Annotated in this window: 55 protein-coding genes and 1 tRNA gene (1 of these 56 only partly in view); 38 read left to right on the top strand and 18 right to left on the bottom strand. The window is 60.5% G+C overall.

From position 1 onward, the window contains the following. The 3 genes from H143_RS0119410 to H143_RS0119400 all read left to right on the top strand — a co-directional run. On the top strand, positions 1–657 hold the 3' portion of the coding sequence (locus H143_RS0119410) for a cystathionine gamma-synthase family protein (RefSeq protein WP_019939933.1). Its footprint begins 588 nt before the window's first position; the window shows 657 of its 1,245 coding nt (coding positions 589–1,245); its start codon lies off the left edge, out of view; the stop codon is at positions 655–657. Positions 658–1,064: 407 nt separating this feature from the next. Further along, complete coding sequence (locus H143_RS0119405) at positions 1,065–1,337, top strand: HU family DNA-binding protein (RefSeq protein WP_019939932.1); 273 nt, start codon at positions 1,065–1,067, stop codon at positions 1,335–1,337. 125 nt (positions 1,338–1,462) lie between these two features. Then, positions 1,463–1,538 (top strand) — tRNA-Val (locus H143_RS0119400). A gap of 24 nt (positions 1,539–1,562) precedes the next feature. Here H143_RS0119400 and H143_RS0119395 read toward each other — a convergent pair. From H143_RS0119395 to H143_RS21285, 6 genes are all read right to left on the bottom strand, one after another. Then, positions 1,563–2,651, bottom strand: a complete 1,089-nt coding sequence (locus tag H143_RS0119395; RefSeq protein WP_019939931.1) for a site-specific integrase — start codon at positions 2,649–2,651, stop codon at positions 1,563–1,565. Positions 2,652–2,891: 240 nt separating this feature from the next. Beyond that, the gene (locus H143_RS0119390) at positions 2,892–4,181 is read right to left on the bottom strand and encodes a DUF1173 family protein (RefSeq protein WP_019939930.1); all 1,290 of its coding nucleotides are present in this window, start codon (positions 4,179–4,181) and stop codon (positions 2,892–2,894) included. A 105-nt stretch (positions 4,182–4,286) separates the two neighbouring features. Continuing rightward, positions 4,287–4,766, bottom strand: coding sequence for a DUF192 domain-containing protein (locus H143_RS21290; protein ID WP_155803461.1), 480 nt, complete (start codon positions 4,764–4,766; stop codon positions 4,287–4,289). Between the two features lie 157 nt (positions 4,767–4,923). Then, positions 4,924–5,328: a tRNA(fMet)-specific endonuclease VapC gene (gene vapC, locus H143_RS0119380; protein ID WP_019939928.1), complete on the bottom strand. Its 405-nt coding sequence runs from the start codon at positions 5,326–5,328 to the stop codon at positions 4,924–4,926. Beyond that, positions 5,328–5,558: a type II toxin-antitoxin system VapB family antitoxin gene (gene vapB, locus H143_RS0119375; RefSeq protein ID WP_019939927.1), complete on the bottom strand. Its 231-nt coding sequence runs from the start codon at positions 5,556–5,558 to the stop codon at positions 5,328–5,330. The genes vapC and vapB overlap by 1 nt, the downstream gene beginning before the upstream one ends. Before the next feature lie 892 nt (positions 5,559–6,450). Further along, entirely contained in the window at positions 6,451–6,807 is a 357-nt protein-coding gene (locus H143_RS21285) for a helix-turn-helix domain-containing protein (RefSeq protein WP_081627107.1), read from the bottom strand. A gap of 81 nt (positions 6,808–6,888) precedes the next feature. Between H143_RS21285 and H143_RS22280 the strand changes: the two genes are divergently transcribed. The 21 genes from H143_RS22280 to H143_RS0119255 all read left to right on the top strand — a co-directional run bounded on the left by H143_RS22280 (position 6,889) and on the right by H143_RS0119255 (position 26,945). Further along, a complete protein-coding gene (locus H143_RS22280; RefSeq protein WP_033365702.1) occupies positions 6,889–7,164 on the top strand; it encodes a YdaS family helix-turn-helix protein in 276 nt (91 codons plus the stop codon). Positions 7,165–7,243: 79 nt separating this feature from the next. Continuing rightward, positions 7,244–8,065, top strand: a complete 822-nt coding sequence (locus H143_RS0119360) for a ParA family protein (protein WP_231378530.1) — start codon at positions 7,244–7,246, stop codon at positions 8,063–8,065. A 158-nt stretch (positions 8,066–8,223) separates the two neighbouring features. Then, on the top strand, positions 8,224–9,195 hold the full coding sequence (locus tag H143_RS21275) for a ParB/RepB/Spo0J family partition protein (protein ID WP_231378529.1): 972 nt from the start codon (positions 8,224–8,226) through the stop codon (positions 9,193–9,195). A 63-nt stretch (positions 9,196–9,258) separates the two neighbouring features. Next, positions 9,259–9,930 (top strand): A24 family peptidase, encoded by a 672-nt coding sequence (locus H143_RS21270; RefSeq protein ID WP_196801336.1) that lies wholly within the window; start codon positions 9,259–9,261, stop codon positions 9,928–9,930. Positions 9,931–9,938: 8 nt separating this feature from the next. Then, positions 9,939–10,754 carry a hypothetical protein gene (locus H143_RS0119340; protein WP_081627105.1) on the top strand — a complete coding sequence of 272 codons (816 nt, stop codon included), beginning with the start codon at positions 9,939–9,941 and terminating at the stop codon, positions 10,752–10,754. A 41-nt stretch (positions 10,755–10,795) separates the two neighbouring features. Continuing rightward, entirely contained in the window at positions 10,796–11,203 is a 408-nt protein-coding gene (locus tag H143_RS0119335) for a hypothetical protein (protein WP_019939920.1), read from the top strand. 38 nt (positions 11,204–11,241) lie between these two features. Then, entirely contained in the window at positions 11,242–11,613 is a 372-nt protein-coding gene (locus H143_RS0119330) for an H-NS family nucleoid-associated regulatory protein (protein WP_019939919.1), read from the top strand. A gap of 18 nt (positions 11,614–11,631) precedes the next feature. Next, a complete protein-coding gene (locus H143_RS0119325; RefSeq protein ID WP_019939918.1) occupies positions 11,632–11,874 on the top strand; it encodes an antitoxin VbhA family protein in 243 nt (80 codons plus the stop codon). Continuing rightward, positions 11,874–12,857, top strand: a complete 984-nt coding sequence (locus H143_RS21265; RefSeq protein WP_019939917.1) for a Fic family protein — start codon at positions 11,874–11,876, stop codon at positions 12,855–12,857. The genes H143_RS0119325 and H143_RS21265 overlap by 1 nt, the downstream gene beginning before the upstream one ends. Positions 12,858–12,973: 116 nt before the next feature. Continuing rightward, positions 12,974–13,174 (top strand): antitoxin VbhA family protein, encoded by a 201-nt coding sequence (locus tag H143_RS0119315; RefSeq protein WP_019939916.1) that lies wholly within the window; start codon positions 12,974–12,976, stop codon positions 13,172–13,174. A 9-nt stretch (positions 13,175–13,183) separates the two neighbouring features. Continuing rightward, on the top strand, positions 13,184–14,101 hold the full coding sequence (locus H143_RS22275) for a Fic family protein (protein ID WP_019939915.1): 918 nt from the start codon (positions 13,184–13,186) through the stop codon (positions 14,099–14,101). An 899-nt stretch (positions 14,102–15,000) separates the two neighbouring features. Then, positions 15,001–15,834, top strand: coding sequence for a DUF932 domain-containing protein (locus H143_RS0119300; protein WP_019939913.1), 834 nt, complete (start codon positions 15,001–15,003; stop codon positions 15,832–15,834). Between the two features lie 346 nt (positions 15,835–16,180). Beyond that, entirely contained in the window at positions 16,181–16,882 is a 702-nt protein-coding gene (locus tag H143_RS0119295; protein ID WP_019939912.1) for a response regulator transcription factor, read from the top strand. Continuing rightward, positions 16,869–18,173: a HAMP domain-containing sensor histidine kinase gene (locus tag H143_RS0119290; protein ID WP_019939911.1), complete on the top strand. Its 1,305-nt coding sequence runs from the start codon at positions 16,869–16,871 to the stop codon at positions 18,171–18,173. Before H143_RS0119295 ends, H143_RS0119290 begins: the two co-directional genes overlap by 14 nt. 50 nt (positions 18,174–18,223) lie before the next feature. Beyond that, positions 18,224–19,576 (top strand): TolC family protein, encoded by a 1,353-nt coding sequence (locus H143_RS0119285; RefSeq protein WP_019939910.1) that lies wholly within the window; start codon positions 18,224–18,226, stop codon positions 19,574–19,576. Further along, on the top strand, positions 19,576–20,583 hold the full coding sequence (locus tag H143_RS0119280) for a hypothetical protein (RefSeq protein WP_019939909.1): 1,008 nt from the start codon (positions 19,576–19,578) through the stop codon (positions 20,581–20,583). Before H143_RS0119285 ends, H143_RS0119280 begins: the two co-directional genes overlap by 1 nt. Positions 20,584–20,595: 12 nt before the next feature. Then, positions 20,596–23,706: an efflux RND transporter permease subunit gene (locus H143_RS0119275; protein ID WP_231378528.1), complete on the top strand. Its 3,111-nt coding sequence runs from the start codon at positions 20,596–20,598 to the stop codon at positions 23,704–23,706. 269 nt (positions 23,707–23,975) lie between these two features. Then, positions 23,976–24,770, top strand: coding sequence for a hypothetical protein (locus H143_RS0119270; protein ID WP_026350253.1), 795 nt, complete (start codon positions 23,976–23,978; stop codon positions 24,768–24,770). Between the two features lie 392 nt (positions 24,771–25,162). Continuing rightward, positions 25,163–25,720 (top strand): RadC family protein, encoded by a 558-nt coding sequence (locus tag H143_RS0119265; RefSeq protein ID WP_019939906.1) that lies wholly within the window; start codon positions 25,163–25,165, stop codon positions 25,718–25,720. 317 nt (positions 25,721–26,037) lie between these two features. Continuing rightward, the gene (locus tag H143_RS0119260) at positions 26,038–26,685 is read left to right on the top strand and encodes a DNA methyltransferase (protein WP_019939905.1); all 648 of its coding nucleotides are present in this window, start codon (positions 26,038–26,040) and stop codon (positions 26,683–26,685) included. Next, a complete protein-coding gene (locus H143_RS0119255) occupies positions 26,682–26,945 on the top strand; it encodes a hypothetical protein (protein WP_019939904.1) in 264 nt (87 codons plus the stop codon). Before H143_RS0119260 ends, H143_RS0119255 begins: the two co-directional genes overlap by 4 nt. Positions 26,946–27,142: 197 nt before the next feature. Here H143_RS0119255 and H143_RS0119250 read toward each other — a convergent pair whose 3' ends face one another. Next, positions 27,143–28,312 carry an FRG domain-containing protein gene (locus H143_RS0119250; protein ID WP_019939903.1) on the bottom strand — a complete coding sequence of 390 codons (1,170 nt, stop codon included), beginning with the start codon at positions 28,310–28,312 and terminating at the stop codon, positions 27,143–27,145. A gap of 137 nt (positions 28,313–28,449) precedes the next feature. Here H143_RS0119250 and H143_RS21255 point away from each other — a divergent pair, with 137 nt between their 5' ends. From H143_RS21255 to H143_RS0119215, 6 genes are all read left to right on the top strand, one after another. Beyond that, positions 28,450–29,313, top strand: a complete 864-nt coding sequence (locus H143_RS21255) for an N-6 DNA methylase (protein WP_019939902.1) — start codon at positions 28,450–28,452, stop codon at positions 29,311–29,313. Positions 29,314–29,857: 544 nt separating this feature from the next. Next, positions 29,858–30,283, top strand: a complete 426-nt coding sequence (locus H143_RS0119240) for a single-stranded DNA-binding protein (protein ID WP_019939901.1) — start codon at positions 29,858–29,860, stop codon at positions 30,281–30,283. Between the two features lie 82 nt (positions 30,284–30,365). Next, positions 30,366–30,827 carry a hypothetical protein gene (locus tag H143_RS0119235; RefSeq protein ID WP_019939900.1) on the top strand — a complete coding sequence of 154 codons (462 nt, stop codon included), beginning with the start codon at positions 30,366–30,368 and terminating at the stop codon, positions 30,825–30,827. Positions 30,828–30,841: 14 nt separating this feature from the next. Next, complete coding sequence (locus H143_RS0119230) at positions 30,842–31,087, top strand: hypothetical protein (RefSeq protein WP_019939899.1); 246 nt, start codon at positions 30,842–30,844, stop codon at positions 31,085–31,087. A gap of 48 nt (positions 31,088–31,135) precedes the next feature. Further along, the gene (locus H143_RS0119225) at positions 31,136–33,085 is read left to right on the top strand and encodes a ParB/RepB/Spo0J family partition protein (protein WP_019939898.1); all 1,950 of its coding nucleotides are present in this window, start codon (positions 31,136–31,138) and stop codon (positions 33,083–33,085) included. A 797-nt stretch (positions 33,086–33,882) separates the two neighbouring features. Next, positions 33,883–34,347, top strand: a complete 465-nt coding sequence (locus H143_RS0119215) for a hypothetical protein (RefSeq protein WP_019939896.1) — start codon at positions 33,883–33,885, stop codon at positions 34,345–34,347. A gap of 163 nt (positions 34,348–34,510) precedes the next feature. Here H143_RS0119215 and H143_RS0119210 read toward each other — a convergent pair whose 3' ends face one another. The 4 genes from H143_RS0119210 to H143_RS0119195 all read right to left on the bottom strand — a co-directional run bounded on the left by H143_RS0119210 (position 34,511) and on the right by H143_RS0119195 (position 37,309). Next, the gene (locus H143_RS0119210; protein ID WP_051094446.1) at positions 34,511–35,851 is read right to left on the bottom strand and encodes a Y-family DNA polymerase; all 1,341 of its coding nucleotides are present in this window, start codon (positions 35,849–35,851) and stop codon (positions 34,511–34,513) included. Continuing rightward, on the bottom strand, positions 35,803–36,249 hold the full coding sequence (locus H143_RS21250; protein WP_019939894.1) for a LexA family transcriptional regulator: 447 nt from the start codon (positions 36,247–36,249) through the stop codon (positions 35,803–35,805). The genes H143_RS0119210 and H143_RS21250 overlap by 49 nt, the downstream gene beginning before the upstream one ends. 75 nt (positions 36,250–36,324) lie before the next feature. After that, on the bottom strand, positions 36,325–36,612 hold the full coding sequence (locus H143_RS0119200) for a hypothetical protein (RefSeq protein ID WP_019939893.1): 288 nt from the start codon (positions 36,610–36,612) through the stop codon (positions 36,325–36,327). A gap of 7 nt (positions 36,613–36,619) precedes the next feature. After that, positions 36,620–37,309: an SOS response-associated peptidase gene (locus tag H143_RS0119195; protein WP_026350250.1), complete on the bottom strand. Its 690-nt coding sequence runs from the start codon at positions 37,307–37,309 to the stop codon at positions 36,620–36,622. A gap of 1,160 nt (positions 37,310–38,469) precedes the next feature. On the opposite strand from H143_RS0119195, the gene H143_RS21245 reads away from it, so the two are divergent. The 7 genes from H143_RS21245 to H143_RS0119160 all read left to right on the top strand — a co-directional run bounded on the left by H143_RS21245 (position 38,470) and on the right by H143_RS0119160 (position 47,906). Continuing rightward, positions 38,470–42,294, top strand: coding sequence for a nitrate reductase subunit alpha (locus tag H143_RS21245; protein WP_081627104.1), 3,825 nt, complete (start codon positions 38,470–38,472; stop codon positions 42,292–42,294). Then, entirely contained in the window at positions 42,291–43,832 is a 1,542-nt protein-coding gene (narH, locus tag H143_RS0119185) for a nitrate reductase subunit beta (protein WP_019939890.1), read from the top strand. The genes H143_RS21245 and narH overlap by 4 nt, the downstream gene beginning before the upstream one ends. A gap of 28 nt (positions 43,833–43,860) precedes the next feature. After that, on the top strand, positions 43,861–44,514 hold the full coding sequence (gene narJ / locus H143_RS0119180) for a nitrate reductase molybdenum cofactor assembly chaperone (RefSeq protein WP_019939889.1): 654 nt from the start codon (positions 43,861–43,863) through the stop codon (positions 44,512–44,514). A 69-nt stretch (positions 44,515–44,583) separates the two neighbouring features. Continuing rightward, positions 44,584–45,267 carry a respiratory nitrate reductase subunit gamma gene (gene narI / locus H143_RS0119175; protein ID WP_019939888.1) on the top strand — a complete coding sequence of 228 codons (684 nt, stop codon included), beginning with the start codon at positions 44,584–44,586 and terminating at the stop codon, positions 45,265–45,267. A 15-nt stretch (positions 45,268–45,282) separates the two neighbouring features. Then, on the top strand, positions 45,283–46,080 hold the full coding sequence (locus tag H143_RS0119170; protein WP_033365697.1) for a peptidylprolyl isomerase: 798 nt from the start codon (positions 45,283–45,285) through the stop codon (positions 46,078–46,080). 134 nt (positions 46,081–46,214) lie between these two features. Then, positions 46,215–47,432 (top strand): nitrate/nitrite transporter, encoded by a 1,218-nt coding sequence (locus tag H143_RS0119165; RefSeq protein WP_019939886.1) that lies wholly within the window; start codon positions 46,215–46,217, stop codon positions 47,430–47,432. Between the two features lie 57 nt (positions 47,433–47,489). Then, entirely contained in the window at positions 47,490–47,906 is a 417-nt protein-coding gene (locus tag H143_RS0119160; protein ID WP_019939885.1) for a hypothetical protein, read from the top strand. Positions 47,907–48,453: 547 nt separating this feature from the next. On the opposite strand, the gene H143_RS0119155 is transcribed toward H143_RS0119160, so the two are convergent. The 7 genes from H143_RS0119155 to stbB all read right to left on the bottom strand — a co-directional run bounded on the left by H143_RS0119155 (position 48,454) and on the right by stbB (position 56,045). Beyond that, positions 48,454–48,708 (bottom strand): hypothetical protein, encoded by a 255-nt coding sequence (locus H143_RS0119155; RefSeq protein ID WP_019939884.1) that lies wholly within the window; start codon positions 48,706–48,708, stop codon positions 48,454–48,456. A 22-nt stretch (positions 48,709–48,730) separates the two neighbouring features. Beyond that, a complete protein-coding gene (locus H143_RS0119150) occupies positions 48,731–49,660 on the bottom strand; it encodes a DNA/RNA non-specific endonuclease (protein ID WP_019939883.1) in 930 nt (309 codons plus the stop codon). Positions 49,661–49,691: 31 nt separating this feature from the next. Further along, complete coding sequence (locus H143_RS21240; protein ID WP_019939882.1) at positions 49,692–49,898, bottom strand: DUF3717 domain-containing protein; 207 nt, start codon at positions 49,896–49,898, stop codon at positions 49,692–49,694. A 25-nt stretch (positions 49,899–49,923) separates the two neighbouring features. Next, positions 49,924–53,202 (bottom strand): MobF family relaxase, encoded by a 3,279-nt coding sequence (gene mobF, locus H143_RS0119140; RefSeq protein ID WP_019939881.1) that lies wholly within the window; start codon positions 53,200–53,202, stop codon positions 49,924–49,926. Beyond that, positions 53,171–54,814: a type IV secretion system DNA-binding domain-containing protein gene (locus H143_RS0119135; RefSeq protein ID WP_019939880.1), complete on the bottom strand. Its 1,644-nt coding sequence runs from the start codon at positions 54,812–54,814 to the stop codon at positions 53,171–53,173. Before H143_RS0119135 ends, mobF begins: the two co-directional genes overlap by 32 nt. Positions 54,815–54,875: 61 nt before the next feature. Next, a complete protein-coding gene (locus H143_RS0119130) occupies positions 54,876–55,298 on the bottom strand; it encodes a hypothetical protein (protein WP_019939879.1) in 423 nt (140 codons plus the stop codon). Positions 55,299–55,337: 39 nt separating this feature from the next. Beyond that, on the bottom strand, positions 55,338–56,045 hold the full coding sequence (gene stbB, locus H143_RS0119125) for a StbB family protein (protein ID WP_019939878.1): 708 nt from the start codon (positions 56,043–56,045) through the stop codon (positions 55,338–55,340). Between the two features lie 621 nt (positions 56,046–56,666). Between stbB and H143_RS23090 the strand changes: the two genes are divergently transcribed. Beyond that, positions 56,667–56,853 (top strand): hypothetical protein (locus tag H143_RS23090; RefSeq protein ID WP_231378527.1); only part of this gene is annotated, 187 nt, incomplete at its 3' end.

The following is a 56,853-nucleotide window of genomic DNA, read 5'->3' as shown; positions in this document are numbered from 1 at the left end:
AGCCTGGTGATGAACTCCTTGTCCAAGTACATCGCCGGCCATGGCCATGCCCTGGGCGGTTCGATCACCGATACCGGCCTCTACGACTGGTCGGACTATCCCAATATCGCCGAACCCTACCGCAAGGGACAGCCCACCGGCTGGGGGCTTTTGCAGATCAAGAAAAAAGGCCTGCGCGACATGGGAGGCACGCTGGCGGCCGAACCCGCGCACCGTATCGCCATCGGCGCCGAGACCCTGGCGCTGCGCATGGAAAGGCACTGCTCCAATGCCCTGGCGCTGGCGCGATTCCTGCAGGCGCACCGCGGCGTGGCCAAGGTGCATTACCCCGGCCTGGCCGGCCATGCGCAGCACGCGCGCGCCACCGAATTGTTCGGCGGCCGCTATGGCGGCCTCATGGGCATCGAGTTGGCCGAAGGTATTGATTGCTTCGACTTCATGAACCGCCTGCGGATCGTGCTGCTGGCCACGCATTTGGGCGACACGCGCAGTCTTGCGTTGCCGGCCGCGCACACCATTTATTACGAGATGGGCCCGGAGCGCCGCAGGCAGATGGGTATCGTCGATAGTTTCATTCGCCTTTCAGTAGGCATTGAGGACCAGGCCGATCTGATCCACGATTTCGACCAAGCCTTGCAAGCAAGCATGCCTCGATAAGACGCGCAGGGCGTTCTATCACAAACGATCACCGATCGGGGTCATGCCCGCGCTCGCGCGCGCATAAACAATGCAAAGTCTGCCGCCGAGGCCCGCGACGATATCGGTGTTTCCCCTTGTCGCATTGCGTCATGCACGGCAAACCAGTAACGGCGCGGCTCGTAGCGTCATGCGCGGGCTTTTTGCTTGACAATGGTCATTGGCCCAAGGCTTAATACACTCACTGCGTCGCAGTGGCTAGGATGCGTTTTTTCCGTCAAAGCCACTGCGACGTAGCAATTAGAACGAGCGCTACGCTGCGCAAGATTCCGCTTTCTGGTTGCTTCACGTGTTTGCTTGGCCATGGCGCGTGCCGGATGCTCACGCTGCGTCGGCCATAAATATCTACTCATGAGGGGTACAACTTAATGAACAAAACTGAACTCATCGATCACATCGCCAGCAAGGCTGACATCTCCAAGGCCGCGGCAGCCCGCTCGCTCGATGCATTGATCGGTGCTGTCAAGACCACCCTGAAAAAGGGCGGCACGGTAACGCTGGTCGGCTTTGGTACGTTTGCCGTTTCGTCGCGCGCCGCGCGTACGGGCCGCAACCCGCGCACCGGCGAAGCTATCAAGATCAAGAAGGCCAAGGTGCCGAAGTTCCGCCCGGGCAAGGCGCTCAAGGACGCCGTGAACTGAAGCCGGGTTCTTCCGCCCGCAGTGCAGTCTGGATCGGGGACCTCGGGTCCTCGATTTGCTTGGTGGGCAAGGCAATGGCTATACTCCTACCTTGCAAGATGCCCAGGCGTGGCCCCGCAGGATTCGGGTGCTTAGCTCAGTTGGTAGAGCGGCGCCCTTACAAGGCGTAGGTCACAGGTTCGAACCCTGTAGCACCCACCATCCTAGCCCTTGCAAATCAATCACTTACGCCGCTCTAGCCAGCGGCGTTTGTTTTTGCGGTTCAGAACTTGCCGTAAATTTGACGTTGCCGGCATGCTCCGCATGATGCGACGGAGCCAGGTGGGCGTACTTCAGGACCATCGAGAGGGTCTTCCAGCCGCCCAGCTCCTTCAAGACAAGTAGCGGGGTGCTCTTGCCCGTCATCCGTCCTTGGACGTGCCAGGAAGCCCAGGTATGTCGAAGGTCGTGGAATCGGAAGTTCTTGATCCCAGCAACCTGGCAGGCCTGCGCCCAGTCTCTGCGGTCGATTTGTTGTATTTTCACGCCGCTGTCGCCCCGGGTGAAAACCAGCGGCAACCCGAGCTTGACTGCTTGGGCTGCCCGACGCTCGAGGACCTCCAGGGCGATATCGTTGAGCGGAACCGACCGAGACTCCCCGGATTTAGCGTCAGGGGCTTCGACCCAGGTCGAGCGGTTAGCCACATGGACCTGGCTCGGGGGCAGGGTGAAGAGTTCATCCTCGCGCATGCCCGTCATCACGGCTACCCAAGCCACATCTTGCATCCAGGGCAGGCGTAGCGCCTGAATCAGGGTGCGGATTGTCTCCGGGGGTTCCCAGCGAACCCGCACTTTCGGCTCGGAATATCTGGGCAGGTATGGAGCCCGATTGATCCAGCCCCAGCGATAGCAGAGATTGAGCAACCGACGAATAGTCGTCAGATACTTGTTTTTCGTGCCATTCGAAATGGGAGCGTTGCCACCGTACTTGCTCGCCCTGTGCGTGGGCAATGCATCGACGATTTGCGTTGCGGTTAAAGAGCGCACTGTCCTGCCGACAAACTTGGTTCTCCAGTACGCGATATGCCTCTGTTTTGTGGCGTAGTCGCGCTGGCCCAGGCTTTCTTTCAAGAACCGAACCGCCGCATCTGCGAAGGTGTGATCGGGTTCTTCTCCGAAAGCTTGCAGGCGCCACAGCGAGGCTTTTAGCCTGTCGTGGTACTCCTGCGCCTGGTCTTTGTCGGTCGTTCCAGTAGAGCGTCTAATTCGCGCTCCGACTTTAGGGCAGAGGTCAACAAACCAGACACCAGACTTCTTGTCTCTGCGGAGTGACATTCGGAATCTCCGACGACCCGCATCGATAGCAGGGTCGTAGTATTGCGCGGTGCCGACAGCTCTGCAAGCCTCGAGGGCCAAACATGCCAGATCCGGCCGCCCGGCAGCTGAAAGCCGATCTCTCGGCGTTTGGCGTATACCGTGCCGTACGATAGTTTCAGGCGCGCGGCGACTTCCCGCAGCGTCAGTGCGGTCTCTTCGGCCATGAGAGCCTCCTGGAATCGCTTGTTGACTGTGGCCCTAGCTGACGGCCTGGTCGAGGTCGACCTGGTCCAGGCGAGCCGGGAAATCAGGCAAGTCATCTCCAGCGGCGCCGTTCCAGCCCCACCAGCCGTCCTTGCCATAGGTTTCGTCGTAATACGTCGATTTCTCGGCCTTGCGAGTCTGATAATCGGTAGAAGTCATCCCCCATACCTCCATCGGTATCGGCGCACCCACGTCCTTGAGCCAGAAGTCGGGGAAGGTCACGTCGTCGGCATCGAAACGCAGGGGTTTCTCGAAACGCCGGCCCTCGGCCACGAGCTTTTCCGCCACCAGCACCTCGAAACTGGACTCCACAGGGATCCAGTCCTGCGAGACCGACATCAGCGAGATGTCCACGACCTGGGCCGTCATATTGCCACCCGAGGATTTGGGCGGATCCGTTTGCACGATGGCGATGGAGGGATTGCCCGATCTCCAGGCATTGATCTCTCGTGAGAACCGCTTCTGCAGGGTCTCCCACAATTCGCCGTTCATCAGAAGATGCGGAATACCGTGGTAGGTCGAGATCGGCAAGGTCGACGCCAATTCCGATTCATCGTGATGCTTGGCCAGCGGCGCGATCACTACAAGCCGGCGCCGCTCGGCGCTCGCTGCCTGGCTTTTGGCCTGATTCATCAACGCCTGCTTGCCTTCGGCCGGCGCGCCTATCAGGAGATTCTGGGATAGTTTGATACGCCCCGCATAGGTGCTCGTGGCGATCCGCTGCAGATGATAGTGGACTACGCCCATCGTTCGCTTGCCCTGCATCCCTGGTGACCAGGTGTTCAGGCCTGCTTGCGTCCAGAGGTAGTGCAGCAGCCCCAGCAGCGACATGCTGGTCTGGCCGGGCTTGCGGTTTGTCTGCACCGGCTTCGCGCCAGCTTGCTCCGCCTCGTCGGGCGCTTTGGTCGAGCGCTGCTGCAGGCCGATCTTGAGCTTGATCTTGGTATTGCCGTCGTCGAGCTCTTCGACGACGCCGCGGCGGTAGGCGCTCATGCCAGAGGCGTTGGGATCAGCGCCCCAGAAGATGCAGTCGTCCGCGTGTTCGGGGCCGCTGTCCGGAAAACGCGCCAGGTGAAACTTGTCGATGGCCGAGATGCTGTGGATCGACAAGCGCTTTTCTCCGGCACCGCCGCACAAGCAGCGCAGAAGGGCTTTGCCGTGCGACATGACCAGCACCTTCTTCCAGCCCTCGGCGAACTGTTCTTCTTGCTGGAATGCCGGCGAATAGGTTTTCGTTTGCCCGCCCAGTGTGATCTCCACCGGGTAGGTTTTGTACTCTTTCATCTGTCCTCTCCGGCAATGGCCATGCTTTTCGTCTCAAGATGTCGCCGGCATGGCGGGGTTCATGCGTGCAAGCCTTCAGTGTTTAGCGGCTAAACAGGCACTCCTTCAGAGGGGAGGCAGGTTGCTCTCCGAGTACCCGATGAGATCGCCAATCGACACCCGATTTTGGGAAAACCAGCCCTGGGACATCTCGAGCGCATAGAGAATGGGTTTGCCGGAACAATGGCCCACCTCGGTTTCCGGGGCCATGTCTTCGATCCTGATGATGGTGCCATCCGCTTCAATAAAAGCGATGGAAAGCGGTGTGGGCGTGTTTTTCATCCAGAAGCACACGTTCTGCGTCTTCTTAAAAACAAAGAGCATCCCGTGGTTGTCGGGCAAACTCTTGCGGAACATGAGGCCGAGTTCTTGCTCCTTGGTCGTGCGAGCGACTTCAGCCGTCACCACCTGGCTGCCGACTCTAAGTTGGACTGTCGGTAATTGTGGCTGGGGGAATTGATGCGCTTTTGCCTGCGCTGATATGAACAATGCCATGAGCGGCACGAGCAGGCATGAGCCTGTATCCAACCAACGGCGATTCTTCATATTCCTCAACCGAGGGGCAAGAAAAATGCCTGCTACGAGCAGGCAGTGGAAGGGGTGTTTAGCGGCTAAACACAAGCCGATTTGGCCGTTGATTTAGCCGCTAAACATGACGCGAATTTTCATTGAAAGTACGTCGATTCGGCGGCCACACAGAAGATCACGCCGATACCCAATCTTCAATCCGAAGCCCAGGGATTCGTTGAAATTCGCGCGTATTGTTGGTGACGACGATGAGCCCTAATGAGCGCGCATGACCAGCAATCTGGGCATCGTAAGGACCGACCGGCGAGCCTTGCTTTGCTAATTCGGCTCGAACCTGACCTGTATGCGCGGCAGCAGCAGCGTTGTAATCGAGTACTTCAAGTCTTGCTGCCAGGCCTTCGACAATAGCGAGATTGGCCTCAGGCTCGGCTGACTTTTCGGCGCCGTAGATCAGCTCCATCAGCGTGATGGTGCTGATGCTGATTTGTCCGGTATGTCGCATGAACATCTCACGGACTTGCTGAGGTTTGTTCTTGCTAGTGTAGATGCAGATGTTGGTGTCCAACATGTACTTCAGCATCAGAACGACTCCCGAGTCTGATCAGCAGGCTGATCGCGATCGACCATGAAATCCGACGAGACAGAAGGACCGTCAAACCAGCTATCCCAGCTTGACCCGGCAGGAGTGATGATGCGCGAATTGCGGACAACCACTACCTCGACCTGCTTTACCCCTTCTGGGAAGGCTGTCGCTTTCGGGAGCCTGACTGCCTGGCTGCGATTGTTCATGAAAAGGGAAGAGAGGGTCATGGCATGGACTCCTGGCATATACGAGCAGTATCTACAATACTAGGAAAGATGATTGTATATGTCAATGGGATATGCCAGGAGGAAACATCCGAATCAGAGCGCTCGAGCATGCTGTTTAGCGGCTAAACACCCTTCGGTTTAGCGGCTAAATTTCATGTGGCTGAGGGATGGAACGCCGATTCGGATGCCGCCTACGAGATACCTCGACGTAGGCGGCGACTTAGGGACTTGCACCCCGCAGCTCCGTTGGTTGCCGGAGCAGGTATTTGCAGACATTACCCGCCATGTCTGCACGCTTTCTTTCGGAAAGCGGGCGCTTGTTGGAAGTGCAAGGATCGGATTCCCGAAAACAATGCGCTTCCAATACAAGACCATTGCGCCGGCGCAGCTCTGCACCACACCGGGATTTGTCGCCGGACTGATCCGACGTGTTCCGCACGAACACCTTGGCGTGAGCCCTTCTCTGTGTTTGCAGGAGGGCTCTCAATGGATTTTGCTGTGACTTTTGTGTCAGGGCAGACAGCAGTTCCCACCACCCAAGGTCGAATCACTCGACAGAGGGCAATGGGAGTCCCCAGGCGGCAGCGCTTCGCAGCGGTTGCCGAACGGTTTGAAATTCGTAGATTAAAGAGCTGGTGTGTAATGCCTGACAAAATAGTAAGGCATAACACAACTAATTGTCAACTCTTGACGCAATTAAGGAAGGCTGTTCACAAACTGAAAAGTGCTGTGAAATAACTTATGGACCCTGCGGGTTTGTTTTGCAGGGTGACAGCATGAGTTAAGAATCTATTCGGTTTTGACTACTTTCGGAACGAGTCTGAGTTGTCCCTTGCTTCTAGAAGGGATGGCGTGACTGTTCGAAATAACCCTGGGGGACCAAGGTGGCGGATTAGTCGTCTTTCGTGCCGTTCTTGAGTTTCTGTCCAGTGCGAGCTTCAAGCATTGACAGTGTGGCATTTAGAGCAACGCAGACATCCAAAATCTCGCTCTCTGAGAGCATTTCGATGCGTTTTCGATCAACTTCACGAAAGGGCCATGCTGCATTTTTTTTGCCGGTTAGAAGGTAATCGGTAGTTGTGTTGAGCATGGAGGCCAGCTCGGGCAGGCGCTTGATGTCCGGGCTGGTTTCGTTTCGTTCCCAGTCAGAGACTGAGGCTTTGTGGATGCGAAAGCGGTCGGCCACATCCTCCAGGCTAAGGCCCTTTGCTTTGCGACATTCACGGATTCGAGAGCCGAGTGTACTCATGCTCGCAGGCTAGCACTTGCGTGTTGTGTGTTGGCCTGATTAAAATGTTGTGTATTACCTTACATTTTTTGGATTTGACTAATGACCACTGATGAGGAAGTCCACCGAAGGCAAGTGCTGGTCAAGGCCGCATTAAGAAATGCTGGTGGTGTCTCGCGTTGGGCTCGATTTTTTGGCATTGCTCGGACATCGATCTATGACTGGATCAAGAAGGGAGAAGTCCCGATGAAGAGAGCGCTCACTATTGAAAAGGAAAGTAGAGGGCTAGCCAGAAGGCAGGAGCTACGCCCTGGTGATTACTGGGAATGCTGGCCGGAATTGGAAGCCCCGTCCCCGGATAAAGATGAAAAGCAGTGACGTGTTTAGCCGCTAAACACTGGCGAGTGAGGCGGCGATTCAAGGCGGTGTTTAGCCGCTAAACAGACAGGAGAAAGGCATGGAACAAAGAATGAAAATACTCGTCGTCGCGCAGGGCAAGGGCGGCAACGGCAAGACCGCTACTTCAGCACACAGCGCATGGTTCGCGGCAGAGCAGAGGGTGAGAACCCTGGCGATCGACTTCGATACGGGCAACTTGTCGTTGTCGCTGTCCAGCCATGCGACCGGAATGAAAGCCAGCGCCTTGTTCGGTATGGGCGAGGGCGATCCCGCGGTCGACCGTTTAGCCGCTAAACAGGCGTCTGATGATGGCAACGATCTCGATCTGATCGCCGCCGATAAGCAGCTTCAAGCGCTGCTGCCGTTCGCGCCGCAGGAGCAGGTAATAGCGAAGCTGAAGGATTCAATGGAGACGCTCAGTCCTCACTACGACTTTTGCGTTATCGACACGCCGCCCAATCTGTCTGTCGCCGTGGGCGCCGCTCTAAGCATTGCCGATGCCGTCATTGCTCCGGTGGAAATGGAGACCTACAGCATCGAAGGCATCGTGGACATGATGACGATCGTCTTCAACGCCCGAAAGGTGAATCCCAAGCTGCAGTTCCTGGGAATCATCCCCAGCCGGGTCGACCTGCGTAATCCGCGACATGTCGCCCACCTTGCGCAGGTTCAGGCCGGGTACAGCCAATTTCTGACTCCCTTCACGATCGGGCAACGCACGTCGATAGCCGATGCGCTGGCTGCTGGAGAGCCTGTCTGGAAAAGCCGCAAGACCGCCGCGCGCGTAGCAGGCACTGAGATGCGCGCAATGGGGCAATACGTGCTGGAGAAGCTTCATCTGAACAAAACGACGGATGAAAAATCGGAGATCGCGAAATGAAAGTTGCAACTACTTTGTCGGGCTGCGTGTTCCTCATCTCCTATGTGCTCGCACTGTTTGGAAGGGTGCCGTGGCCTGCGCCGTGCGCTTGGGCAGTTATCTACGTAGGCTCGATGATCGCGGCCTCCATCCAAGGTCTCAAGGTGAAGGAATAGATGATGAAAGCCTCCACCTCTAAAGCACCTGCTCCGCTGGATCTGAGCCGCATGGGCAATCTGGCCTCGATGCTGGCCACCCCCGAACCTACTTTGCAATCTGGTCAGCCGATGGAGTTGCGGCTCGACAAGATCAAGCTGAAGCCTCAAGTTCGAACGGCTGAAAACCCCGGTCTGTCGCCAGAAAGCATCGCCGAGATCGGCGCCTCGATCAAGGCTCGTGGCGTGAAGACGCCCATTTCTGTTTGCGAGGACCCGGACAATGCGGGTGAGTATTTCCTCAATCATGGCGAACGTCGCTATCGCGGCTCGCTGTGGGCAGAGAAGGTGACGATCCCGGCATTTGTCGACAACGACCACGATGAGGATGACCAGATCGTCGAGAACATCCAGCGTGAAGGCCTGACCGCTCGGGAACTGGCTGACTACGTTGGCCGCAAGCTTTCGCAGGGCCTGACTCAGGCCGAGATCGCTGCGAAGCTGGGTAAGAGCAAGGCCTATGTCTCGCAGTATGCCGCAATGCTCAATCTCCCGGAGCCGGTAGCGCAAGCGGTTACCGATGGTCGCATCACCGACGTCACCGTCGCCAATGAAATGGCGCGCGCCTACAAGGAGAACCCGAAGGCGGTAACAGCGGCACTGGAGCAGGGCAGTTTAGCGGCTAAACAGTCGCCCGCAGGTCAGGGTGAGGAGCCTGGTTTAGCCGCTAAACCAGCTACGGCCCGTGTCAATCGCGATACGGTCAAAACCCTGCGCACGAAAGCCAAGAAGGCGGTCAAAAAGGATCCGGTTTTTGCATCAGGCGATGTCAAGCGCGTCGAGCGTGCACTGTCCGACCACCTGGCGACCAAGGTCACCATTCGGTCAGGAGCCAAGGGCCGCATCGAACTCGTCACGCAGGCGACATCCTGGGATCACTTCAACTCCCTGATGGACAAGATGTCGCTTTCGAAGGCCATCGAGTCGGAAGGATAAGGAACGCAGATGTTGAGTCTTCATCTAATGTCCCAACGCCTTCCCTCCGCGCTGACGCTCGTCTTGCTGGGTGCGCCGCTTATAGGCTGCGGCGTTTCTGCTGCGGCAGAAGAGATCTCCCAGAAGATGGTCCAGCTCGACACACGCTCCAACCTGGCGGTGAAGCCTATGCCCTATCGGAATCCCCATCGGAATCCGAAGAAGCAGCTCGCTGCCATCACTGCGGCCGTGGCTGGCATGCTGCTGCTGGCAGCGCTTGCCCTGGGCCTGCAATCTCTCCTTCTGTATGCCGTGCTATTCGGGATCGTGCTTGTCCTGCTGGCGGCCGTGGACACCAAGACGGGCTACTTGCCCGATGTGCTGACGATGCCGCTGATGGGCGCCGGCCTGGTCGTGAACTACTTTCACTTCTTCGCCTCGTTTACCGATGCCTGCTTGGGCGCTGCAATGGGGTATTTCGTCATCGCCGCATCCAATTTTCTGCATCAGCGGTTCCGTCGCCAGTCGGTATTCGGAGGAGGGGATGCCAAGATGCTGGCGGCCATCGGTGCCTGGGTCGGATATAACGCCGTCGTGTTTGTCTCGGCTTTGGCGCTGATAGGGCCCTTTGTACTGACGTTTTCCCATTTCGTACGAAACCGTCATGCGAGAATTTCCACAGAGATGCGGCCGGCGCCATTCGGCCCCTGGCTCGCCGCCGCCGGCGTCGCAGTGATGTTTCTCTCTTCGATTTAAGGCTGACCATGTCAACCCTCACGATCAGGCCCAGGTTTGAATTGCCGCGTGCGATCTTTTGCTTGGTAACCCTCCTTACGCTGGCATCGACCTTGATTATCGTGTTCATTGGGTTGCCCCTTGCCCTTGTGCCCAAGCGCCTTTGGGGCTGGGACCTCGATCATCAATTCCTGGGCCTTCCGCTGCTGGCTGTTTTTATCGGCTTGTTCTGGCTGATCTTTCGGCATCTGGTGCGCCGCTACGACAAGTACGAGGGTGTCCGCGTCTTCGCCCAGCGCGAGCGCCCCTTCGACGCTTACCAGACCTGGTCCACCCATCTGGGCTCGCCGATGTTCAAGTCGATCCGGTGGCGGTTGAGGTTTTTCCTATTCTGGAAAACGAACGACAAATTCCTTCGCGTGCTGGAACACAAGGCGGATCGCCAGGTCGTAAATAGCATGTCCCTCTATGCCTTCGAATCCATGCTTCAAGAGCACCGCGCGAAGCCCGGCATTCTCATCATCAGCACGTCGCTATTGAATCGCCGCAACCGTAGCGCTACGCGGCTGCAGGATCGCATCGATGCCGTCTGCAGCCAGCCCGGCTGGCGCTTCGAGCGGGTGGTCAGAGATCTGGGCGTCGTACTGAGTGCGGCATCGCGTTTTCAGTATGGCTGGCAGTCGGTTCCTGGAGAGCAGCGCTGTCGTTTCCAGGCTCCCGGCATCATTGCCTGGCGGGCAGGGGACGGCGAGCTTTCGGACACGAACTGGCAGGCTCGGATGAAGGCGTTGAACCTGCGCGTAGCTACGGAAGAGGATCTCAATAGCCCGGTGTTTAGCGGCTAAAGATATGACAGGCAGTCGATGCCAAACCGAGGAAATAATCCATGAATCCCTCTATCTTCTTGTTCTTGCTGCCCGGCCTAGCAGGCATGCTGGGTTTGTGGTGCGTGTTGGATGTGCTTCGCTGCAGCCGCAGTTCCGAAGATAATGTCGACGCCAGGGATAGCGTAAGGGATGGATCCCAAGCTGTCGCAGAGAGCGTAGTGAATCCTGCCCTGGTCCCTGTCTGGCACCCTTTCGACGATAGCGAAATGTGGTGGGCTGGCGAGGTTGTGTGGCTGTGGGAAGCTTCATGGGAAAAGCCGCGGCTCGCCATTGCCGACCCCGAAGATCCCGGCGAGTTGTCTTACATTCGTGGGAAAAAGGTTGGCGAAGACGGGGAAGCTTGGCCTACTCACTGCTCTTATCCTGTCGCACTCGCCTTTCCGATGGCACATAACGACCAGCGCTGATTTCACTTTCTAAATCCTCCACCGTTCCCGGATTCTCTATGCCCCGTTTATCTTTCGCCGCACAGCAAACCAAGCTTCAAAAGGAGATCGGCAAGCTGATGAAGCAGTCCGAGCAGCTGAAGTCCAAGCAGCGCAAACCTGTCCTGGCGCGCATCGTCAAGGACATGCGAGACCACGGCATCACGATCGAAGAAGTGGAGAGGGCCTTTGGCGCCCGACGTACCGCTGTTCGCAAGCCGAAAGCTGCGGCGCGCAATTCGACCGGCGGCCGCGGCGTCGCTCCGAAATACCGGCACCCGGAAACCGGCGAGACCTGGTCCGGCCGAGGCCGTGCGCCGCGCTGGCTGGCCGCAGCGGAGGCGGCCGGCGCAGCCCGTGAAAGCTTCGCGATCGCCGAGACTACGGCGTAACACCACGGAGCAGTTTTGATGCTGACCTTGCGTAGCAACAACGGTAAAATTATGGAGGTTCTTGAATGCAGCCTTCCCATGATCACCTTGGCACATCCAGTTATCAGCGATGAAGAGCGTCGGCGCCGCAAGGTGGCGGTGCAGCAGGCATTCGCCTCGGTTCAGCTGGAAGGGTTCGTTGTCACCGAGCAAGAGCAGCGCCGCGGCCAGGCCTTTATCGACGGCAAGATGACGCTGCAGGAATTCGTCACGGGCGATTGATGGCCCTGACCGACGCTGAGCGCAGCGCCCTCGAGGCCAAGTACACCGCGCGTCGCATTGTCGAGCTGCAACTCGATCCCGTCCGCGGCAATTTCGATGCCGCCCATCTTCGCGAAATCAACCGCCGCATCTTCCAGGATCTGCCTGGCCACGGGCTGACCGACGTTACATCCGGGCAGTATCGAGCCCCGGTCCCTGAAGGCCGAGACTGGCTCAAGATGCGCGCGCTCGAGAACGTCAAGACTTCGACCTTTGTTGCCTATTCCAGGATGGATGAAAGCGCGGTGGCCAGACTGGATGCGCTGCTGGACCAGGTCGACCCCAAGGCCATGTCCCAGCTGGATCCGCCGGCCTTCTCAAAGGCCTTGGCCGAGCTTTACACGCAGCTGGACTACATCCATCCCTTCCCGGACGGCAATAGCCGCACCTTGCGCGTCTACACCGGCCAGCTGGCCGAGGAAGCGGGCTACGCGTTGGACTGGACGCACTTCACCAAGACACCTTACGGTCGGGACCAGCTCTACATCGCCCGTGATCTGGGCGTGAATGCCTTGGCTTTGCCTCACGTGCAAAGTGAGGCGACCCTGCGCAAGATCTTGTTCTCGTCGACGCGATTCGAAGATAACCGGCAGCTGCCGGCGCTCATGGCTGATGCGATCAAACCGCTGGATCTGGAACGCCGCCTCGAGGCCGCGCGGCGCGAGGCCTTTGCCCTGGGGCCGGTACGACTGGCGGAACCGGGCAGGTCGTACGCCGGCATCGTCCTGGCCATGACCGAGAAAGCGGTCCTGCAGGCAACCCCTGACGGCCCAGTCGAGCACCTACGGCACCGCCTGGTCGACCACGGCGCGCTGGCCATCGGCAAGTCCTTGGAGATTCGCTATCCCCATGGAGGAGTCGGCCTGGTCGCGGATACCAGCGCAAAGCAGTTCGAAGGTCCTGCGGTTGGTCACCAGGTTAAAGGGCCGCAGTTCGGCAAATAGCCCCGACTCCCGCTGCCGGCGCTCGCATGCCTCAGAAGAGCCCGATATCCCTGGTTTTTCAGGGGCTTGCGCGGTAAAATAAAGGTCTGATTTTTGACTTTCCAACGGAGTTCACCATGTTGACGCAGCAAGAAATCGCCCAGCGCCGTTTCGACGTCGACGACGTGATCGCCAGCCAACGCCTTGAGGGCCTGGCAGTAGATCCGGCTACTCTGGCCGATCTGGAAGAGTATGTGCAGGGCCATCTGGAGTTGGTTGACGTCATGGCCAAGGCGAAGGCGCGCAACATCACTAACGCGCATCGCGTCGCCGCTTAGCTCGCCTGCATGGCCAAGTATCCAAGCAAGTCGAACGATCCCTACATCGATCCGAGCTCTGGCGTTCTGACCAACCTGGTTGGCGCACGCACCCAAGAACACCTGGACCACCTCGAGGCGACGTTCTCCGCGATTCGCATGCTGGAGCTGCGGCGCGATCCGATCGCAGGCAACTTCGACCTGGCGCATCTGCAGACCATCCACAGGCATCTTTTTTCTGATGTCTATGCCTGGGCTGGCGAGCTGCGCACGGTCGACATCTCGAAAGGCGAAACTCGATTTGCCAACTACCAGCAGATCGAGGGCTATGCGCCCACGATCTTTCGTGGCTTGGCCGCAGAGAACCTGCTTCGCGGTCTAGATCCAGATGAGTTCAGCCTCCGAGCCGGCACGTACTTGGGTGAAATCAATGTGCTGCATCCCTTTCGCGAGGGCAACGGCCGCACGCAACGCGAATTCATCACCCAGGTAGCTCACCAGTGCGGCTATGCCATCTCCTGGCGAGGCGTCGATCGCGTGGAAATGCTGCGCGCCTCAATTGAGGCGTACCAGGGCAATGCGCGTCCCATGGGCGCCATTATCAAAGCGAACCTCATCGATCTGGATCGCGAGCATGCCATGGCTATCGGCCGAGAGTCTTTCCCAGGCCTGGTCAACATCGCATCGGCTGAGTCAGGTCGAACCTATGTCGGACCCGTGCTGGGTATGACCGAGCGCTATGTGGTCCAGGCCAACGGTGATGCCGCGGTCGTGCTGCACAACCGTCGTGCCCTAGCTGTGACCTCAAGTGACACCATCCGGCCTGGCCCCACCCTGCAGTTCCGCTACCCTCATGGCGAGGTGGGCGTCGTGGTGGAAGTCGGCGCAGCTTCCCAGCAAGGCCCAGCTACCAGATATCAGATTAAGGGCCCACAGTTCAGCAAGTAGGCGCCTGACCAGGTGTTGATCTGAGGCCGGCAATTAATCGCTATGTGGCGTGCGGGTCCTTTTGTTTATGGCAGCGATGCATGGCATAGAACTTGTGATTCTTCTCTCGATCATGGGCATCTTCCTGTGCAAGCCGATTTTTTCTTGCCCTCGATCTCTCCGATTGGGCGATAGCCTCGGCTCGACGCACCAGGACCACTGTGTGCGCCCCATGTTTGTCCTCGTGGGACTGGACCAACGCCCTGACGGCTGCAAACTCGAGAAATAGCTTTCTCAGCCGCTGACGGTCATAGAGCCCAGGCTCGCTTTTCAGGTAATTCCGTCTGAGCGCGACGATTCCAACCAGGGCGGGAAGGGCGCCTATCACCTAAATGTCCATCTTCTCTCCGTTGAGTTTGATCTAGACAGCTGTCATTCTGCCGGAGAGCATCCTTGCTCACAGACGCTAATCCCCACTAAATAACGACAATTCCTCTGAGGGTTCGAGGCGTTCCAAACCGAGTTTGAACAAAGAGAAATGCCCTGTCCGCTGCCGCGGACAGAAGTTAGGGCCTGTGCGGCCATAGGCGCTCGCCGCGCGGGCCGACATGGGTAGCTGAGCCTGGTGGCGCAATGCCGGCAGGCCTGCGTGTCGGCGTGCCCTAAATCACCGACCGTACCACTGCACTCCCGCCTGCAATAGGCTTTCGCGGCATATCCTCGCGCGCTTCGCTTACTGCGGTATTCCACGTCCTCCTTCCGGCCTTCGCTCCATGGTCACGGACGGCACGGGCTCGGCGACTCACAGGACCGGCGGCAAACAACCGCGAAGACCACGTCCAGCGACCAACGCCGATCACGATCGGGCTAACGATCTTCAGGCCCGGGCAGCACTAACCCTCATCCTCAAGGAGCTTTATATGTATCCCTCCCGTCTTACTTCTCGTTTCGGTGCCGGTTTCCGTTCTTACCGCCAGGACCGCCCGATGACAGATGACGAGTTACGCCAAGTCGCTCCGTCCATCTTCGCCGATGCCGCACACGAAAGCCGTTCAGCCAAATACGCCTATATCCCGACCATCGATGTTCTGAGCGGTCTGCGTGCAGAAGGGTTTCAGCCCTTCATGGCGGCCCAGGCGCGCGTTCGAGATGACGCACACCGCGATTTCACCAAGCACATGATCCGCCTTCGCCACGCCAACCACATCAATGATAAGGCGGCCAACGAGATCATCCTGTTGAACTCGCACAATGGCACGAGCAGCTATCAGATGCTCGCAGGGGTCTTTCGATTCGCCTGCGCCAACGGCATGATCTGTGGAGACACGTTCCACGATATCCGCGTGCCCCACAAGGGAAACATCAAGGACCAGGTCCTGGACGGTGCAAACGTGATACTCGAATCTTTCGACCTGATCACCGAATCGCGCGAGCGCATGGAAAGCCTCACGCTGTCGGCCGACGAGCGCCATGCCTTCGCCGCCGCTGCTCTGCAGCTGCGCTACGACAACGCCGACCACGTGCCCATCGCTGCCGAACAGCTGATCCGCCCGCGCCGGCAGGCCGACATTGGCCGCGATCTCTGGACTGTCTTTAACGTTGCTCAGGAAAACATCGTCCGAGGAGGGCTCGCCGGCCGTAATGCCAAGAAGCGGCCGACATCCACGCGTGCCATTACCGGCATCGGACAAAACACAGCGCTCAACCGTGCGCTCTGGACTTTGGCCGAGAAAATGGCAGAATTCAAAGCCTAAATACGCACCCTGGCCGGGAAGCTAGATGCTACTCGGCCATGTCATAGCTAGTATGTCTGATACCGGCCAGGAACGGACGCTCAATCTAAGCCGTCAGATCGTCGACAATGCGGTTGCAGAGGAGGTTAAGACTAGAGACTGCATAGCCGACTTTCAATCAGGCTGATCCGCAAATTACCGTGCGTGGCCAGGAACAGTTCTTCATCATATTCTCACAAAGCAGCCGTTCGATGTCTCGGTGAGGCCATCACGACGTAGAGACCGCAAGTTATAGGTGGGTTAAATTCGTCTTTAAATCCGCCCATTCGTGAAGCGGCTCAACACCCAAAAACTCGCCCCGCCTCCCATGAAACTGCTCGTCGTCGAGGACAACCACGCATTGGTGGCCAACCTGTTCGCGTACTTCGAAGCGCGCGGCCATATACTGGACGCCGCGCCCGACGGCGCCACCGGCCTGCGCCTTGTCGCGGACAATCACTACGACGCGATCGTTCTCGACTGGACGCTGCCGCGCATGGACGGCGTGCGCGTTCTGCAGGCGCTACGCCAGAGCGTGCGCAAGGATGTTCCCGTGCTGATGCTCACTGCCAGGGGAGAAACAGCCGATAAGGTCGAGGCCCTGCGCACCGGCGCCGATGACTATATAGTCAAGCCGTTCGACCTTGCTGAACTGGAGGCGCGGCTGCTCGCGCAGATCCGCCGTGCCAGCGGCCGGGTGACCGATACCCGGCTGAAGGTCTGCAATCTGGTGCTGGACCTGAGCACGGCGGAGGTCACGCGCGACGCGCGGCCAATTGCCCTAAAGCCAGCCACCCGCCGCCTGCTGGAAGTGCTGATGCGTGCGTCGCCGGCTCTCGTGCCGAGGGAGCGACTGGAGGAAGTACTCTGGGGCGATGATCCCCCCGACCGCGACCTGCTGCGTTCGCAGATGCACGTGCTACGCCGGGCGATCGACGCGCCTTTTGCGCACAAGCTGCTGCACACCGTGCCCCGAGTGGGCTACCGGCTCACCGCGACGGCAGGCACCGACGATCGTGAAGACGAATAGCCTGCGCGCCCGCATTACCGTCGGACTGCTGCTATATGCGGCGGTCCTGAGCGCGGCTTTGATCGCCGTCGGCACGTTCCTGAACGACCGCCACGAGCGCTTGGTGTGGATGAGCCTGCTCGGCGATGTGATGGTGCGCGACCTGAGAGCCGCCCACCTCCCGGCCGGCGACCTGAAGCCACCGAAGGTGCGCCTGATCGACCTGGACTCGCAGGCCGCACGAAGCCTGCCGGCTGAGGTGCGCCGTCTTGGTCCGGGCCTGTACGACGACATCGACCCGGAGAACCTGCCCTTCGCGGTACTGGTGCGGGACGTGCAGGGCCATCGCATGGCCGCGCTGATCGATATTTCTGCGCAGCGGGCGCAGGAGCGCCGCCTAGCCTACCTGCTCGACGCGATCGTCGCGGCCGGGCTGGGCCTGCTAATGGCTGCCACATGGTGGTTCGCTGGTCGGTTGCTGCGTCCGGTCTCACGCCTGGTCGATTCCGTGCACGCGCTCGATCCGTCCCACCGCGAGGCGCGTTTAGCGCCTGGGTACCGGCTGCAGGAGATCCAGGCACTAGAGACCGCCGTCAACGGCTTTCTGCAGCGCCTGGACGGCTTCGTGTTGCGCGAGCGCGAATTCATCGACACTGCGAGCCACGAACTGCGTACCCCAATCTCGGTGATCGCGGGTGCCGCGCAGGTGCTTGAGTCCGAGCCGCTCGGCGGCGATGGCCGGCGAGCGCTGCATCGCATCTGCCTCACGGCCCAGGTGATGCAGGAAACGCTAGCGGCCCTGCTGCAGCTTGCCAAAGAACCTTCGCCCCCCGCCGCAGTGGCGCCCTTGGCGCTTGAAGCATGGTTGCCCGATTTGATCATCGATTACCGGCCCCTGCTCGAGGGGCGGCCGCTGACGCTTCTAGTCGGCGCGATCGAGCCGGCTGCGGTACGGGTTGCGCCCGCAGTGGCCGCGATGATTTTCGGCAATCTGGTGCGCAACGCCATCGAGCACACCCCGGCTGGCCGTCTGGAGATTGCGCTGCGTGACGGCGTGTTCTTCATCGATAGTCGAGGCGAGGCACTTGACGCCGCTACCGTGGCCCGCTTGTACCGCTCGCTGGCCCTCGCCGAGGGCGGTCGCGTCCTCGGTGCCGGGCTTGGGCTGTATCTGGTACGGCAGCTGTGCGAGCGACTCGGCTGGTCGCTTGAGTATATGCACAGCGAAGCAGGCGAACTGCAGGTGCGGCTGGATCTGCATCTTCGCAACGACAGGCGCAACGGCAACGAGGCCAGGCCAACGACAAATTGACGACATGCGCGTTCCTAGCATGAGAGCTTTTACTCATGCGACACGACGCGATGAAGACCTGTCTGCCGGCCGCTTTGCTCGTTTCCGCGCTGCTTGCCGGATGTGCGAGCTATACACCGCAACCCATCCATCCAGATCAGACAGCGCGGGAGTTGACTCGGCGCACCCTGTTCGATCCCCGTTTGCTGCGCTTTCTCGCGGCCCAACTGCACCAAGGCGGATCGCCGCGCTGGAATATCGGCACCTTGTCTCTGGTGGCCGTCTACGAACGGCCCGACATGCCCTTGGCCGCGGCCAAGCTGCATGAGGCCCAGGGTGGCGAAACTACGGCTGCGGCGCTGCCCAACCCGACCTTGCAGCTCGCACCGACCTATGATGCGACGACCACTGCCCCACCGTGGACGGTCGGTCCCGTCGTCACCTTCCTGATCCAGTCCTACGGCGCTCGTCCGGCGCGCATCGCCCAGGCGCGCGCCCGGACCGAGCAAGCGCGACAGGCCATAGATGTCACCGCCTGGCAACTGCGCGATCAGGTCCGCTCGGCGATGCTCGACCTGTGGTCCGCGCAGCAAGCTGCGACGCTCGCCGCCCAGCGGGTCTCCCTCGCGGACCGTTATCGCGACGCGGTCACGCAACGCTACCAGGCGGGGATGGTCTCGGCGGCGACGTTGACGACCGCGACACTCGCGTTCAATCAGGCCGAACTGCAACTCGCCTCGGATCGGCGCGCCAGTCGGCTAGCGCGCTCCGCCCTGGCCGCGGCGCTGGGCCTGCCGATAGCGGCGCTTGACGGCGTTGACCTCGACATGCGGGGGATTATCCATCCACGGCAGCCGGGCCGCCTCGAGTCTTTGGTTCACTCCGCGCTCACTTCACGTCCCGACGTACTCGCCGCCCTTGCGCATTACGCTGCAGCGGAGGCAGCGTTGCGCCTGGCTGTCGCGCAGCAGTACCCCGCGATCGACATCGGTCCCGGCTACCACTACGACCAGGGCGACAACAAGTTCATTGTGTCGTTTTCCCTGCCACTGCCCGTCTTCAACCAGAACCAGGGCCCGATTGCTCAGGCCCGTGCAGCCCGGCGCGTTGCCGAGGAGGAGTTTCTCGCGACTCAAACCAAGGTGCTGGCGCAGATCGATCAGGCCCGCACGGATTGGCATGCCAGCGAATCCGAGCGGATCAGCGCGCGACGACTGAGCACCGCGGCCGCAGATGCGCTCAACCGGCAGCGCAGCGCCTTCGCCGCAGGCCAGATAGGCCGCCTGCGGCTGCTCGGCGCCGAACTGGACGACGTGCAGGCGCAGCAAGGCGCGCTGTCAGCGGCGGTGCACGAGCGCCAGGCACTCGGTCAGCTCGAAGCGGCGCTCTATCACCCCTTCCTGGTTGCTAACCGGAGCCAATGATGCATAGGACATTTCTTAAGTGTGCCGCAATTGCGGTCGCCGCCATCGCCGCCGCGAGCACTGCTGGCGCGGGGCAACTCGCCACCGTCACCCTCGACGCCAAGGCGCTCTCGGCAGGTGGGATTCGCACCGTCGCGCTGCGGCAGGTCGAACGCGCACCGCGGACAACAGCCTTTGGCATCGTCCTCGACCCCAGTTCGCTGATCACCCTGTCGGCGCAGATCGCCGCTGCGCGCGGTAAGCTCATGGCGGCACAGGCGGCGACAGCGCTGGCGCGCAGCGAAGCGGCGCGCGCCGCCGATCTGTACGGCACCCAGCACAACATCTCGCAGGCTGCCTTCCAGACTGCGCAATCGCGACTGCAGGTCGCCCAGGCTACTCAAGTCAGCGCGCAAGCGCAACTGGGCGCACTTTTGGCGCGCGGCCGCACCGACTGGGGCGCCACGCTCGGGGCGGCCGCAGCCTCCGCAGCGGAGCCGCTGCCGCAACTGGGGAGCGGCACCCAGCAGCTCGTTGAGGTGAGTCTACCGCTCGGGCAGTCGCTGCCGTCCGTATCGACTTCCCCCCCGGCATCGACGCCTGACGGCAAGCGCGTGACCCTGCGCCTGATCGGCCGCGCTCCGCGCGCCGCCGGGGGGGTGGCAGGCCCCAGTCTGTACTACCTAATGGCGGCCCAGGATTCCGCGCCGATCGGTACGCCGCTCACAGTCGCTCTGAGCGGGCCGGGGACAATTGCCGGGGTGCTGGTTCCCGCGGCTTCCGTGGTCTGGCATGACGGGCAGGCACTGGTGTACCGCCAGAGCGGCGCCGGCACGTTCATTCCAGTCGCGGTGCCTAGCTCGGCGCGCACACGGCAGGGGTATTTCGTGGCGGGAGGTGAAGATGAAGCGCTGCGGCCCGGACAGCGCATCGTGGTCGTCGGCACGGCGCTGGTGTTCTCGGCGTCGCAATCGCCACCAGTGGCGAAGGCCAAGGCGGCCAAGCCTGAAGATGATGACGACGATTGAAGGGGAATGATGATGCGTGCAATCGTCGAGTTTTGCCTGCGCCTTCGCTGGCTGGTCCTGTTCGCGGCACTCGGGCTATCGCTACTGGGCGTCGTCGCGGTGATCCATGCGCCTTATGACGTCTTTCCGGAGTTCGGCCAGCCCACGGTCACCGTCGTGACCAACGCCGCCGGGCTGGCGCCCCGACAGATCGAGGCGTTGGTCAGCACGCCGGTCGAGGACGCCGTCAACGGCATTCCAGGGCTGGCGCACCTGCGTTCGCAGTCCATGGAGGGACTGTCGGTGGTGACAGCGGTGTTCGGCGGTCGCACCGATGTGTACCGCGACCAGCAGCTCGTGGCGCAGCGCATGGCGCCGCTCACGCCTACGCTGCCTCCCGGGGCGACGCCGGTGGTCGCACCGCTGCAGTCGTCCACCGGCGTGGCGCAGGCCATCGGGCTGTCCTCAACCAAGCTGTCGCTGATGCAATTGACCCAGATCGCGCGCTGGACCGTCCGCCCGGCCCTGCTCGCCGTGCCGGGCGTGTCCAAGGTGGTGATCTTCGGCGCGCGGCCCGAACAGTTCCAGGCTCAGTTCGATCCGGACAAGCTTGTTGCGCTGCACATCGGTCTCAACCAACTGACTACGGCGGCCGCCGAGTCGAGCGGGGTGCGCGGCGCCGGCGTTGTCAATACGCCCAACCAGCAGCTCTTCCTGATGAGCGATGGCCAGGCGACGAGTCCTGCAGCATTGGCCAACAGCCTGCTGCTGCGTCGTGCTCACCAGAGCCTGACCCTGGGCGCGGTCGCGCACATCGTTGCGGCGCCGCCGCCGGCCATCGGCGGGGCGTTGGTGGGCACCAGGCCCGGCCTGGTTCTGGTCGTGGGCTCCCAGTACGGCGCCAATACCCTAGCCGTCACGCGAGGGCTCGACCGAGCGCTCGCGACCCTGGCACCCGCGCTCAAGCGCGACGGCATCAAGGTCCAGCCCAACGGGCTACGTCCGGCCTCGTTCATCGACACCGCTCTGCGCGATGTGCGCAACTCGCTTTCCATCGGCGCAGTGCTGATCGTCCTGGTGCTGTACCTCTCACTGCGCAACTGGCGCACGGCGATTGTCTCGTTCGCCGCGATTCCCTTGTCGCTTCTCGCCGCAGCGCTGATCCTGGACCACTTCGGTTTCAGCCTGAACACGCTATCGCTCGGGGGGCTCGCGATCGCCCTGGGCGAAGTGGTGGACGACGCGGTGGTGGGGGTGGAGAACATCCATCGTCGCCTGCGCGAGAATCGCGCCCTGGCGCAGCCGCGACCGATTGCCGAGGTCATGCTGCGCGCGACCATGGAAGTGCGCAAGGCGGTGATCTTCGCGACTTTCTCGGTGGTCATCGTGTTCCTGCCTATCCTGCGCCTGACGGGCGTGGCCGGGCGTCTGTTCGGTCCACTGGCACTGGCCTACATCTTCGCCATCCTGTCGTCGCTTGCGGTCGCGCTCACAGTCACCCCGGCATTGGCTATGCTCCTGCTCGGCCACAGCCGACTGGACCCGGCCGATCCGCCGGTGGTCGCCGCCGCCAAGCGTACCTACGGCCATCTGCTGGCCGCCGTGCACCGGCGCCCCCGTCCGGTCTGGGCACTGGTGGGCATCCTGGTGGTCGGCGGCTTGGCCAGTGTGCCGCTGCTGCGCACCAGCTTCCTGCCGCGCTTCAACGAGAACGACCTGATCGTGCATTTTCAGACGGCGCCGGGCACGTCGCTGGCTACAACCATGCGCATAGGCGAGCGGGCAGTCGCAATCATGCAGCGCATGCCCGAGGTGGGCGATGCGGTGATGCACGCCGGCCGCGCCCACCTCTCCAACGGCAACGCCCTGACCAATAAGGCGGAAATCGATGTCAGCCTGTCGGGCAAGGGCAACGCCAATAGCGCAGTCGCCGAGCGCCGTATTCTGGAGGCTGTCCGAGGCGCGCCGGGGGTGCGCTGGTGGGCGAACACCTTCCTGACTGAACGAATCCATGAGACGCTTTCCGGTGTAACCGCCCCCGTGGTGGTGACGATCTACGGCCGCAGTCTCTCCGCGTTGAACGACGATGCCCGGAACGTCGCCGACGCCCTGAGTCAGGTTCCCGGGGCAGCTGGGGTGCGTATCCAGGCACCGCCGGGCACCCCGGAACTCTCGATCGTCCTTGATCGCGAGGAGCTGACGCGATACGGATTCACTCCGGCGGAGGTCCTGAATGCCATCCAGACGTGCTATAGCGGCCGCACGGTTGGCCGAGTCTACACGGCGGGGGCATCGCTGCCCATCGTGGTGGTGCTTCCGCCCGCCCTGCGCTCGGATCCGACAGCGATCGCCAAGGTGCCGCTGGTCAACCGCGACGGCACGGTGGTATTGCTGGGCGCGCTGGCGCGGATCCGTGAGCGCTCCGGCCAGTCGCTTATCCTGCACCGCGGTGCCCAACGCGTGCAGCTCGTTACCGCCAACGTCAGCGGCAGCGCCGGGCAGTTCGTGACGCGAGCTCGCCGTAGGCTCGCTGGCCTGCCCTTAGCGTCTGGCGAATACCTGCGCATCGGCGGAACGGCGGCGGCATCGGGGCAGGCTAGGCTGCAACTGGCACTGGACTTTGCCTTGGCGCTGGCAGCAATTCTGGGCCTGCTGTTTATCGCGCTGCGCGACGGGCGGACGGTGGCGCTTCTGGCGGTCAACCTTCCCTTCGCACTGGTGGGCGGGGTCGCCGCGATCTGGCTCGCGCGGCTGCCGGTCTCGTTGGGCGCGGCGGTCGGCTTCGTGACGGTCTTCGGCATCACCCTGCGCAACGCCATCATGCTGTTGTCGCACTATCGGTCGCTGGTAGCCGAGGATGGTCTGCCCTGGTCCTGGGAGACGGCGCAGCTTGGAGCGATGAACCGACTGACACCGATCCTGATGACTGCCTCGGTCACGGCGCTGGGCTTGCTCCCTCTGGCAATCGGCGCACATCTTCCGGGGCAGGAGATCGAAGGGCCGATGGCCATCGTAATCCTTGGCGGCCTGTTCAGCTCGACCTCGCTGACTCTGCTGGTGCTGCCGACGTTGGCGCTGCGCTTCGTGCGGTTCGAGGCGGCAGAGCAATGTGAGGGTGCGGCGACACAAGCTACTGCGTCGTGATTTCATCCCGCGGTTGAGCTGGAGCGCCGGCTGCGGGAGTGCGCAGAATTTTGTGTAAACGAGTCATTGGCAGGAAACTGCCGGACAGCGACCTTTCCGCGGCGAAGCGCTTCGAGCCGGCCTCATCGGTCGGAGTGCGGCCACAAACCGTCCTTCGTCGTGGTGTGCGAATAACAGCAGTTCGGCGATGCAGTGACCCAGACAGAATCAGGAGCCGTGATATGGGGGGACGAGGGTATGATCCCACTTTAAATCCGCTCGATTTCGGCATGCTCGCGCTCAAACTAACGCTTGTCCCGCTGTTCTTGCTTGTCGTTTCAATGTCGGGTAAATGGTGGGGGCCATCGATTGCGGGCTGGTTGGCTGGACTGCCGGTGGTAGCAGGTCCGATTCTGTTCATTCTTGTTCTTGCGCATGGCCCGGTCTTCGGCGCGCGTGCTGCCACACTTTCCCTCTCCGCGATCCTCGCGTCAGAAGCATTCAATTTTGCATATGCATGGACCTGCCGCTCGCGTACATGGCCGGTTGCGCTAGCAGTCGGGCTTATCGCATGGTTTATATCCGCGTATGGCCTATCAATGATGCCAACTTCGCCGGTGTGGGCCGCAACCGCCGCCCTCGCTGCTGTGTGCTTCGGCCAGTCGTTCTTGCCACGCAGCTCGGCGGTCGCAGCTGGCGCACCGCTTACACAGTCCGACCTGATAGGCAGGATGGTTGCCGGCGCTGTGCTGACGGTACTAGTCACCTCGTTATCTGGATGGGCAGGCCCCGCCTGGAGCGGTCTGCTGGCGGTATTTCCACTTCTCGGAATCGTTTTATCGGTGTCGTCTCACCGCGCACATGGGCCAGCCTTTGTAATCTCGCTGCTTCGAGGCATGGTGCTTGGAAGGTTCTCGTTTGCCGCATTTTGTTTGCTGCTTTCGTTCTCACTGCTTTACCAGCGGCCACTCGTGGCGTTCGCGGAGGCGGCTGTCTTAGCGATGCTTGTGCAATGGAGCACTAAGCGACTAGCAACAAAGCGGCGCACGAAGATTGCGGAGCCGAGCGTCGTTGCTACGGATTGACTCTTTTAACGGTATATCTCCCGGTCGAGTGCGTTGAACGTCCGCTTTCTGGTGACTCGACTGTCCCTTGTGGGTCGGTTTCTGCCACCCATGTTTTGAGTAGCACACTCGATTCGGAATTTATTTTTCCACGAATTGGTGCCTACAGGCGCGCTCTACGTGCCTGTTTACAACCTATGTTGGCAGCTTTGCCGTATGAGAACCCAACGCCAGGGGAGGGGGTTGGGTTTGCCGTCTTTCTCCAATCGTACCTGCCCGTTCTCGCCGTCAAGGGCTGCGCCTGGCGGCTTGCGGCTGCACCGGCCGAATGCTCGGCCCCCTGACTGCTTGCGCTGCGGGCAGGGCCTGGTGGCCATTCGGCAAACCCGCCGAGGCTACTTGGAGAATTCAACATGCTGCAGCTTTCCCTTTTCGCACTTCCGATCGCCCCTGCCGTTCCTGCTCTGCCAGCTGGCGCCGGCGAGCTCGAGCATGCTGCGCTCTGCGTCCGGGATGCCGCGGGCCTTCGGCCTGCCACGCCGATCGAGATCATGGATGCCGGTCGGCGTGCTATCGATGCCTCGATCCCGAGGGGCGCACAACTGAATCATCCCGATCAGGTCAAGGATTATTTCCTGGCCAAGCTGGGCGGGATGCAGCGCGAGGTAATGGGCATCGCCTACCTGACCAACCAGCTGCAGCTGATCGCCTACGAAGAGCCATTCGGCGGGACGCTTTCTCAGTGCGCAGCCTATCCCCGAGAAGTCGTCAAACGCGCCCTGCAGCTGAATGCGGCCGCCATTCTCATCGGGCATCCGCATCCGAGCGGCCTGGCCAGCCCCAGCTCGGCCGACATCGAATTCACCCGGCAGATCCAGAAAGCCCTGCAGCTGGTCGACGTGCGCCTGCTCGATCACGTGATCGTGGCGGGCAACCAGGTCGTGTCGCTGGCTCAGCAAGGGCATATGTAGGCTTCGGGCGCGCGCTGCGCGCTCTTTTTTTGCTCTTGAAGTTGGCGGCTGCGCCGAGGCCTGGTCGACGGCAATCCATTCCAAGTACTGCACGGAGCCTACCGTCGCTGTTCCCGCCAGCTCGGACAGCGGCGCCGGCGGCGCAAGTGATTGTCGCCGCCGCGCCCCTTTCAAGGGCTTTCGCGGCATATCCTCGCGCGCTGCGCTTACTGCGGTATTCCACGCTCCCTTGACCGCGCTTTGCGTGCCCAGCGCCCGCATGCCCCGTGCAGCGCAAAGCAGACTCCCTGCCGCGGCTGCACGACAAGGAGCCGCACATGAGCCGCATTGTCCAGGGCAACTGCTTGGAAGTCATGCCGACCTTTCCCACTGACAGCGTTGATTTCATCCTCACCGATCCTCCATACCTGGTCAATTACAAGGACCGCACCGGCCGCAGCATCGCGGGCGACGTCGCCGGCGACTGGCTGGGCCCGGCCTTCGCGCAAATGCACCGCGTCCTGCGCGAGGATGCGTTTTGTGTCTCTTTCTACGGCTGGCAGGCTGTTGATCAATTCATGGCCGCTTGGCGCGCGGCCGGCTTTCGGATTGTCGGGCACCTGGTCTTTGCCAAGTCCTACAGCTCGTCCTCGCGCTTTCTGAAGTACCAGCACGAATCGGCGTACCTGCTCACCAAGGGCCGGCCGGCCATGCCGGCGTCGCCGCTGGCCGACGTTCTGCCCTGGAAATACACCGGCAATCGCTATCACCCCACGCAAAAACCCGTCGAATGCCTGCGCCCGCTCGTCGAATCCTTCTCGCCGGCGCGCGGGATCGTCCTCGATCCCTTCGCCGGTTCCGGTTCGACGTGCGTAGCGGCCCGCGATGCCGGCCGCCGATATCTCGGTATCGAGCTGGATCCGAAATACCACGCCGTGGCCGTGGCCAGGCTCGCCCAGCCCCAGGATTTGAGGATTGCTGCATGAGCGCCGCCACCGAGATGCAAGAAAATATCTGCGCACGGTTGTGCGGCATGGCCAGAACCGATATCAGCCGCGTCCGATTAATCGCCGCCGGCGAAGACTTTGGTGCTATGGCCGAAACGGAGCTTGCCCGGCGCCGCGTACTGGTGCGCGTGCAGTTTATTCAAAGCCTGACAGATACCGAACTGGCGGCCGTCGCGCTCGGGGATATCGACCTGGCCAGCCTGGCTCGGCGGGTGTGGTTCGGGCTGGGTTCTACCTGATATGCCTGGGCGGGCCGAGTTCGGCCCGCTTTGCTCAGCCTGCATGAGAGCTGCTACGCGGAAATTCGGGGTGGTTTGTGGCTGCGCCAGAGGGGTAAGCACGCTCTAGTGTCGCGCCTTACGGCGCGACATGAACCTGGGTTGGTCAATGCAGAGGCAGCATCGACATTTCGCCTGTGTTCCTATGGCCGTGAATGCTACTGCTCGAATTGAGACTCGAAGCCTTTTGCCAAGGCGAGTTCCAAGACCGCATTCGCTGCACCATCATATCCGGGGAACATTGATGCCGCGGAAAATCCGAATTTTCTGCATCGCATCAGCAGCTTTGCCGCGAATCGATGAGGAAGCGTCAACTTAATCAATCTCTCACCCGCATTTGGGTTTTCATGCAGTTTGTCTTCAAGACATACTCCATAGGTGAAGTCCTGAATTGGATGTCCACTATTGTTCACAAGAACGAATGAACCCGACTGTGCTGCCAGATTGACCGAGGTACTGCCCGGCACCCTAGCGTATCGATATCCGACATCCTGCCTGCGTTCATTGAATGTAAAGCCATATATCGCAAGCTTCCCATCGTCAGATATCTGGCCATCTTTGACGACGCCCAGCGCTGCAAAGTAGGCAGCTACGTATGAGTTGCTGGTCCAGTCCAGTAGGCGCGTCGGGATGCCGTGATGCTGAGCCTGCGCCATCAAGGGAATGACCTGTTCTTGCGGCCATGCGCTGGTATCCGCGGCGTGTATCCGCATAATATTTTCACTCTGAAAATATTCGCGAAACGCCATTGAGTCGCAAGGAATCGCCAAGCCTCTCATATCGCAAAATTGGACAAAATCCGATAGCAACGCCCATTCAAAAAAAGTCTGATTTGAGCGATCTTTCGCCAAACTCAAAATGCCGGTCTTGTATTTTTCTACAACTTCTTTTCGATAGACTTGGGGTGTAAGCTTCCAGGTGCTGTCCTTTTGACCTCGGAAAATATAGCGATACCGCGCACCGCCAAGTTCATGGCCAATGGGTGAAATCGCATCCCAGATTTCATCGACAGTAGCGCAGTCGATTATTTTTATCTCTGCCATGATTTCTCCCAAGCGGATGATCCGGAATTTCAAAAGCAAGTGAATCAATCTTAGCGTCTCCCGGCAGAGCCGGGCCGCGCTGTCGTGCTGCGCATCAAGCCCCACGGATGAACCCCACATCCGTGTGTCTCGCCCCTGTCGGGCTTCCATCGTTCCCTCGTTCCTCGGCTGACGCCTGCGCGCCTGCATAGCCGGCGCTGCGCGCTGCGCTTGCCAACCCCCAGCCTTCATTTCAAACACGATCGTCGCAAGCCAGACGGGGAGGGCAGTCTTGCTCCCGGTCATGGTGACACACCGTTCTCGCGTTCAAGGGCTGCGCGCACGTCGTGCGCTGGCGGCTTTGCCGGCTGCGCCCCTTGAGCGCTGCGCTGCGGCGTGGCCCTGCGGGTCCGGGCAATACCGCCCAGATCACGGAGCACACCATGAGCAAAGCGCAGCAGCGCCGCTACTTCAATTCGGCTGGCGAACATCAAAAGGCCATCCTGGGCATATTGCAGGCCATCGGCCGTAGCCGCGGTCTGGACCGCGTGTGGTCCGACTGGATTGAGGTTTCGGCTATTGCATTGGCCAAGCTGGATTTGCGCCAGGCTGATGCGCGCGAGGACCGGTACCGCCAGATCATGGGCCAGTACGAAAAGGATGAGGCGCAGCAGCTGGCCGAGGCCTTCGCGCACCTGGTCATGGCCTTCGAGAAGAGCCAGGCCGTGGGCGAATTTGGCGACCTATTGGGCAGCACCTTCATGATGCTGGACATGGGCAGTTCTCACAACGGACAGTTTTTCACCCCCTACGAAGTATCCATGATGATGGGCATGATGCTCATGGGCGAGGGCCAAGAACTTGTGCAGAAAGTCGGCGAACGTGGATTCGTCCGCCTACTGGAGCCGGCCTGCGGCGCCGGCGGCATGGTCATCGCGGCAGCTCAGTCCCTGCATCAGGCCGGCGTGCCATATCAGCAATCGATGCATGCGGTAGCGATCGACATCGACCGGCGCTGCGCGCACATGACGTTCTTGCAACTGGCGCTGCTGCATATCCCTGCGCAGGTAATCCACGGCAATGCGCTGTCTGGCCAGGCCTGGGAGCATTGGTACACGCCTGCGCACATCATGGGCGGCTGGGGCGCTCGGCTTCGCCAGCGCGACGAAGAAGATACCGATGCCGCGAAGACGGTGAATTCTGATGCAGCCGACGTACAACAGCCAACCATCCAGCCCCAAGCGCATAGTTTCGTGCCCCATGCTGCCAGAGCAGCGGCGGCCGCAGGCCAGATGACATTGTTCTAGCCAGCAGCTCGGCCCCACGTGGGGCCATTTTCATTTCTGTCGGTAGACCCTGCTCGATGCCCACAAGTCTGCTGCGCGCTTCGCTTGCTGGAGCCTTCGGCTGTGCATCCGTTCCGGATGCCATTTGAGCCCCTGCGGGGCATGGGGCGCTCGGCGCGCGCCGGATTTGTCTCTTCACACACTGTCTCGCAGGCCTTCACCGTCGTTAGCCAGTAAGCCCTAAAGCGCCGACCGTACCACTGCGCTGCGGCCTGCAAGGGACTTTCGCGGCATAAACGGTTTCCCCCCGCAAGCGGGTCCCCCCATTTATTCCACGTTCCCTTTCCGGTCCTCGCTCCGTGGTCACGGACGGCAAGGGCTCACTGACTAACGAGGATGAAGGCGATTCACCGCAGGAAAGCTTTGAAGACCAAATCCAAAACCTACGAACAGGGTCTACGTGATCTTCAAGGACGAAGTGGCGAACCCTTCAAAGCTTGAATCCTTTTGAAGTTTTAACCGCAGCACCACTCGCCCATCCGGGCATCTGACTAGGAGATTGAACATGAGCGCATCCCTGAACAAAGTCCAACTGATCGCCAACGTCGGCCGTGATCCCGAGACGACCTACAACGCCAACGGCGCAGCCATCACCACACTGTCTGTGGCTACCACCAGCAAGTGGAAGGACAAGAACACCGGCGAAAAGCGCGAAGAGACGGAATGGCATCGCGTCGTGATCTACAACCGCCTCGCCGAAATCGTCGGCGAATACGGCAAGAAAGGCCGCTCGGTCTACATCGAAGGTCGCCTGAAAACGCGCAAGTGGCAGGACAAGGACACCGGTGCCGACCGCTACAGCACCGAGATCGTCGCCGACGTCGTCCAGTTCCTCGACAAGATGAATCCCACCGGCGCCACCAGCCGCCCGGGTAACGAGCCGTCCACGCCAGCCGATTCGCAGAACATGGATGACGACCTGCCTTTCTGACAGTCACCCCGGGCCGGTCCAGCGGATCGGCCCAAGCCAGCCGATACCGACCCCATCACGACATAGACCAGGACATCCCGCCATGAGCCACGCCGAAGACATCATCAACGCGATCCGCCGTAAACCCATGCGCGAAGTGCCGTTCGGCACCACGACCTGCTTCATCCTGCGCGCCCTCAAAGCCTACAGCCGCCAGATCAAGCAATCCAAGCTCGATGTCCTGGTCCAGGCCATCCCCGACGAAGATGCGGGCCGTTGGGTGCGCGCTGCCCGCCTTCTGGCCAGCCGCCTGGAAGCGGCAGAAGTGCGCGGCCACCGGATCGATGATGAGTTCTTCCGCGAACTGGTCGACCTCGGCCAGGACCGCGACACGATGCGCCGTTTCATGCACCGCGCCGTGCGCAGCTACGCCACCCACATCAGCCGCATTCCCCTGCGCCAGATCGAACACAGTCTGCGCGGTATCGGCGCCAAGCACTGGAAGATCGTCGCCACCGAAGCCCTGGGCATCCAGGACACCATCGCGGCATTCGACCGCTTCTGAATAGGACGCACACCATGACCACCGCCAAGACCAAAGCCCGCACCATCAACCTCACCCCCACCTGGGGCGAGTGGGGCAATGTCTACCGCCGATTCGCCGAGTCCGGCGAACGCAAGGCCATCGTCGCATTGCGTGAGGACTTCGCCCGCGCCATGGCCAGTACCCAGGCCCTGCAAAGCATCCTGCACACCCTCACCGACGAACAGCAGACCATCGTCTCGCGCACGATGACCGATGAGCTGTCCAAGCAAGGTTTCTAACCCCTCCCTGGGCATTCCTGCCCTCTCAATCCCCTAGGAGCTACCGCCATGAAAACTACCACCGCTGAAATCGCCGCCATCGCCGACGCCGCCCTGCGCCAGGATGTTCCGCTCTCCACGCTGCACCTGGCCACGGACTACCAGGCGCGGAGCCGAAAAGCGGCCATGACCGTCGAGCAGCTGGCCGCTACCATTCTGGCTGTAGGCCTGCTGAACAATCTGATCGTGGTCGCGGAAGCGGACGGCACCTTTGGCGTCTGCGCCGGTGGCCGCCGCCTTGCCGCCCTGCAATTTCTGCTTGAGCAAGGCAAGATTGGCAATGACTTCCTCGTGAGTGTGCGGATCATCGCCAAGGAACACGCGCACCATGCCAGCCTGATCGAGAACGTCGCCCGCGAGGACATGCATACGGTTGACCTCATCGTCGCCTACGACCGCCTGCATCAAGACCAGAACATGAGCGCCGAGGCCATCGCCGCCGCGCATGGCGCAAGTGTCCTTTCGGTAAAGAAACTGTTGGCTCTGGCCAATGTCGCGCCCGACTTGCTCGACCTGTACCGCCACGATGACAAGAAAATGTCCTTTGAGGCGCTTCAGGCATTGGCTGGAGTAGGGGACCACGAACGCCAGCGCTCGGCCTGGAAGGCCTGCCGCAATAATCACCCCAGCTCCATCCCCCGTTCCATTCGCGAGATGCTGGCCGAAAGCGAAATGTCGGCCTCTGCTCCGATTGCCCGCTATCTGACCATCGCCGGTTATGAGAAGGCGGGCGGCATCGTGCGCCGCGACCTGTTCACCGAGGGCAATCAAGGCGTGTTCCTGGCCGACCCCATCCAGGCGGAAACCCTGGCGATCGAGAAAATGAAGCGCAGCAAGCTGGCCGCTGCCGTCAGCGGCGAAGGCTGGGCGTGGGTCGAATTTCTGACCCGCTTCACCTGGGATGACTCGCGCCAGTATGGGCAACTGAAAGAAACCGCCCGCGAACCCACCAAGAGCGAGGCCGCGCAGCTAAAGAAACTGAACGATGCCCACCGGGCCGAACAGGAAAAACTCAATGCATTGGAAGAGAACGATGCGGACGAGGGCGACGAGGATGCCATTCTGGCCAAACTTGAAGACCTGGAGAACCAGATCGAAGTCATCGAGAACGAACTGCAAGAGTTCAACCCGAAGCACAAGCAGGTCGCGGGCACGATCCTGACGCTTGACGATTCGGGCAACCTCATCGCCAAGCGCGGCCTGATCCGGCGCGAAGACCGCGATGCCGCTCAGGCCCTCATCTGCGGCTCGGGCGACAAGGAGAGCAGCACCAGCGCTGGTGAGCTTCCAGCCCCGCTGACGCGCCCCGTGCATTCGCAGGCCTTGACCGCCCGCCTGCAAGCGCAGCACGCCCTGGGCGTTCAGGCCGAACTGGCGCAGCGCCCGCGCTTGGCTGTCTGCCTGCACCTAATCCAACTGGTGGAACAGGTCACGGATCACATTTCGTACCTCTCGCCGGCCTGGAACATCTTCCCGATGCATGCCCACAGCGCTCGGCATGGCTTTCAAGCCGTTGACGATCTGATCGCCGAATCACCGGCAGCGCGGCACCTGGACGCCCGTCTGGCCGAGCTGCTGGCGGGTCTGCCTGAAGAACCCCAGGCGCTGCTGGATCACCTACTGGCCTATAACGATGACCAGATCATGGCACTCATGGGGCTGCTTCTTGCCTTGACCATGCCCGCCAGCACCGGAGAAGGTGGCCAGATCAACCATGTTCGCACCGTGCATTCGCTCACTGACACCGACATGACCCGCTGGTGGTCGCCGACCGTGGTGAGCTACCTGGGCTCTGTCAGCAAGGATCAGATCGCCAAAGTTGTCACCGAGGCGGTCGGCTCGGACACGGCGGCACCGCTGACCAATATGAAGAAGGGTGAAGCCGCTACCACCGCCGAGCAGCTGCTGGCCGGACGCGGCTGGTTGCCCGAACTCATGCGCAAGCCCGCCCAGGCGTAGCAGGCCAGGGGAGGGGATTACACGAAGACCGCCCGATGGCGGTCTTTTTCATGGCAGGTGCCAGATCGCCCCATCGGTATAGCGTCGCGCTGCGCGAAGGCCGCCGCTGATAGAAATTCGCCGGACTGATCGCCAGCATCAAAGCCGCCAACCCATTTTCTCGTTCAGCGTTAAGCCCGCCAAACCGCCCAGGTCCGCCCGTTCCGGGCCTTCCCTCTGACCACCCGCTGGGTGGTCTATTCTTGATGCCTGCTTGCTCAACGTGCCCGCATTCGTCGGGCTTTTCCTGCTTCTGGTTGCGCTGCTCTTGCCCTGGCTGTCCTGGTCCTGTTGGCTTGTCTGGTGAAGCTGCCTTCCGCCTGCTTCGCTCGGGCTAGCCGTGTGCCGCCTGGGCTGGTCTGGTGCCTGGGCGTTGCCCATTCGCTACGCTCATGGGTCCCTTGGCGTGACGCCGTGGCCTTGGCCACAGGTGCCCTTAAGTATGCCCTTCGGGCCCCTTAAGAGCACCACACAGGACGCACCCTGCGGGTGCGACAACCTATTGTTTTACAAACGCTTTCTCAGAGCGGGAAATTTTGGCCTGTTTAACAAGGTGCCTTGCAACCCGCATGAATGCTGGGTTTGCGTGTTTTACAAGAAGGCAATTCAACGGCGCGATGATGCGCGGCATGGCATCCATCTACGATTCATCTACAAGGAATTTCAGAGAATAATTTTCTATCAACATGCTGTAGACAGATGATCTACACGCTCTAATAATCTTTCTACGCACCATAGACAAAACAGACTGAATAGACATGACCGCGCTCAAATCGCTTCGCCATGCCGTCCAAGACGCGTCCGAAATGGGACGTCGGGCCCAAATGCGCGCAGCATTGCCCTACCTCGATGATCTGGTCAAAAGAGGCACTACGTACGAAATCTTAGTGTCGGAATTGAGCAAGCTGGCCATGCCTGTACGCGTGGAATCGCTGAGGATGGCGCTCTATCGCTGGCGTAAGCTCAATCGCACAAACGCTGCCGAGGCCGCGGACCACACTCCGGCCATACCCCGGCCGCTACAAGGGCAACAGCAGGCCGCGGCCGTTGGAGCGCTCACCTCAGGGGGCTCTCGTCCTACCGCCGTAGGCATCCCCCCCGGCGTGCCGGTAAGGGAGTATCTGCGCCAGCTTCGGAACACGCCCGTCGATCCTGACGAAGAGGCTCGGCGTGACCGAGAATGGCGCAAGGCCCAAACCGTCCGCAATAACGGCGAGAAATAGGCCAAAAAAAGGGCGCCTGAGCGCCCCTTGATCTTCACCTTGCATCGCAAGCCCTGCGGGTGATGCCGCAATCGGTTAGCAGTTGCCGGTAGCGTTCTCTATTGCTCATAGACTCTCATTACGTAAAGGCGCGAGACTAGCATCCCGTTCAAGTCGCCGGCGGTTACTTCCAGACCTCGATGACCTGGTTCCAGTCTGTCGTTGCTGCCGGCGTCATGCGTGACTGCCGCATACCCCAGCGCGCTTCCGGCCTGGCCTGGCCGGCTGCCCAGGTCACGGCGCCGCGCCCAAAGCGCTGGTTCAGCGTATCTACCGCCTGCGTCAACTGCCCCGGATCACGCACGGGGCCATGCGTCTGCGGTGCCGGCAGCGCTCCGAAAAGTTCACCCTGGGCGAAGGCCTGCGCCTGGCTGGCAATGTCCAGTAGGCATACGCCGGCCTTGGCATAACGAAAACCGGCCCGGTACACACGCGCCAAGCCCGCGTGCGCTGCGCGTATCAATAGGTCTGTGCGATCTGTCGCGGTGGCCAGCGGCACCACCACCGAGCCGGAATACTGAGGATCCGCGGCCCGAAAAGGGCTGGTGCGGATGAACACGTACACGGCCTGGGTCAGCGAGGCCTGCCGGCGTAGCTTCTGGGCTGTGCGCGTGGCGAACGCGGCGAGTGCCTCGGCCAGCTCGCTCTGCTCAAGCACCGGCTGCCCGAAGCTCCTCGAGCACATGATCTGCTGCTTGGGCGGCGCGACATCTTCCCAGTCTACGCAGGCCTCGCCGGCGAGTTCACGGGCGGTCTTGGCCAAGACGATGGAGAACTTGTCGCGCAGCACGCGCCAGTCGGCCGAGGCGAGATCCGCCGCGGTGGCCATACCCAGCGCCTGCAGCTGGGGGGCCAGGCGTCGGCCGACGCCCCAGACATCGCCGACTGGCACCCGAGAGAGGGCACGCCGTCGCTGCTCGGGTGAGGCCAGCGTCAGGTCGCACACGCCGGCCAAATGCGGCATCTTCTTTGCGAGGTGATTGGCCAGCTTGGCTAGCGTCTTAGTCGAGCCGATACCCACACACGTTGGGATGCCGACCCACTGCAGCACGCGGGCACGGATTTGTGCACCCAGCTCACGCCCGGTGCCCGGCACACCTGTCAGATCGAGGTAGGCCTCGTCGATGCTGTAGATCTCCTGCGCGGGCGCGAACTGGCCAATCACTGACATCATGCGATCAGAGAGGTCTGCGTACAGGGCGAAATTGGCCGATAGCGCGATCAGGCCGTGTGTATGGGTCAGGTGCTTGATCTCATGCCACGGCGCACCCATCTTTATTCCTAGGGCTTTGGCCTCAGCCGTGCGTGCGATCGCGCAGCCGTCGTTGTTCGAGAGCACCACTAGCGGACGTCCCTCGAGCGAAGGGCGCATGACGCGCTCGCAAGAGCAATAGAAGCTATTGCCGTCGACCAGTGCTAGGCGGCGCGGCGCAGGGCTACCGGCCGGGTCGGCTTGATAATCCATGTCACAACGCCCCAGACGACCAGCAACTGGCCGTCGCGAAATTCAATGGGTGGAAAGGTCGGATTGGCAGGTAGCAACCGAATGCGGCCGGCGCGACGGGACAGGTATTTGATGGTGTAGTCCCCATCGACGACCGCCAGGACGATGTCCTTGTGCTGCGCCTCGAGTGCACGGTCCACCACCACCCAGTCACCGTCATCGATGCCGGCGTCGCGCATAGACGGTCCCCTCACGCGCATAAAAAACGTGGCGTCCGGATGCTGGATCAAGACCTTGTTCAGGTCGATCCGGGTCTGGGCGTGGTCCTCCGCTGGCGACGGAAAACCGCAAGCCACATGAGCCGCAAGCAGCCACGCAGGCACGGGATTGTTGGAATCGATTGGGATCGGGGTTTCCATAGCTAAATACTGTGTTTTTATACAGTATATCCCTTGTCCGAATCTTTCCGCCACGCTCGCCTTGCTAGGGTGCAACTAACACTCGAGAAATTGCCCCTCGTGGCACATCCCGACCGTGATCCGGCCGAGCTGCTGCAGCTCGTCGACGACGGAGCTGGCCGGTAGCGTATCGAGCCAGCGCCGGATGACCTCGGCTGCTTGCTCGGCACCGATCGGAAGGTGCTGCGCGACCTGCGGCGATAGGCGCCTGAATTCCCTCACCGCGGCGATCTGGTTGCCGCTGATCGCGGCCAAGGCCCAGCCTGTCTCGATGCGCTCGCGAGCCAGGTTATCGGGCAAGGGGAAGGTCGTGACGCTAGCCATGGGGATTTCAGAAAAGAAAGCTGGATCCAGCAGCTGGAATCACTGCTTGGGCCAGCAGCTGGTCTGCAGGGAAGGGGTGTAGAAAGTCGCGAGTGTCATCGGCGCCGGCGGCCAGCCATTCGCCGTATGCGCCGGCCGGCAGGATCACCACCATGCGCTTTTCCTCGCCGGTGCGGTGGTATTCCCGAAAGAGCGGATGCTGGTCCGCGTTGATCGTGAGCATCGTGTAGCTCTCATGCCATTGCCCAGCAGTATCCCGGAATTTGTCCCACAGGCCAGCGATGCCCAGCGGCACGCCGTCGACGTGGGAGAACCGTGTGGGCACAGCGCGGCCGCTGCGCCAGTCCGGCTCGAAGACGGCCTCGGCCGGCATGATGCAATGCTGTGCACGCTGCCAAGCGTTGCCAAAGGTGAACGACCGGGAGGCCGTCTCCGATCGGGCGTTGAAGGTGGAGAGCTTTTCCGCCTTGGCCATACCGTCAGCACTCGTTCTCGCGCTGATCAACCCCCACCGGCCAAGAACTGCCTCGCGGTCGGGCACGGCATCGTCGCCGGCATTGAGTTCGGGTGGGCGGCGTACGAAAAGACCTTGTCGCTTAGGCCAGAGATCAGCCGAGAACGCCGGCGTCTCAAACGCTGCTCCGAAATACTGCTTGAGTCGAGCAGGGATCTTGACCGATTCGTAGTGGCTACACATGAGATTTATGCAGAGGACTAAATATTCTTCGGCCGAGCGGGAGGGGGAGGGTCACCCGGCTCAGCGGGGGCAGGCGCAGGTGCCGGCAGCGGTGCCTGCGACGGCTTGACGAGCGTGCCGAATTTCTTGGCGCGCTTCTTCTTGTTCCTGGATATCGCTACACAAGCAAGATACAAGATGTAGTTCTGCTCAGTGAACTCGTAAACCTCTGTCAAAGGATACGGTGCGCATTCTGTTTGTCCGGTTAGTCAGGGGATTCGTGCATGATCAGGGATCGCTACGGCCCTTGCAAGGAAGAATCGGGGCAAAAATCGGCTTTTCGGACAAAAAGAAACCCCGACCAGCTAGAGCTGGCCGGGGTCAATTGAGTCGATCAGTTTATTCGGCTATCTGCGAGTTTAGAAACTACTCCCGAAATGGCCGACAGCGGCCATCAACAGCCGTTCGACGCCGGCGCCTCAATCGTCGACAATCTTGGCGCGATAGGCATCGTCTGCACACGAACACGAATATGAACCTACTCGGACATCACGGGCTTCATCGACCAGCAACCGGCTCGGTGGACGCCACCATCACAGAGAGAACTTCTGCGGACTTTCTGATAGACGGACAGTCCTTGCTGGAAATGCTCGTTGCATGTGCCGGAGGACACTCCGACTTCATGGGGTGCTTCGTTAGTGTCGTTAGTGGTTAGGCGCTGCTGCGCACATGGGGTTATTGACGGTCATGAGTATCGCATCGTGACGTCCCATACCTTCATCTACATACATCACGACGTAATACTGATGGAAAGTCTGGTGTGGCTGGCTCGGATCGTTTCGGCTGGAGCGCTATCCGATCTTTCCAGCAGGACGCGCGGCGAAGCCCTCTACCTATGCTGTTGTCGAGCATTTGGTAAATGCGGGTCGCGAATGGCCCACTGCGTTTGCGCCCGCTTCGGTGCCAGCCCGACAGAACTAGCCGCTCCCGCCGCAAATAACACTTCGAAATAGCCCGAAAAGCGCTAGGATTGGTCATCCCAAGGCCGAATCTGCGAGAAACCTGACCTATATCAAGCTACGAAGGCGTTGTTACGGCAACATATATCACATCGTGATATATCGCCTGAATCAACGATTCTTGGCGCTGTCAAACCAAAACGAACACTGGGAGTAGATCGGATGAGCCACTTTGTTGATCGCCTGAAATATTTTTCCACATCGAGACCCACGTTTTCAAAGGGTCACGGAATGACGACCAACGAGGACCGCGAGTGGGAAGATGCCTATCGGCAACGATGGCAGCACGACAAGATTGTCCGCTCGACCCACGGTGTCAATTGCACCGGCTCCTGTTCGTGGAAGATTTATGTCAAGAGCGGCATCGTCACCTGGGAGACTCAGCAGACCGATTACCCGCGAACCCGTCCCGATATGCCTAACCACGAACCACGTGGCTGTTCGCGCGGGGCATCGTATTCCTGGTACCTCTACAGCGCCAATCGCCTTAAATATCCGCTGATTCGCAGTGCTCTGCTGCGGCAATGGCGCGAAAAGCGCCTGACGCTTGCGCCCGTCGAAGCGTGGGGTGCTATCGTCGATGATCAGGGGGCCCGCGCGTCTTATACGCGACGTCGCGGTCTGGGTGGTTTTGTCCGTTCCAACTGGGACGAAGTCAACGAAATCATCGCCGCCGCGAACATTCACACCATCAAGCGCCACGGCCCGGATCGGGTGGTCGGCTTTTCGCCGATTCCTGCCATGTCGATGGTCTCGTATGCCGCCGGTAGTCGCTACCTGTCGCTGATTGGCGGGGTCAATCTGAGTTTCTACGACTGGTACTGCGACTTGCCGCCCGCGTCGCCGCAGACCTGGGGCGAACAAACCGACGTTCCCGAATCAGCCGACTGGTACAACTCCACATTTATCATGATGTGGGGTTCCAACGTACCGCAAACGCGCACCCCCGACGCGCACTTCATGACCGAAGTCCGGTATCGCGGCACCAAGGTCGTGTCGATCTTTCCGGACTACGCCGAGGGCGCCAAGTTCGGCGACATCTGGCTGCATCCGAAGCAAGGCACCGATGCGGCACTGGGTCTGGCGATGGGCCATGTCGTGCTTAAGGAATTCCACGTCACGGACAAGAGCGCGTATTTCTCGGATTACTGCCGACGCTTTACCGACATGCCATTGCTGGTGCGTATCAGCAAACAGGGCGATCACTTTGTGCCCGAGCGTCTACTGAGGTCGGACGAGTTCGATGACGCACTCGGTCAAGATAATAACGCCGCCTGGAAAACGGTCGTAGTCGACGAGTTGAGTGGGAAACTCGTCGCCCCGGTCGGCTCGATCGGCTTTCGCTGGGGACAAAAGGAAGGTGGTGACGCCGGCAAATGGAACCTGAAAGAAGAAGATGTGCAAGGCAATTCGATCCGGCCGGTCATGTCGTTTGTGGCAGAACACGATGCCGCTATCGACGTAGCTTTCCCCTATTTCGGTAACGTCGAACACACGCACTTCACGCATACCGGCCATGCCAGCGTGTTGTCGCGCCGCATCGGTGTGCGTAAAGTCGCGACCCGTGAGGGTGAAGTGCTGGTCGCCACAGTCTACGACCTGTTCATTGCCAACTATGGCGTAGACCAGGGGCTGGGCGGTGCGAATGTCGCGGCCAGTTTTGACGACGACATCCCTTACACGCCCGCCTGGCAGGAAAAGATCACAGGCGTTAGCCGGCACGATGTCATCACCGTCGCACGTGAGTTTGCCGAGAACGCCCACAAGACCGAAGGCAAGTCGATGGTGATCCTCGGCGCCGGCTTGAACCATTGGTTCAACATGGATATGAGCTATCGCTCGATCATCAATCTGCTGGTCATGTGCGGCTGCATCGGCAAATCAGGCGGTGGCTGGTCGCACTACGTCGGCCAGGAGAAGTTACGGCCGCAGACCGGCTGGCTGCCGCTCGCGTTCGCGACCGATTGGCACAGGCCGCCGCGCTTCATGAACGGTACTTCGTTTTTCTATGCGCACACCGATCAATGGCGCTATGAAACAATGAAAGTAACCGAGTTGCTGTCGCCGCTGGTCGATGGCAAACGGTTCGACAATAGTCCCATTGACTACAACGTGCGCGCCGAGCGGATGGGGTGGTTGCCGTCCGCGCCGCAATTCAAGACCAACCCGCTCAAGGTTGGCCGGGCGGCAGCCGGAGCGGACGCTTCTGCCTATGTGGCAAAGGGACTCAAGGACGGTTCGCTCGAGATGTCGTGCGTCGATCCCGATGCGCCGGAGAATTTCCCGAGAAACCTGTTTGTCTGGCGCTCGAACCTGCTCGGCTCATCGGGCAAGGGGCATGAATATTTCCTCAAGCATCTGCTTGGCGCCGAGCATGGTGTACAGGGAAAAGATCTGGGCACGAACGCCGGCATCCTGCCCAATGAAGTGAAATGGCACGAGAAAGCCCCCGAGGGCAAGCTCGACCTGGTCGTGACATTGGACTTCAGGATGTCCACCACATGTCTGTATTCGGACATCGTATTACCGACCGCTACTTGGTACGAAAAGGACGATATGAATACGTCCGACATGCACCCGTTCATCCACCCTTTGTCCGCCGCCGTCGATCCCGCGTGGCAATCCAAAAGCGACTGGGACATCTACAAAGGCATTGCGCAGAAATTCTCGGAGCTGACGGCAGGTTATCTGGGCGTCGAACAGGACATTGTATTGTCGCCACTGCAACACGACAGCCCAGGGGAAATCGCGCAGACCGACGGGATTGCCGACTGGGGCCGCGGCGAATGCGAACCCATTCCAGGCAAGACCATGGCGAGCGTCGTGACCGTCGAGCGGGACTATCCCAATACCTACCGAAAATTCACGTCGGTGGGACCGCTGCTCGATTCGCTCGGCAATGGCGGTAAGGGCATCACCTGGCAAACGGGCGAGGAAATCGAGCAACTACGGGCATTGAATCGTCCCGTCACGGACGAGGGGATATCGCATGGGCGCCCGCAAATTCTTTCGGCGATTGACGCCGCCGAAGTCATTCTGTCGCTTGCCCCGGAAACCAACGGTGCCGTTGCCGTCAAAGCGTGGCAGGCCCTGTCGCGACTCACTGGCACCGATCACACCCATCTCTCTCGCGCCCGTGAAGACGAAAAAATCCGATTTCGCGATATTCAGGCCCAGCCACGCAAGATCATTTCGTCGCCAACCTGGAGCGGCATCGAATCCGAACACGTTTCGTATAGCGCCAGCTACACGAACGTGCATGAGTTGATCCCATGGCGCACCCTCTCGGGACGTCAACAACTTTATCAGGATCACACGTGGATGCGCGATTTTGGCGAGTCGCTATGCGTCTACAAACCCCCTATCGATACCCGCAGCACCGAGGGTATGGCGGGCAGCCGCTCGAACGGCAACCTCGAGATCGCACTGAACTTCCTGACGCCTCATCAGAAATGGGGCATACACAGCACCTATACCGACAATCTGCTGATGCTGACGCTTTCGCGCGGTGGCCCGATCGTCTGGATATCGGAGATCGATGCCAGAAAAATAGGCGTAGTCGATAACGACTGGATCGAAGCCTTCAATTTGAACGGCGCATTGACAGCCCGTGCGGTCGTGAGCCAGCGCATCCCGGTGGGCGCCGTCATGATGTACCACGCGCAGGAAAAAATCATCAACACGCCGGGCTCCGAAGTCACCGGGGTACGCGGCATCCACAACTCGGTTACCCGCATCATGCCCAAACCGACCCACATGATCGGCGGCTATGCACAGCTATCTTACGGCTTTAATTATTACGGCACGGTGGGCTCCAATCGCGACGAATTCGTGATCGTTCGAAAAATGAATATGGTCGACTGGAAGGATGAGTCGACGCCCGCATCGGTGCTCTCGGCAACCGAGGCCGCCCGCCATCAACACACACTCGCCCACGGCGCGCCAACGCTCGCGATGGCGGATGACGAGTCTGGAGAGAAGTCATGAAAATCCGCGCGCAGATCGGCATGGTGATGAACCTGGACAAATGCATCGGTTGCCATACCTGTTCAGTCACTTGCAAAAACGTCTGGACCTCGCGTGAAGGCATGGAATACGCCTGGTTCAACAACGTCGAGACCAAACCTGGCATGGGTTACCCCAAGGATTGGGAGAACCAGGATCGCTGGAACGGCGGCTGGAAGCGCAAGACCAATGGCAAGATCGAGCTTCGCGCCGGCAGCAAGTGGCGTGTGTTGGCCAATATTTTCGGCAACCCGAACCTGCCGGAGATCGATGACTACTACGAACCCTTCACCTTCGACTACGCACACTTGCACGATGCGCCGGACGTCAAGGTCGGACCGGTCGCCCGGCCACGTTCGCTGATCACCGGCGAGCGGATGGAGAAAATCGAATGGGGGCCGAACTGGGAAGAGATTCTCGGCGGCGAGTTTGAAAAACGCAAGCAGGACTACAACTTTGATCAGGTGCAGACCGACATCTACGGCGAGTTCGAGAACACCTTCATGATGTACTTGCCTCGCCTCTGCGAGCACTGCCTGAATCCCGCCTGCGTGGCCTCCTGCCCTTCCGGCGCGATCTACAAGCGCGAGGAGGATGGCATCGTCCTGATCGATCAGGACAAGTGCCGGGGTTGGCGCATGTGTGTGTCGGGATGCCCTTACAAGAAAATCTATTACAACTGGCAAAGCGGCAAGTCGGAGAAATGCATTTTCTGCTATCCGCGCATCGAGGCAGGGCAACCCACGGTGTGCTCGGAAACTTGCGTCGGACGGATTCGCTATCTCGGCGTCCTGCTGTACGACGCCGACCGGATCGAGGAAGCCGCCTCTGTCAAGGACCCGCAGGACCTGTATGAAGCGCAGCTCTCGATCTTTCTCGATCCGAACGACCCGGCCGTGCGTGAACAGGCCGCTCGCGATGGTGTACCGGACAACTGGCTCGAAGCAGCCCAGCGCTCGCCCGTGTACAAAATGGCCATGGAATGGAAGATCGCCTTTCCACTGCACCCCGAATACCGGACCTTGCCGATGGTCTGGTACGTGCCGCCCCTATCGCCGATCAATTCGGCCACCAATGATGGGCGCTTGCCCATGAAAGGATTGTTGCCCGATGTCGATTCGCTGCGCATCCCGCTACGCTATCTGGCCAATTTGCTCACGGCGGGACGCGAAGCCCCCGTGCGTCTTGCCCTCAAGCGGATGCTGGCAATGCGCGCCTTCATGCGCGAGCGCCACGTGGAGCGCCGCGAAAGCCCCGCATTGCTTGCCGAAGTCGGCCTGGACACAGCGCAAGTCGACGAGATGTACCGCTACCTGGCCATTGCGAACTACGAAGATCGTTTCGTGATTCCGACCGCACATCGAGAATATGCCGAAGATGCATTCGATCTGCGTGCGTCGTGCGGTTTCTCGTTCGGCAACGGCTGCTCGGACGGCACCACAGAAACCAGTCTGTTCGGGGGACGCAAAGGCATCAATAAGGAACGAAAGACGATTCCGATACGCGCGGCGGGTCAATGAAATGACAGACAACCGCCAGATCTTTAGCATGTTGAGCACCCTGCTCGGCTATCCAGACGCCTCGCTCATTGAGGCGCTCACCGAGATTCGCATGGCAATAACAGGGCATCGCGCCTTTGCGCCAACCACACGCTTGGACTTAATCGCGTTGGTAGACCGTCTAGCAGCGCGAGCGCTGCTAGACCTGCAGGAAGAGTACGTGGAAACCTTCGATCGCGGTCGGGCTACGTCGCTTTACCTGTTCGAACACGTGCACGGCGAATCGCGTGAGCGGGGGCAAGCGATGGTCGACTTGCTAGCAATGTACGAAGCGAAAGGACTGTTTCTCGGTAGCGGCGAATTGCCTGACTATCTACCGGTGTTCCTGGAATTCCTGGGACAGGAGTCCCCGACCAAGGCCCGGTCGTTGCTCGCTGAAATCGCCGACATCAACCGGCGAATCGCGACAAAGCTCGCCGAGCTCGGTAGCGCTTATTTTGCAGTCGTCGCCGCATTGTTGCCGCTCGCAGGCGAGGCACCGCTGGACGTCGCCGCGCCTGCAAAAGTCGTGGAGCAGGCGATTGACGGCGAGGCACTCGATCGCGAGTGGCAGGACGAGCCAGTGAGTTTTCTGGGGGCACCAGCCCCTGTTTCCAGCCAACCTCAGCCGATTCAGTTTTACGACAAAAGGCCACCGCGGTAGCCCGTGAACACATGACTACCGTATTGAACTGCTCCTGTTCATAAATAGGATTTTCGCTGGAGACGCCTCATGAATCAGCCCGTCATCAATTCGCTTTTGTTTGGCATCTATCCCTACATCTGCCTCGCTATCTGGCTGCTCGGCAGTCTGATCCGCTTCGATCGCGAACAGTACACATGGAAGAGCGATTCGTCACAACTGCTCAGACGCCGTCAATTGCGCCTGGGCAGCAATCTGTTTCATATCGGCGTGTTGATCGTCATCGCTGGGCATTTCGCCGGCTTTCTGGCGCCGCATTGGATGGTGTCGCCCTTTCTCAATGCGTCTCAACATCAGTTTATCGCGATGGTGGCGGGGGGAAGCGCGGGCATAGTCGCAATCATCGGTCTTTCGATTCTGCTGTATCGACGATTGTCCGACCCGCGAATCCGCATCAATAGTGCGCACGCGGATATCCTGGTCCTCGTCATTCTGTGGCTACAGCTGGCGCTCGGACTGTCCACCGTTCCGCTTTCGCTGGCCCATATGGACGGTGTCATGTTCGAAACGCTGAGCACCTACGTCAAAGGAATCGTCACGTTTCAACCCGTTGCGGATCTCCTTGCTCCCGTGCCGCTTGTCTACAAGATCCATATCGCGCTGGGCTTCACGATTTTTCTCGTTTCGCCGTTCACGCGCCTTGTGCATATCTGGAGTGGCATGGCAACCGTCGGCTATCTATTTCGGCCTCACCAGATCGTGCGCAAGCGCTAACACAGGGGAATCTCCATGACTTCAAACATGATTGGCGCATCGGCGAGCACCGAGACAGTCGAGCTCAGCGTCAACGGCGTTGTCATCGATGCTGCCGCGATCGATGCTGAATCCGCATCCCATCCAGAGGAAGCCGATCCTGACTATGCCGCGCGCCGGGCGCTAGTCGTACGCGAACTGCTGACCCAGCGCGCCGTCACGCTGGGTTTGCTGGTAGCGGGCACCGACCTTGACGATCAGACCACAGACTGTCTACTGGAAATGGAATGCAAGACACCCCTGCCGTCCGATGATGAATGCCGGCGTTACCACGCAGCCAACGCGCAGAAGTTCCGCAGTCCGGATCTGGTTTTCGCGCGCCACATTCTCTTCGCGCTGACGGACAAGGCAGCCATGACCCACGTGCGCAGCCGCGCCGAAGAGGCGCATCGCGAACTCGTGCAGCGCCCTGAGCGCTTCGAGGCACTCGCCCAGACCTTGTCGAATTGCCCGTCCGGCGAGGTTGGCGGGAACCTCGGCCAGTTGTCTCGCGGCGAGAGTGTGCCGGAGTTCGAGAAGGCAATTTTTGAGACCAGCCATGTTGGCTTGCTGCCGGGGCTCGTCAATACACGTTATGGCTTTCATATCGTGTCGGTGGAGCGCCGCATCGCAGGCCTCGCACTACCGTTCGAAGCGGCGCGGGAAACCATCGCCCGCTATCTTCAGGAGCGCGTCAGGCATAAATCGATTCAGCAATATTTGACTCTGCTCGCCTCCAGTGCCGAACTGCGCGGCATCGCATTGGATGTACGCCCTGGGCTCCTGCTGCAATAGTGCCCGGCGCGCAAGTAATTGCGCTTGATGCACAGGAAATGAACACTGCGCTAACCATGTCGATCGATGTTGCCTCATACGGCACCATTGCCGCACCCTGATCCGAAGTATTTATGAGTTCATCGAGAAGTCCGATGTTGGTATTATGTGTCACGACGCTCGCCTTTATGGTCTGCTTCGTGGTCTGGATGATGTTCGGCGTGATCGGTATCCAGCTACGCACCGATCTGGGCCTGAACAGCACCGAGTTCGGGCTACTGACGGCGACACCAGTGCTGACGGGCGCACTGTTGCGCTTGCCACTGGGCATCTGGACCGACCGCTTTGGCGGTCGTGTGGTGATGACCACGTTGCTGGTTCTATGTGCGATCCCGGTGTTTCTGATTTCCTACGCGACGGCCTTGTGGCAATTTCTCGCAATCGGCCTGTTTCTCGGCGCTGTCGGCGCGTCGTTCGCCGTGGGTACGCCCTACGTCGCCCGCTTCTTCCCGCCTGAAAAACGCGGCTTCGCGATGGGATTCTTCGGCGCCGGTACGGTCGGTGCAGCCGTGAATCTGTTCATCACCCCGACGTTGCAGGCGACTTATGGCTGGCGAGCCGTTCCGAAGATCTATGCGGTTGCACTCCTGGTCACGGCGGCCATTTTCTGGCTGGGGTCCGCTACTGACCCGGGAGCAGGCAAAACCTCGGGGTCTTGGACCAAACAGTTCCTAGTATTGAAAGACTCAAAGGTCTGGAAGTACTGCCAATACTATTCGATTTGTTTCGGTGGCTTCACAGCCTTGTCGCTGTGGATCCCGCAGTATCTGAAGGGTGAATTTGGACTGTCAGTCGTAGCGGCCTCTGCGCTAGCTATTGGCTTCTCGCTGCCCGGATCCGTGTTGCGGGCGCTCGGTGGTAGCCTCGCCGACCGTCTCGGTGCGCACAAAGTGACGTGGTGGGGCTTGTGGGTCGCATGGGTATGTTTGTTTCTGTTGTCGTATCCGGATACTGCATTTGTCGTGAGCACAATCAGCGGCCCGCATAGTTTCCATATTCACCTCGGGTTGCCTGTGTTTATCGGATTGCTGTTCGTGCTGGGCGTCGTGTTCGCGTTCGGCATGGCGTCGACATTCAAATATGTGGCGGACGACTTCCCCACGCAAATGGGGGTCGTGACGGGCATCGTTGGACTGGCTGGCGGACTCGGCGGGTTCCTGCTGCCGATCCTCTTTGGGACCCTCCTCGATTGGCTAGGCGTGCGCTCGAGTTGCTTCATGCTGCTCTATGGGATCGTCTGGGTATCCCTCATTCTGCTTTATCAATCCAGTGTCAGGCGGGTACGAATCGATGGTAAAACCAGTACCCCGTAAGTGGCCCGCATACGTCTCGATACACATAACGGTACTGCACTACAGGAACCTGCAAACATGAGCATGGGCATTTCGAGCTTTGACGACCTGGTGCGCGCCGCCCAGCTGCAAACAGAACCGCAGCGGCTGCTCTTCGTCTTCACCCAGGTGGCGTTGCCGCAGGACTGCACGCCCGAACAACGGGTAGCCTTCGAAGCGGAACGTGGCGGCACACTCACGCCATTGATCTGTCTCGACAAGACGCCTGAAGAACTGGGGGACTTTAGCGAGCTACTCAAAGAATCGCGGCAGTTCATTCTCGAATGGACCATCGTGTTTGTGGCCGCGCTGTCGGGAAAAAATGGATACCCTCCTACTTCGGAAGAAGCGGAGGTGCCTTTGAACAGGATGGTAGAGTCGATCAAGGCTGGCGCCGTTGGCGCGTTTATTCCATTCGACACGCATGGCCAGCCAGTGTTATTGGGTCCTTCCTAAGCAACAGCAAACTCGCCTCATCGTGACTTCAGCGACGGCCCATTGTGTGAGCGCGACGTACAGAGTTCGCCTTGGTCGTGCCAGTCTGAGCTGTCCCGCCGCGGTCCTCCGATGCTTAGCCGTAAATCCAAGCTGAGACGCCAGGTAACTCCGACGATCCATCGATCGGTGAGCGTCACCGACAGATTGAGACACTCACCGATTACACGCGGCTTGGGCGAACGAACGATCCATGAGACTACCGATCAACGTTGGTATAGCGACGTCCAAATTCATGCGTCAGTACCTCGCCAGAGGGGACGGTCAAGGCCCGCAACCTCAGTGTTTCAGCGCAGTATGTACTTGGAAGCGACCAGCGGCTATACCGCTCAGACCGGGGATGCGCAGGTGCGTTGGCAGTATTGAGGAAGCGAGGCCAAGAAGGCGCAACGGTCAAATCCGGCCGTTATGCCTCGGAAGCGGACGTGCCCCCGCCATCACGGCGAAAGGCCGAGAAGGGTCGGGTACAGCCAGTCGCACGAGATTTTAAAACTGTTCTTTGAGAAACCTAGCCTGCGAATGGATCACGCTTGCCGGTCGGCGCCTGGTCAGGAGCAATGGCATCGGGAAGCATCTTATCTGCCTCAAGCGAACTCACCACGGCATTGATCACCTCGGCTAGGTCCTTGGCAAGTCTCAAGCCCGCCTTGTCTCGGCTGACGGTAGCGTCGCCGAATACGGCAATGCGATCGGTGTGGTTTTCGATGGTAATACCGCCCAGAGAGAGCGCGTCCGATTCGTTGGCGAAGGGATGGATCTTCATGTTGGATTTCCTGGCGTAGGGCTTAGCGCATGAGCAGCTTGAACGAGTGATAGAGCAGCGCGTTCGAATAGTGCTCCCCCTCATTTTCGCCCGAATAGGAACGCCGCTCATGACTCCGACTGAAGGGCTTGGGTTCGGGCAGCTTGATCGCTGCCTCTTTGACCGATTCGGGCAACGCTGGGAAAACGTCTATGCCGGAGATATCTCGCAGCTGGGCGACGGAAATCGTCTGCCACTTCATGCCAGGCGCATTGTCCGTCAAGTAGGCGGCTGCACCGCGCAGCGCCGGAACATAGACCGCCTTGGCAAGCCTGGCCGGAATAGCCACGCGGTTGTGCAGCCACTGGGTCTGGGCGCCGGCGAAGATCGGCACGGTGACCACGTAGACCTCACCGTATCGGGAGGCTAGGCTGCGCGTAGTGGCCTCGACGCCTTCCCACAGGTGCCGGTTGTTGTTTGGGTTCTGCGGAACCATATTGGCCAGAGTGAAGGATTCGCCCTGAGCGCTGGCGCTGGACATGTCTCCGTTGGGTGACATGTGGCCACGGTCGTAGCCGCTGCGGGCATAGTCCGAGAGCACGGCCCGATCTTGGGCCGGTAGCCGAGTCTCTTCGTGGAACGTGTCCGCGGCATCGACGCGGCGCTGCCTGCGGGCCAGCGCGATGCGCTCGGCTGTCAGGTGGTCAGCCGAATATAAGGGCGTGCGCGTTAGTCCCGAATCCAGAACGGCAAATTCGGAGAAACACAAGGAGTACGTGTGAGTGGCAAGCTTAGCGTTGACCAGATCAGGGGCTTGGCCGTCGTAGAAATTTGCCGGGCAACTGGTGGGAGCAGCGTGGGCGCTTAGCCCCAGGGTGTTCAGAAAAAGCGCAGCGAGCAGGGTGGTCGCGCCGAATCGAGGCGCGTTCAGCTTGCGCAGATATCGTGGCAAAGATAAGACCAAGATAGTCATCCATAGACTCCAAGGCAAGAGAGAATAACAGTTAGGCAGCACTGGCAAGAGCCGCCAATTCGCCGGCCGATAACGAAGCCGCCGAAACGCTGGCCAAGTGAAACCAGATCATCCAACCGTAAAGACCGGCCAGCGAGGCAACACCGGGGGCCAGCATCACGCCATCACCTGGTGCGCGATCGCGCAGCCGGTTGATCGCCGCCTCGATCTCCTTCATGGTGAGGGTGTCATTTCCCATGGCACATCTCCTATTCACCTCCTGTTTAAAGGCCGTGCTCAGCATGCTTGTCGCGCCGATAATTCTTGGAGGCCAAGCCAATATCCAGAGCGGCCGTCTTATCCTCGCGGCGATCGACCGCAAAGGGCAGTTTGGTCATGTCATCGGTAAAGACGTCGATCCAGAGCTTGGCGCGCGAGATCCCGACGTAGAAAACATCGCGCTTGGTAGTACGAGAGGCGCTTTCCTGGTTCAAGATCACGCCGGTCTCCGACAATCCCTGTGCACTGTGGACAGTCGAGGCATAGGCTCGGTCCAGGTGCAAGGGCGCGGTCTTTGCACCGCCTTCCAGCGTCACCTGTCGGGTGACCTGGCCGCCCTCGTTCAGGGCGGCAAGTTCCACAGCGCCGTCACGGATCGCATGCACCTGGTAGCGTTCGCCATTGCGAACGTCGAGCTTGGCGTTATTGCGGGTGATGCGTACCCAGTCCCCCACAGATAATTCCGCCTCAACCTCCTGGTAGACGGAAAGCTTCGTCGTGCGCGAGGGGTTGAAGGAGGTCAACTCCCCGGTCACCAGGTGCTTGACGGTGAGGCGGTTCTTCTGACCGTCGATCGCGACAACGGCGTAGTGATTGTCCGGAGCCAGATTGCCCTTTTGGTAGGCCCGCTCCGGCTGGATCACGTCGCCCAGCCGGTAATACTTGGCTGTGCGCCGCTCGGCTTGGGTCGTATCGATCCGGGTGAGCATCGAATACTCGCGCCCGAGGCCTTGCAGGCCCAGCGCATCGTGGACTAGGTCGTTGATCGCGTTGCGCGATTGGTTGGTTCCCGTGACGATCAGCGTCTGGCGCCGCACGTCAGCGTCCAGGCCGGCGTATTTGCGCGCAATGGCCTCGTATCGCTCGCCTTCTTCCTTGACCTCATGCACGGCATCCAGCCTGGTCTGGATGATGGTCAGCGCCTCGGAGGCGCGGCCGTCGGCCGCAACCTCCACCGCCCGTTTGAGTATGGGATCCTTCTGGCGGACGATGTCGCCCATGCGCGCGGTCTGCATACCGGCGTCCTGCAGCTGATGAAAGGGCCGTCCGGCCTCGATGGCCTTGGTCTGCGCCTGGTCACCCAGGAGCATTACCCGGGCACCCGCCTTCTCGGCGCGCTTCAAGATCATCTCCATCTGCCGCGAGGGCACGACACCTGCCTCGTCGACGACAAGAATGGTTTTCTCATCCAGATGAAACCGTTCCTGCTTTGTCGTCGAGCTACTCGCCTTTGGAACACCGTCCCCCGAGGCAGGTTGCGCCGACTGCCGCGCCTGTCGGGAACGGCCACCCGCGTGATTGCCTCGCAACGCCGCCTGCAGCCGGGAGGGGCCCTGCTGCATCTGCCGCTTGCCGGACGCCAGTTTCCAGAAGCTCTGCCATCTCCCTTTGCCAGGATCCGGCGCAGCAGCGCCAGTCGTTCGGGCAGCGCTGGGGGCTGAGGTTTTGCCGGCGGCAGTGTCGTGGCCGACGGAGCCGCTCGTGCGCATGGACCGTGCTTCCAGCATGGAGGCGATGGTGTTGGCCTCCACGCCTAGCTGTTCCAGTGCCTTGGCTTGCGATCCGTAGGCCGCCACGGCGCGCACGGTATATCCTTCGGCTTCGGCCAATTGCTTGACCTGGTTGAGCATGTGCGATTTGCCTGTACCCGCCAGTCCTTGAACAGCGACTACACGATTTGCGCTGGTCAAGATGAGTTGGGCCGCATCCTGTTGGCCAGGCTTCAGGCCAACATCGGCCAGCGCTGTTTTTGCCTTGTCTGCCGTCATCACCGGCGTCATGACCCCGCGGCCTTCGCGCTCGATCTGCAGAATGCGCTTTTCGCGCTCGCGCGCGATCTGCGTGGTGTACCGCACGTCATCCAGGACCAGGCCGCCCGTGAGAATCGCTCGTTTGACGTTGGCTCGCGCCGCTTTGAGCGTCGCGCCCTGGCGGACCATCGACTCCACCCAGGCCTCGCGCGACAGGATTTCGCTCTCAGCATGATCCAGTCGATAAACTGGAGCACCTTCGATCAGATGGCCGCGCTCGGCAGCTTCCTTCAGCGCAGCCTTGATTTCATAAATCGAGACGCCAGTACCGCGTGCATGCTCCATGGCGGCCTCGATTAGCTGAGTCTCGGTCGTAACCGATTCGCGTTCGGTCAGGTGGCCGATCGCCCATCGCATGCACTCGTCCGCAACACGGGAGCGCAGCTGCTTGGTGACTTGGGTGGGACCTTCGCCGGGCAGACTCGGCCCGGGGACAATATCGATGCCATCCGGTCCCGAGCGCTCGCGCCCAGGACCTTCCCGACCAGGATCGGGAGTCTGCCCGGGCTGAACGTCATCCAGGCCTTGATCGCGCTCTCGTTCCCGCTCGCGGCCTCGACCGGCGGCGGTGAAGTCGATGCCCAGTTCCCTGGCATCCCGCTCCCAGCGCGCCTGCAGCTCTGCGCGGGACAGATCTGGCTGCTTTTCCTTGCGGGTGGCCAGGGTGATCGCTTGCTTGAGCTCGCGGCTGGCGGTCTTACGGGTTTGGCCGATCTTGGCCAGCTCCGCTTCCACGGTCATTCCTCGCTTGGAGAAATGCTCGATCTGCTCGCGGCTGATGTTGGCCAGCTCGAAATTGCCGTCCTCGAAGCGCAGCGCATAGCCGGCCTTCTGCAGGTAGGCCGCCATCTCGTTCTTGTAGACGGCATCCAGGAGCTGCTTGGCCCGGTAGATTTCGTCATTGGACAGCGCGACCCAGGCACCGTCGGCGCGCTGGGTCAGGTTCATGAGCAGGGCATGGGTGTGCAGCTGGGGATCCGCGTCGTCCTTCATGGTCGGCCGGGCCGTCTCATGCCGGAATTTGGCGATGATCGCATTCTGCGTTTTCTCGGAGTGTGAGACCCCGTCAATCTTCTGCCGGGCGCGCAGCAGCTCCTGTTCCATGAAGACCAGGGCGCGGGTGACGGCATGATCGTGCGCGGCAATGACCGTCGCGTCCTTGCCGACCAGCGATTGGATGCTGATCGACTTGGGGGCCGAGAAGGTCATGTCCAGCGCAGCCCGGGCCTTCGAGTCCTTGCGGATCGAGTTCGACAGGCTCAGATCCTCGCCGAACCAGCGCTTGAAATCGCCACGCATTGCAGCCACCAGTTGCTCGCGGCTGACTTCGCCGGTCAGGCCCAGGGTCTTGGCGCCTTCACCTTGCCATTGTGCATTTCCGCCGTCACGGGCGTAGTAGTCATCCTTTTGCTCGGCGTAATAGTGGCCAGACTTGGCTGCGCTAGACCTGTGTAGGATCTGATGGGAGAGCATCGGTAGTCATATCCCATGGTGAGGGTTCGATATCGCCAGCCCGAAGTAAGGCCGCTGCGCTGCGGGAACGCAAGGACTCGGTTTCCACGAAAGCCTCGTTCCGATTGATAAATGCGATAGGAGTGAGCGTGAACTTGGAAATCAGTTCGCTTTCGGCAAAGCCGACGTAACCGGTCAATGCCTTCAGGCCTTGAATGTCCGAGTCCATAACAACGGGCTCTTTCGTGCGCGTCATGCGTTCACTGGTGCTGCGATCTCGGCCGGCGTTGCGCGAGTCCGTATATTCCGGGCGTTCCACTTCGTGTTCGCCCAGCGCCTTGGACATGGCTTGAGCGGTGTCCTGGTCGGTACGCGCACCACCCAGCACGACCAGGCTACGAAAACTCGCAAGCAAGGTCTTGGCGGCATCCTTGTAAATCTCGACGATCTGGGCCACGGTTTGAAGACCAGCGACCACGCGCAGGCCGTATTTGCGGCCTTTTGTGAGGGCGTCCTGCAGTGTGGCCAGCTTCTCCATGGATGCCAGCTCGTCGATGAGCAGCCAGAAGCGCCGCGATTGAGACTCCTGCAGCGAGAGAAAAGACGAACAAAAGACATCGACCCAGCACGATATCAGCGGCCGCATGGCGACCTTCATGTTTTCCTTCCAGGTGATGTAAAGACAACCCGTGCCGTTTTCCAGCCAATCGGTGATGCTGAAATCGCCGTTGGGCATATCCCGGTGTTCGGCCACGTATTTGGACAGCACGAAACGCGCGCTGTCGAACGCCCGGGTCGATTCGGAGGCGCCCGCGAAAAGCGAAGAGGCTTCCGTTCCGGTCAGGAAAGCGCGGATATCGTCGAAGGGCGCCTCGCAGCACCAGTAGATCACCTGGCCGATGTCCTGGATTCCCATCTCGAAAAGCTTGCGCGACACGGCACGTAGCAGGAGGCGTCCATAGCCGTTCCAGTTCTCATCCTCGGCGCTTTGCCCCAGTGGCACAACGGAAAATCCCAAGCGCTTCCAGTCATAGTCGGCCCGGACCTCGTTGAAGAACATCCAGCCTTGGGTTCTGGTGTCGTAGGGATTGAGGATGATGTCGCCGGGGCGTCCGAACTTGCGATAGAGCGCGCCATCCGGGTCCACGATAACGGCGCGGTCGCCACGTTTGAGCAGCGAGAGGATGAGGGCGCGCATTAGCACTGACTTGCCGGTGCCCGTCGCACCGTTGATGAGCAAGTGCAGATTTTCCAGATGCGTGGGCATCGGCACGCCAGCGACGTCGACCTGAATGGTCTTCTTTTCGCGGCACTTCTTGACCATCTTTTTGTACGGGATGATCTGCGTGCCGCGGATATGCCGCTTGTATCCGGCGCCATCGAATCCTTTGGTGGTCGAGTAGCGTTTGAGCAGCATCGCCAAGAGAATGACCTGGACCAGGCCGACAATGGGCGCGATGATCAACGGCAGAACGCGGGGAGTGGCCAGAATCCAGTAGGAGAGCAGCGGCCAGCGAATCTGCCTGGGTCCCACACCGCTTAGGTACATGGCCGTCAGCAGCCAGGTGCCAAATGGAAGAAAGATCAGGGCGAATTTCAGTATTCGACGCCGTGTATCGGGAGCAATCGTCATGGGATTCCGAGAAATGGGGGATCACGCCGTCGTGACGGACATGATCGGGAGAGAGAGGGGCTTACCTGAGCGCGATGAGCATGACAACAGCGGCCACCAGGCCACCGGCCAGACCGCTTCCCAGTGCGACTATGCCAACGGCCCAGAGGTTGCGTCCGCGCTGGACGTCCAGAGCTTCGGATGCGCGCTTGAGCTGCCGGCGCGCGTCGTCGACTTGGCTCGTGGCTTCCTGGATCTTGACAATGGCTCGCGACGCGGCCTGATCCTGCACGATGGAGCCGGCTTTGCGTACCGCTGCGGGTAGCGTCTGCAATTGCATGGCCGCGGTATTGAGCAGTTTGACCAGCTGCTCGCTGCGCGAAATGATTTCATCGCCTTCCACCAGCATGGCGCGGAACATGTATTCCAGCTTGCTGCGCGGTTCCGGCGGCGCAGCCGCCGTGTGCGGACCTGGCGACTTTGTTGTGGGGGATGAGGTGTCCATGCGGAGGTTCCTGCGAGGCGGGCGAGCTGCTTTGCCGCGTTACGCGAACACTTCCACGAAAGCGACGTCCATCTGCCGCCACACGCGCTTGGCTAGCGCCTGCAGGGCGGCCTTGTCGCCTAGTTCCTCGATCCGATCCTCATCGGCCGGGTCCGACTGGCGCAGCAGCACGCGATAGTCGTTGGGGTCATCGACCACGCTCTTGATCGACATACGGCGCTTGGCCAGCAGCTCGAAGACTTCGTTTTTTTCAAGCACTGCGTTCGGGTTGGCGATAAAGCCGCCGGCCTGATCAGCTTCGCGCAGGATGGTGCCGAAATCCTCGGCAATTGACCCTTCGGCCATGTTGAACAGCACGCGAATGCGGTGAGGTTCTACGCCGATACTGGCCAAGGCGGCAATGGTCTTGATCGTCTCGCGCTGCGCCTTGCCCGTGGACACAACTGGCAGCACGAAATAGTCGATCTCGGCCTGCGCGTCGTCGTACTTGGCCAACTCGGCCAGGAAGTCCTCGATGTTCGAGGCGCCGACGTCGACGATGAGTGCGCTCGCCGTCAGCAGCTTGCGAAAGAGCCGACCAAACTGGTCGCCGCGCAGCTGCTCGGCGTCAAGGCCCAGATCGGCCGCGGATTCGTTGGTGGATTCGACGGCGATCACCTCGGCGCCAGCGATGCGCGGCTCGAGCAGGTGGCTGGCGATCACGGTCTTGCCGACCGAGCCGGAGTAATTCAACACTGCAACTTTCATGGGCAAAGCTCCTGAAAAGGCTTGAACCACCAGGGCAGAAGTAGGGCGCGACGCTATGCCGATCATCGGCCCCGGATCTGGTGACTGGGTTTAAGGGGGAAGGGGAGCCGCCGCCTGGGTTTGGCGGCGGGGAAACCCCGTAGGGGTGTCCCAGGGAGGGCGAGGCGGACGCCCGGCTGGGGTTGCCGGGCGGGACGGGAGGGCGGCACGCCCTCGCCGCCGGGGGTGTGTCTTTCCCCCACCCGGTGCGGTGTTTGCGCCGGGAAGGGGGACTCAACCCATGTGCTCCGACTGGGAGGGGCAGTGGTGCGAAGTGAGTTGGGGTTGGGGGGAGAGGCCGTGCTTGCACGGCCCCTTTACGGGTCCCCCCAGCGGGGGGACTCATCCTAATCAGGCCGAGCCGCAGGCTCGGGGCGGAGGGAGCGCAGCGACCGCAGGGTAGGCGGAACGGCGTCGCAATTTTTCGCAGGCCAGCATGTTCCAGGACCGAAGCGCGACGATTTGGCGAAGGACTTGCCCACAGGCTGGGCTAGTAGAAATAAGGTAGAAGAAAGGTAGGGGTAAAAAATCGTCGAAATTCCTTTTGCAAATCAATCCCTTGCGAGGGGGGGCTGCGACGCTATGCCGGAAAAGCGCGACGCTATGCCGGAAAAGCGCGACGCTATGCCGATACCCCCGCGACGCTATGCCGATGAAATTCGCGGTTTTCCACAGAAATTCCAGAGAACCCCCTGTTTCGCAGGCAAGGAGCGACGCTATGCCGATGGTGCTGGGCGTGGCCAGGGGCGCGACGCTATGCCGATGGTGC

This window comes from Bordetella sp. FB-8 (genome assembly GCF_000382185.1).
Classification (GTDB): domain Bacteria; phylum Pseudomonadota; class Gammaproteobacteria; order Burkholderiales; family Burkholderiaceae_B; genus Bordetella.
Note: the sequence above shows the minus strand (reverse complement) of the source record. Positions and strands in the feature narration are given on the sequence as shown.

Bases quoted from the DNA above. Each gene is read 5' to 3' on its own strand.
- H143_RS0119405 (WP_019939932.1), top strand. From the start codon at position 1,065: ATGAACAAAACTGAACTCATCGATCACATCGCCAGCAAGGCTGACATC.
- H143_RS0119395 (WP_019939931.1), bottom strand. From the start codon at position 2,651: ATGTCACTCCGCAGAGACAAGAAGTCTGGTGTCTGGTTTGTTGACCTC.
- H143_RS0119390 (WP_019939930.1), bottom strand. From the start codon at position 4,181: ATGAAAGAGTACAAAACCTACCCGGTGGAGATCACACTGGGCGGGCAA.
- H143_RS21290 (WP_155803461.1), bottom strand. From the start codon at position 4,766: ATGAAGAATCGCCGTTGGTTGGATACAGGCTCATGCCTGCTCGTGCCG.
- vapC (WP_019939928.1), bottom strand. From the start codon at position 5,328: ATGCTGAAGTACATGTTGGACACCAACATCTGCATCTACACTAGCAAG.
- vapB (WP_019939927.1), bottom strand. From the start codon at position 5,558: ATGACCCTCTCTTCCCTTTTCATGAACAATCGCAGCCAGGCAGTCAGG.
- H143_RS21285 (WP_081627107.1), bottom strand. From the start codon at position 6,807: ATGAGTACACTCGGCTCTCGAATCCGTGAATGTCGCAAAGCAAAGGGC.
- H143_RS22280 (WP_033365702.1), top strand. From the start codon at position 6,889: ATGACCACTGATGAGGAAGTCCACCGAAGGCAAGTGCTGGTCAAGGCC.
- H143_RS0119360 (WP_231378530.1), top strand. From the start codon at position 7,244: ATGGAACAAAGAATGAAAATACTCGTCGTCGCGCAGGGCAAGGGCGGC.
- H143_RS21275 (WP_231378529.1), top strand. From the start codon at position 8,224: ATGAAAGCCTCCACCTCTAAAGCACCTGCTCCGCTGGATCTGAGCCGC.
- H143_RS0119340 (WP_081627105.1), top strand. From the start codon at position 9,939: ATGTCAACCCTCACGATCAGGCCCAGGTTTGAATTGCCGCGTGCGATC.
- H143_RS0119335 (WP_019939920.1), top strand. From the start codon at position 10,796: ATGAATCCCTCTATCTTCTTGTTCTTGCTGCCCGGCCTAGCAGGCATG.
- H143_RS0119330 (WP_019939919.1), top strand. From the start codon at position 11,242: ATGCCCCGTTTATCTTTCGCCGCACAGCAAACCAAGCTTCAAAAGGAG.
- H143_RS0119325 (WP_019939918.1), top strand. From the start codon at position 11,632: ATGCTGACCTTGCGTAGCAACAACGGTAAAATTATGGAGGTTCTTGAA.
- H143_RS21265 (WP_019939917.1), top strand. From the start codon at position 11,874: ATGGCCCTGACCGACGCTGAGCGCAGCGCCCTCGAGGCCAAGTACACC.
- H143_RS0119315 (WP_019939916.1), top strand. From the start codon at position 12,974: ATGTTGACGCAGCAAGAAATCGCCCAGCGCCGTTTCGACGTCGACGAC.
- H143_RS22275 (WP_019939915.1), top strand. From the start codon at position 13,184: ATGGCCAAGTATCCAAGCAAGTCGAACGATCCCTACATCGATCCGAGC.
- H143_RS0119300 (WP_019939913.1), top strand. From the start codon at position 15,001: ATGTATCCCTCCCGTCTTACTTCTCGTTTCGGTGCCGGTTTCCGTTCT.
- H143_RS0119295 (WP_019939912.1), top strand. From the start codon at position 16,181: ATGAAACTGCTCGTCGTCGAGGACAACCACGCATTGGTGGCCAACCTG.
- H143_RS0119285 (WP_019939910.1), top strand. From the start codon at position 18,224: ATGAAGACCTGTCTGCCGGCCGCTTTGCTCGTTTCCGCGCTGCTTGCC.
- H143_RS0119280 (WP_019939909.1), top strand. From the start codon at position 19,576: ATGCATAGGACATTTCTTAAGTGTGCCGCAATTGCGGTCGCCGCCATC.
- H143_RS0119275 (WP_231378528.1), top strand. From the start codon at position 20,596: ATGCGTGCAATCGTCGAGTTTTGCCTGCGCCTTCGCTGGCTGGTCCTG.
- H143_RS0119270 (WP_026350253.1), top strand. From the start codon at position 23,976: ATGCTCGCGCTCAAACTAACGCTTGTCCCGCTGTTCTTGCTTGTCGTT.
- H143_RS0119265 (WP_019939906.1), top strand. From the start codon at position 25,163: ATGCTGCAGCTTTCCCTTTTCGCACTTCCGATCGCCCCTGCCGTTCCT.
- H143_RS0119260 (WP_019939905.1), top strand. From the start codon at position 26,038: ATGAGCCGCATTGTCCAGGGCAACTGCTTGGAAGTCATGCCGACCTTT.
- H143_RS0119255 (WP_019939904.1), top strand. From the start codon at position 26,682: ATGAGCGCCGCCACCGAGATGCAAGAAAATATCTGCGCACGGTTGTGC.
- H143_RS0119250 (WP_019939903.1), bottom strand. From the start codon at position 28,312: ATGACCGGGAGCAAGACTGCCCTCCCCGTCTGGCTTGCGACGATCGTG.
- H143_RS21255 (WP_019939902.1), top strand. From the start codon at position 28,450: ATGAGCAAAGCGCAGCAGCGCCGCTACTTCAATTCGGCTGGCGAACAT.
- H143_RS0119240 (WP_019939901.1), top strand. From the start codon at position 29,858: ATGAGCGCATCCCTGAACAAAGTCCAACTGATCGCCAACGTCGGCCGT.
- H143_RS0119235 (WP_019939900.1), top strand. From the start codon at position 30,366: ATGAGCCACGCCGAAGACATCATCAACGCGATCCGCCGTAAACCCATG.
- H143_RS0119230 (WP_019939899.1), top strand. From the start codon at position 30,842: ATGACCACCGCCAAGACCAAAGCCCGCACCATCAACCTCACCCCCACC.
- H143_RS0119225 (WP_019939898.1), top strand. From the start codon at position 31,136: ATGAAAACTACCACCGCTGAAATCGCCGCCATCGCCGACGCCGCCCTG.
- H143_RS0119215 (WP_019939896.1), top strand. From the start codon at position 33,883: ATGACCGCGCTCAAATCGCTTCGCCATGCCGTCCAAGACGCGTCCGAA.
- H143_RS0119210 (WP_051094446.1), bottom strand. From the start codon at position 35,851: ATGGATTATCAAGCCGACCCGGCCGGTAGCCCTGCGCCGCGCCGCCTA.
- H143_RS21250 (WP_019939894.1), bottom strand. From the start codon at position 36,249: ATGGAAACCCCGATCCCAATCGATTCCAACAATCCCGTGCCTGCGTGG.
- H143_RS0119200 (WP_019939893.1), bottom strand. From the start codon at position 36,612: ATGGCTAGCGTCACGACCTTCCCCTTGCCCGATAACCTGGCTCGCGAG.
- H143_RS0119195 (WP_026350250.1), bottom strand. From the start codon at position 37,309: ATGTGTAGCCACTACGAATCGGTCAAGATCCCTGCTCGACTCAAGCAG.
- H143_RS21245 (WP_081627104.1), top strand. From the start codon at position 38,470: ATGAGCCACTTTGTTGATCGCCTGAAATATTTTTCCACATCGAGACCC.
- narH (WP_019939890.1), top strand. From the start codon at position 42,291: ATGAAAATCCGCGCGCAGATCGGCATGGTGATGAACCTGGACAAATGC.
- narJ (WP_019939889.1), top strand. From the start codon at position 43,861: ATGTTGAGCACCCTGCTCGGCTATCCAGACGCCTCGCTCATTGAGGCG.
- narI (WP_019939888.1), top strand. From the start codon at position 44,584: ATGAATCAGCCCGTCATCAATTCGCTTTTGTTTGGCATCTATCCCTAC.
- H143_RS0119170 (WP_033365697.1), top strand. From the start codon at position 45,283: ATGACTTCAAACATGATTGGCGCATCGGCGAGCACCGAGACAGTCGAG.
- H143_RS0119165 (WP_019939886.1), top strand. From the start codon at position 46,215: ATGTTGGTATTATGTGTCACGACGCTCGCCTTTATGGTCTGCTTCGTG.
- H143_RS0119160 (WP_019939885.1), top strand. From the start codon at position 47,490: ATGAGCATGGGCATTTCGAGCTTTGACGACCTGGTGCGCGCCGCCCAG.
- H143_RS0119155 (WP_019939884.1), bottom strand. From the start codon at position 48,708: ATGAAGATCCATCCCTTCGCCAACGAATCGGACGCGCTCTCTCTGGGC.
- H143_RS0119150 (WP_019939883.1), bottom strand. From the start codon at position 49,660: ATGACTATCTTGGTCTTATCTTTGCCACGATATCTGCGCAAGCTGAAC.
- H143_RS21240 (WP_019939882.1), bottom strand. From the start codon at position 49,898: ATGGGAAATGACACCCTCACCATGAAGGAGATCGAGGCGGCGATCAAC.
- mobF (WP_019939881.1), bottom strand. From the start codon at position 53,202: ATGCTCTCCCATCAGATCCTACACAGGTCTAGCGCAGCCAAGTCTGGC.
- H143_RS0119135 (WP_019939880.1), bottom strand. From the start codon at position 54,814: ATGACGATTGCTCCCGATACACGGCGTCGAATACTGAAATTCGCCCTG.
- H143_RS0119130 (WP_019939879.1), bottom strand. From the start codon at position 55,298: ATGGACACCTCATCCCCCACAACAAAGTCGCCAGGTCCGCACACGGCG.
- stbB (WP_019939878.1), bottom strand. From the start codon at position 56,045: ATGAAAGTTGCAGTGTTGAATTACTCCGGCTCGGTCGGCAAGACCGTG.